The organism is Sphingobacterium puteale (genome assembly GCF_050986225.1).
Classification (GTDB): Bacteria; Bacteroidota; Bacteroidia; order Sphingobacteriales; family Sphingobacteriaceae; genus Sphingobacterium; species Sphingobacterium puteale.
In genome coordinates, this window is sequence record NZ_CP158959.1 from 115,343 (window position 1) to 173,013 (window position 57,671).

The 57,671-nt window shown below is 41.9% G+C and carries 41 protein-coding genes (2 of these 41 running past the window's edge); 24 read left to right on the forward strand and 17 right to left on the reverse strand.

Annotated elements, in window-relative coordinates; translation table 11 throughout:
• Positions 1–1,192, forward strand: the 3' portion of a protein-coding gene (gene pgi / locus ABTV71_RS00520; protein WP_433901889.1) for a glucose-6-phosphate isomerase. It extends 458 nt beyond the left edge of the window; 1,192 of the gene's 1,650 nt are visible here — the last part of the coding sequence; its start codon lies off the left edge, out of view; the stop codon is at positions 1,190–1,192.
• A gap of 97 nt (positions 1,193–1,289) precedes the next feature.
• On the opposite strand, the gene ABTV71_RS00525 is transcribed toward pgi, so the two are convergent.
• Positions 1,290–3,185, reverse strand: coding sequence for a heavy metal translocating P-type ATPase (locus tag ABTV71_RS00525; RefSeq protein ID WP_433901890.1), 1,896 nt, complete (start codon positions 3,183–3,185; stop codon positions 1,290–1,292).
• A 193-nt stretch (positions 3,186–3,378) separates the two neighbouring features.
• Entirely contained in the window at positions 3,379–3,720 is a 342-nt protein-coding gene (locus ABTV71_RS00530) for a phage holin family protein (protein ID WP_104384643.1), read from the reverse strand.
• Between the two features lie 516 nt (positions 3,721–4,236).
• On the opposite strand from ABTV71_RS00530, the gene ABTV71_RS00535 reads away from it, so the two are divergent.
• The 4 genes from ABTV71_RS00535 (at position 4,237) to typA (ending at position 9,493) form a co-directional block, all read left to right on the forward strand.
• Entirely contained in the window at positions 4,237–4,662 is a 426-nt protein-coding gene (locus tag ABTV71_RS00535; RefSeq protein WP_104384641.1) for a DUF2147 domain-containing protein, read from the forward strand.
• Positions 4,663–4,837: 175 nt separating this feature from the next.
• A complete protein-coding gene (locus ABTV71_RS00540; RefSeq protein ID WP_104384640.1) occupies positions 4,838–6,085 on the forward strand; it encodes an ABC transporter permease in 1,248 nt (415 codons plus the stop codon).
• 333 nt (positions 6,086–6,418) lie between these two features.
• On the forward strand, positions 6,419–7,609 hold the full coding sequence (gene kbl / locus ABTV71_RS00545; RefSeq protein WP_121125323.1) for a glycine C-acetyltransferase: 1,191 nt from the start codon (positions 6,419–6,421) through the stop codon (positions 7,607–7,609).
• 78 nt (positions 7,610–7,687) lie between these two features.
• Positions 7,688–9,493, forward strand: coding sequence for a translational GTPase TypA (gene typA, locus ABTV71_RS00550; RefSeq protein WP_104384638.1), 1,806 nt, complete (start codon positions 7,688–7,690; stop codon positions 9,491–9,493).
• Positions 9,494–9,611: 118 nt separating this feature from the next.
• Here typA and ABTV71_RS00555 read toward each other — a convergent pair whose 3' ends face one another.
• A complete protein-coding gene (locus ABTV71_RS00555) occupies positions 9,612–10,121 on the reverse strand; it encodes an ecotin (RefSeq protein ID WP_433901891.1) in 510 nt (169 codons plus the stop codon).
• 303 nt (positions 10,122–10,424) lie between these two features.
• On the opposite strand from ABTV71_RS00555, the gene ABTV71_RS00560 reads away from it, so the two are divergent.
• The 13 genes from ABTV71_RS00560 (at position 10,425) to ABTV71_RS00620 (ending at position 32,016) form a co-directional block, all read left to right on the forward strand.
• Positions 10,425–12,116, forward strand: coding sequence for a GMC oxidoreductase (locus ABTV71_RS00560; protein WP_433901892.1), 1,692 nt, complete (start codon positions 10,425–10,427; stop codon positions 12,114–12,116).
• Between the two features lie 110 nt (positions 12,117–12,226).
• On the forward strand, positions 12,227–15,028 hold the full coding sequence (uvrA, locus tag ABTV71_RS00565; RefSeq protein ID WP_433901893.1) for an excinuclease ABC subunit UvrA: 2,802 nt from the start codon (positions 12,227–12,229) through the stop codon (positions 15,026–15,028).
• A gap of 166 nt (positions 15,029–15,194) precedes the next feature.
• Complete coding sequence (pafA, locus tag ABTV71_RS00570) at positions 15,195–16,838, forward strand: alkaline phosphatase PafA (RefSeq protein ID WP_433901894.1); 1,644 nt, start codon at positions 15,195–15,197, stop codon at positions 16,836–16,838.
• 152 nt (positions 16,839–16,990) lie between these two features.
• A complete protein-coding gene (locus ABTV71_RS00575) occupies positions 16,991–17,431 on the forward strand; it encodes an RrF2 family transcriptional regulator (RefSeq protein WP_121125320.1) in 441 nt (146 codons plus the stop codon).
• Positions 17,432–17,670: 239 nt separating this feature from the next.
• Positions 17,671–18,258: an RNA polymerase sigma factor gene (locus tag ABTV71_RS00580; RefSeq protein WP_433901895.1), complete on the forward strand. Its 588-nt coding sequence runs from the start codon at positions 17,671–17,673 to the stop codon at positions 18,256–18,258.
• Positions 18,259–18,409: 151 nt separating this feature from the next.
• Positions 18,410–19,594, forward strand: a complete 1,185-nt coding sequence (locus ABTV71_RS00585) for a FecR family protein (protein WP_433901896.1) — start codon at positions 18,410–18,412, stop codon at positions 19,592–19,594.
• Positions 19,595–19,677: 83 nt separating this feature from the next.
• Positions 19,678–23,238, forward strand: a complete 3,561-nt coding sequence (locus tag ABTV71_RS00590) for a SusC/RagA family TonB-linked outer membrane protein (protein WP_433901897.1) — start codon at positions 19,678–19,680, stop codon at positions 23,236–23,238.
• Between the two features lie 11 nt (positions 23,239–23,249).
• Entirely contained in the window at positions 23,250–24,716 is a 1,467-nt protein-coding gene (locus tag ABTV71_RS00595; RefSeq protein WP_433901898.1) for a RagB/SusD family nutrient uptake outer membrane protein, read from the forward strand.
• Positions 24,717–24,727: 11 nt separating this feature from the next.
• The gene (locus tag ABTV71_RS00600; protein ID WP_147430448.1) at positions 24,728–25,654 is read left to right on the forward strand and encodes a hypothetical protein; all 927 of its coding nucleotides are present in this window, start codon (positions 24,728–24,730) and stop codon (positions 25,652–25,654) included.
• Between the two features lie 133 nt (positions 25,655–25,787).
• Positions 25,788–26,921, forward strand: coding sequence for a redoxin domain-containing protein (locus ABTV71_RS00605; protein WP_433901899.1), 1,134 nt, complete (start codon positions 25,788–25,790; stop codon positions 26,919–26,921).
• Between the two features lie 2 nt (positions 26,922–26,923).
• A complete protein-coding gene (locus tag ABTV71_RS00610; protein ID WP_433901900.1) occupies positions 26,924–27,961 on the forward strand; it encodes a redoxin domain-containing protein in 1,038 nt (345 codons plus the stop codon).
• Between the two features lie 394 nt (positions 27,962–28,355).
• Positions 28,356–31,142, forward strand: coding sequence for an outer membrane beta-barrel protein (locus ABTV71_RS00615; protein WP_433901901.1), 2,787 nt, complete (start codon positions 28,356–28,358; stop codon positions 31,140–31,142).
• A 79-nt stretch (positions 31,143–31,221) separates the two neighbouring features.
• A complete protein-coding gene (locus ABTV71_RS00620; RefSeq protein ID WP_433901902.1) occupies positions 31,222–32,016 on the forward strand; it encodes a GLPGLI family protein in 795 nt (264 codons plus the stop codon).
• 117 nt (positions 32,017–32,133) lie between these two features.
• Here the strand turns inward: ABTV71_RS00620 and metG are convergent, their stop codons facing one another.
• Positions 32,134–34,203, reverse strand: a complete 2,070-nt coding sequence (gene metG, locus ABTV71_RS00625; RefSeq protein ID WP_433901903.1) for a methionine--tRNA ligase — start codon at positions 34,201–34,203, stop codon at positions 32,134–32,136.
• 269 nt (positions 34,204–34,472) lie between these two features.
• Here metG and ABTV71_RS00630 point away from each other — a divergent pair, with 269 nt between their 5' ends.
• Positions 34,473–35,375 (forward strand): S66 peptidase family protein, encoded by a 903-nt coding sequence (locus ABTV71_RS00630; RefSeq protein ID WP_121127074.1) that lies wholly within the window; start codon positions 34,473–34,475, stop codon positions 35,373–35,375.
• Positions 35,376–35,383: 8 nt separating this feature from the next.
• Here ABTV71_RS00630 and ABTV71_RS00635 read toward each other — a convergent pair whose 3' ends face one another.
• Positions 35,384–36,214 (reverse strand): universal stress protein, encoded by an 831-nt coding sequence (locus ABTV71_RS00635; RefSeq protein ID WP_121127075.1) that lies wholly within the window; start codon positions 36,212–36,214, stop codon positions 35,384–35,386.
• A 238-nt stretch (positions 36,215–36,452) separates the two neighbouring features.
• Here ABTV71_RS00635 and ABTV71_RS00640 point away from each other — a divergent pair, with 238 nt between their 5' ends.
• Complete coding sequence (locus ABTV71_RS00640; RefSeq protein WP_433901904.1) at positions 36,453–36,860, forward strand: DoxX family protein; 408 nt, start codon at positions 36,453–36,455, stop codon at positions 36,858–36,860.
• Between the two features lie 116 nt (positions 36,861–36,976).
• Here the strand turns inward: ABTV71_RS00640 and ABTV71_RS00645 are convergent, their stop codons facing one another.
• The 4 genes from ABTV71_RS00645 to ABTV71_RS00660 form a co-directional block, all read right to left on the reverse strand.
• Positions 36,977–37,807, reverse strand: a complete 831-nt coding sequence (locus tag ABTV71_RS00645; protein ID WP_433901905.1) for a universal stress protein — start codon at positions 37,805–37,807, stop codon at positions 36,977–36,979.
• Positions 37,808–38,063: 256 nt separating this feature from the next.
• Complete coding sequence (locus tag ABTV71_RS00650; protein WP_433901906.1) at positions 38,064–39,449, reverse strand: nucleotide sugar dehydrogenase; 1,386 nt, start codon at positions 39,447–39,449, stop codon at positions 38,064–38,066.
• A gap of 270 nt (positions 39,450–39,719) precedes the next feature.
• Complete coding sequence (locus tag ABTV71_RS00655) at positions 39,720–41,840, reverse strand: carboxy terminal-processing peptidase (RefSeq protein ID WP_121127150.1); 2,121 nt, start codon at positions 41,838–41,840, stop codon at positions 39,720–39,722.
• Between the two features lie 202 nt (positions 41,841–42,042).
• Positions 42,043–43,140, reverse strand: a complete 1,098-nt coding sequence (locus tag ABTV71_RS00660) for a tetratricopeptide repeat protein (RefSeq protein ID WP_433901907.1) — start codon at positions 43,138–43,140, stop codon at positions 42,043–42,045.
• A 390-nt stretch (positions 43,141–43,530) separates the two neighbouring features.
• Between ABTV71_RS00660 and ABTV71_RS00665 the strand changes: the two genes are divergently transcribed.
• Positions 43,531–44,811 carry a replication-associated recombination protein A gene (locus ABTV71_RS00665; protein ID WP_433901908.1) on the forward strand — a complete coding sequence of 427 codons (1,281 nt, stop codon included), beginning with the start codon at positions 43,531–43,533 and terminating at the stop codon, positions 44,809–44,811.
• A gap of 238 nt (positions 44,812–45,049) precedes the next feature.
• On the opposite strand, the gene ABTV71_RS00670 is transcribed toward ABTV71_RS00665, so the two are convergent.
• Genes ABTV71_RS00670 through ABTV71_RS00680 form a run of 3 tightly spaced genes read right to left on the reverse strand, consistent with a single transcriptional unit; the run spans position 45,050 to position 47,487 of the window.
• On the reverse strand, positions 45,050–46,864 hold the full coding sequence (locus ABTV71_RS00670; protein WP_433901909.1) for a PepSY-associated TM helix domain-containing protein: 1,815 nt from the start codon (positions 46,862–46,864) through the stop codon (positions 45,050–45,052).
• Between the two features lie 11 nt (positions 46,865–46,875).
• Complete coding sequence (locus tag ABTV71_RS00675; RefSeq protein ID WP_121127082.1) at positions 46,876–47,151, reverse strand: hypothetical protein; 276 nt, start codon at positions 47,149–47,151, stop codon at positions 46,876–46,878.
• Between the two features lie 3 nt (positions 47,152–47,154).
• Complete coding sequence (locus ABTV71_RS00680) at positions 47,155–47,487, reverse strand: hypothetical protein (protein WP_433901910.1); 333 nt, start codon at positions 47,485–47,487, stop codon at positions 47,155–47,157.
• Between the two features lie 457 nt (positions 47,488–47,944).
• Between ABTV71_RS00680 and ABTV71_RS00685 the strand changes: the two genes are divergently transcribed.
• The 3 genes from ABTV71_RS00685 to ABTV71_RS00695 all read left to right on the forward strand — a co-directional run bounded on the left by ABTV71_RS00685 (position 47,945) and on the right by ABTV71_RS00695 (position 53,310).
• Complete coding sequence (locus ABTV71_RS00685) at positions 47,945–50,353, forward strand: TonB-dependent receptor (RefSeq protein WP_433901911.1); 2,409 nt, start codon at positions 47,945–47,947, stop codon at positions 50,351–50,353.
• A 23-nt stretch (positions 50,354–50,376) separates the two neighbouring features.
• On the forward strand, positions 50,377–51,588 hold the full coding sequence (locus ABTV71_RS00690) for a hypothetical protein (RefSeq protein WP_121127085.1): 1,212 nt from the start codon (positions 50,377–50,379) through the stop codon (positions 51,586–51,588).
• A 165-nt stretch (positions 51,589–51,753) separates the two neighbouring features.
• Positions 51,754–53,310, forward strand: a complete 1,557-nt coding sequence (locus ABTV71_RS00695) for a S41 family peptidase (RefSeq protein WP_433901912.1) — start codon at positions 51,754–51,756, stop codon at positions 53,308–53,310.
• A gap of 124 nt (positions 53,311–53,434) precedes the next feature.
• On the opposite strand, the gene ABTV71_RS00700 is transcribed toward ABTV71_RS00695, so the two are convergent.
• From ABTV71_RS00700 to ABTV71_RS00720, 5 genes are all read right to left on the reverse strand, one after another.
• Entirely contained in the window at positions 53,435–54,346 is a 912-nt protein-coding gene (locus ABTV71_RS00700; protein ID WP_433901913.1) for a hypothetical protein, read from the reverse strand.
• A 127-nt stretch (positions 54,347–54,473) separates the two neighbouring features.
• Positions 54,474–56,102, reverse strand: a complete 1,629-nt coding sequence (locus ABTV71_RS00705) for an ABC transporter ATP-binding protein (protein ID WP_433901914.1) — start codon at positions 56,100–56,102, stop codon at positions 54,474–54,476.
• A 21-nt stretch (positions 56,103–56,123) separates the two neighbouring features.
• The gene (locus ABTV71_RS00710) at positions 56,124–56,393 is read right to left on the reverse strand and encodes a PqqD family protein (RefSeq protein ID WP_433901915.1); all 270 of its coding nucleotides are present in this window, start codon (positions 56,391–56,393) and stop codon (positions 56,124–56,126) included.
• A 136-nt stretch (positions 56,394–56,529) separates the two neighbouring features.
• Positions 56,530–56,994 carry a S24 family peptidase gene (locus ABTV71_RS00715; RefSeq protein ID WP_433901916.1) on the reverse strand — a complete coding sequence of 155 codons (465 nt, stop codon included), beginning with the start codon at positions 56,992–56,994 and terminating at the stop codon, positions 56,530–56,532.
• 3 nt (positions 56,995–56,997) lie between these two features.
• On the reverse strand, positions 56,998–57,671 hold the 3' portion of the coding sequence (locus ABTV71_RS00720) for a DUF5106 domain-containing protein (protein ID WP_433901917.1). 241 nt of this gene lie beyond the right edge of the window; the window shows 674 of its 915 coding nt (coding positions 242–915); the start codon falls outside the window, past its right edge; its stop codon occupies positions 56,998–57,000.

The following is a 57,671-nucleotide window of genomic DNA, read 5'->3' on the forward strand; positions in this document are numbered from 1 at the left end:
CGGTATCGGAGGTTCTGACTTGGGGCCGGTGATGGTAACCGAGGCTTTAAAGGCATATAAAACCAGGCTGAACGTGCATTTTGTGTCTAATGTAGACGGAACACATATTGCCGAAACCCTAAAAGAAGTTGACCCGGAGACTACCTTGTTTCTGATTGCATCCAAAACATTCACTACCCAGGAGACAATGGCCAATGCACATACGGCAAAAGATTGGTTTCTGAGTAAGGGAGCCGGGCAGGAAGATGTCGCCAAACATTTTGCGGCATTGAGTACCAATACAGAGGCTGTAACGGCTTTTGGTATAGATCCGCAAAATATGTTTGTATTTTGGGATTGGGTTGGTGGGCGCTATTCACTATGGTCTGCCATTGGGCTTTCCATCAGTCTGGCGATCGGATTTGATAATTTCGAGGAACTCTTAGAAGGTGCCTATGAAGCAGATGAGCATTTCAGAACCAGCGCTTTTGAAGAAAATATTCCGGTAATATTGGCTTTGCTCGGTATATGGTATAATAATTTTTTTGAGGCTGAAAGCCATGCCATCCTTCCTTACGATCAATACCTGCATCGCTTTGCAGCTTATTTTCAACAGGGAGACATGGAGAGCAACGGAAAATACATTGACCGCAATGGCGAACGTGTCGACTACCAGACCGGGCCGATTATTTGGGGCGAACCCGGAACAAACGGTCAGCATGCTTTTTACCAGTTGATCCATCAGGGGACGAAATTGATTCCATGTGATTTTATCGCACCTGCAAATAGCCTTAACCCGATCGGCAATCACCATCAACTTTTATTGTCTAATTTCTTTGCACAGACGGAGGCCTTGATGAATGGTAAAACCGAGGAAGAGGTTGTTGCTGAATTCCAAAAAGCAGGTAAGTCCAATGCCGAGATCGAAGAATTAAAAGCTTATAAAGTGTTTGAGGGCAATCGGCCAACAAACTCCATTTTATTGAAAAAAATGACTCCACGGACATTGGGCAGACTTATCGCGCTCTACGAACACAAGATATTTGTACAGGGGGTGATTTGGAATGTCTATAGTTTTGACCAATGGGGGGTTGAACTTGGTAAACAGCTTGCCAATAAGATTCTACCGGAGCTGAGCGACGATAATCTGATCACCAGCCATGATTCTTCCACCAATGGATTGATCAATGCCTATAAATCCTGGCGCGATTAATTCATCCATATAGTACATCCGGCTGATCTTCAAACAAGGTTGGCCGAATGTATTTTTACAGTTTTTCTTGCTTTTAAACAGTCCTTTCTGGACTGTATTATATCGTTTTATTCTGAATTCGGATGGCATTTAAAATCGCCAATAGCGCCACACCAACATCAGCGATCACAGCTTCCCATAGTGTGGCAACCCCTCCGGCCCCGAGGATCAGCACAATAATTTTGATACCCATTGCCAGGACGACATTCTGCCAGACAATATTACGGGTGATCTTACCGATTTTGATGGCAGACAAAATTTTATGCGGTTCATCATTTTGGATTACAACGTCTGCCGTTTCGATAGTCGCGTCTGCACCTAATCCGCCCATTGCGATGCCTACTTGAGCCAAAGCAACCACAGGAGCATCGTTGACGCCATCGCCCGCGAAAGCTACATTTCGCCCTTCGTCGATTAATCTTTGGACATGGCTTACTTTATCTTCTGGCAGAAGGTCGCCGTAGGCTTTATCTATCCCCAGTTCCCTCGCCACATCACCCACTACCGCTTTTTTGTCACCGGACAGCATGACCGTGTACAAGCCTTGTGCCCGCATGGCTGAAATTACCGATTTAGCGTCTGGTTTATTTCGGTCTGCAACCGTAATGTAACCTGCATATTGGCTGTCTATTGCAATCAGTACGATGGAATGGACAATTTGCTTTATTTCTTCCGGATAGGAGACGTCAAACTTGTCCAGCAGTTTGCTGTTGCCGGCAAGGACAAGCTTATCGTTGATCGTCGCTTTGAGCCCATGACCAGGTACTTCCACGATTCCTTTGGTAATAAAAGTGGGATCTCCCGGATGGTAGCGCGCTATCGCTTTTGCAATGGGATGGGTCGAATTGGATTCAATGGCTTTGGCATAATCCAATAGTTCCGCCAACTGTCCATTGACAGCAACGACCTCTTTGACTTCAAAAACACCTTCGGTAAGGGTACCCGTTTTATCCATGACAATGGTATCGACAGCAGTGATGGCATCCAGGAAATTACCGCCTTTGAACAAAATCCCGTTTCTGGAAGCTAGTCCTATTCCGCCGAAGTAACCTAAGGGGATCGAGACGACCAGGGCACAAGGGCAGCTGATCACAAGAAATACCAGACTACGATAAAACCAGTCTCTAAAGCTGTAGTCACTGACAATAAATATCGGGACGATAAGGACAAGAACAGCAAGTGCGAAGATAATAGGGACATAGATTTTTGCAAACTTGGAGATAAATAGCTGTGTTTTGGATTTGCGCGCCGTCGCATCCTGCACCATCGCTAATATCTTACTCAGCTTGCTGTCCTTGAACAGGCTGTTTACGCTGATTTCACAAACTGATTCTAAATTGATCAGACCCGCAAAGACGGCGTCCCCCTTATATTTCGTGTCGGGCTTGCTTTCTCCGGTGAGCGCTGCGGTATTGAATGCAGCCCGTTCATTCAGCAGTTTCCCGTCCAGTGCAACTTTTTCGCCTGCTTTAACAACAATCACTTCACCGATGTTGACGGTTTTGGGATCTACATCCAGTTGTTTTCCATCCCGCAAGACCGTGACTTTATCCGGACGGATGTCCAACAGCGATTTTATGGATTTTTTGGCGTTATCTACAGCTGTATCCTGAAACCATTCGCCGATCTGGTAAAAGACCATTACGGCAACCCCTTCTTCAAATTCCCGGATAGCAAAAGCCCCTAAGGTTGCAACACTCATCAAAAAGAATTCATTGAAGAAATCGCCGCGTTTGGCCTTCCGTAAAGCCATCTGCAGAACGGGTATACCTGCTAGTAGGTACGCTACACCATTTAAAAATAAAGAAGCATAAAAAGGAGGCGTGATCTTAAAGGCGTATTTGAGGATCAACAGTGTGATCAATAGGATAAGTGCAATAAGAAGTTTGCGTTGTGATATCCACCAGGGAGTCTCTTTTTCTGTATGGCTATGCTCGTGGTTGTGTTCGCACATATATCGGAGGATCTGTTAAATAATTTAAATTTAGCTATTTTAAGCTTAAAAAGCGAGGGGAGGGGAATTAAAATAGCGCATAAACAGCTTTAGAAATAGTCTTTCCGTCGAAAGATCATCATTCCTGCTGATATCGAAAAAGGCTGTTTTCCGATTGGGGAAAACAGCCTTTTTTATATATAATTATATAATTTTAGTCTTTTGAAGTGCTTCCGATGATCATTTCCAATACGGCAACGACTATGGCGAACAACGCTGCTGTCCAAAATCCATCCACATCAAATTTGGATCCAAGGAGCGAGTCTGAAAGTAATACCATCAAAACGGTGATAATAAAGGAAACCAGCCCAAGCGTCAGCCAGTTTAATGGAAAAGTGAACAATCTCAAAATTGAACCTACGGTTGCATTGACAAATCCGATTACCAAACCCGCGACAATAGCCCAGCCGAATCCCGCTACATGTGCACCTGGAACAATCCAACAGGCAACTGCGACGACTACGCCAGTAAGTAGAAGACTAATAATAAATTTCATAATATGTGCTAATTTATAAACAGTGAATAAAGTAATAATATAATAACTATCGTGCAAACGCAATGCCAAAGTTTCGGCCCGTTCCTTCGCCTTTTTACCATGCCAGGTCGGGGACTGCTTCGGATCTTGTACGGTACTTCTCCACAGAAAAAGGGTATAACATTTTCGAATCAGGGGCGAACAAAGGGCGAAGCAGTTCCAAAAAATCTCCGAAGCCTACGTCAGCTGGCTTTATATATGAAAAATCGAGTCTCTCTTTTATCAGCCGATATGAGAGCAGACAGGAAACAGCTCTTTTATCTATTTAAATCAGTAGGGGATATGGGAAATAAATATATGCAAGCATAGTAAATATTTTGTATATTTAACTTATAAGTCCACAAGCTTTAATTCGCTGGACTCCATTGGAATTGGTTAGACGGTTTTATTTTTCTTTTCTAGAATCTTTTGGAGATAGGCGATTAGAGAGATAGGCAAAAAAATGTTAAAATAAATTCATAAAAATAATATAGACCAATGAAGAAAATTATGATGTCATTCATTATGTTGCTTGTTACAGTAACATTGTTTGCGCAAACAGATCCGATTATCGGAAAGTGGGAAAACCCGAGCGGCGAGGGCCGTGTGGAGATTTATAAAAAAGGGGACAAATTTTTTGGTAAGCTTTATTGGCTTAAATTTCCAAATAATGAAGCTGGACAGCCCAAGAAAGATATTAAAAACCCAGACAAGGCGCTTCAGAGCCGGGCAATTCAGGGATTGGAGATCTTGACCAATTTTGAAAAAGATGGAAATACCTATGAAGATGGGAAGATCTATGATCCAAAAACAGGGAAAACCTATAGTTGTAAAATGACTTTAAAGGGGGACAAACTCGACATACGTGGCTATGTGGGGGTTAGTTTGCTCGGACGGACAGAGACCTGGAAAAGGATCAATTAATCGTCTAATTAGGGCTGAAAGTAATAGGATGTAAGCTATTTAGAAAGCTAATGACGACCTTTCTGTGGGCATTGACCTGTTATAAAAAAGGCAATTTATTCCATTAGAATAAATTGCCTTTTGGTTTTGTGGAGGAATAACAGTATTTTCATCTGCAAATTATAAAAGTCGCCGCATGTCCGTAAAAATGTCTTATGTTGAAAATGTAAAACTTGCACTGCAATCTATTGTAGGTAACAAGTTGCGGACATTTTTAACGGCATTGATCATTGCGATAGGGATGATGGCCCTGATCGGTGTATTGACATCTATTGACGCCATGAAAAACTCCTTAACGGATTCCTTTTCTTCCATGGGGTCCAATTCATTCAATATACGGAATAGGGGATTGAATGTGCAGATCGGTACAGGAGGTACACGGTCTAAGGTATTTGCCAATATTACCTATGCCCAGGCCGCAAGGTTCAAACAGAATTTTCATTTTAATGCGACGACATCCATCAGTGCCAACGTAACATGGAATTCAACCGCAAAATTTCAGTCAAAAAAGACAAACCCAAATATCGGCCTAATTGGTACCGATGAAAATTATCTTCAGACCTCGGGCTATATCGTCAGTGAAGGACGTAATTTCTCTGTCCGTGATGTAGAAACCGGGGGAGCGGTGATTATCATCGGCAGTGAAGTCAGTAAAATGCTTTTTGGGGAGATCATTGACCCCATCGGGCAGTTTATTACGGTCAATAATATCCGATACCAGGTCATCGGAGTGCTAAAAAGCAAAGGCTCTTCCGCGGGTATGGGTGGCGATAGGGCCTGCTTTATTCCCCTGGTGAAAGCAAGATCGGTCATGCAGGTCGTAGAGCCATCCTATGTGATCACCGTATCGTCCAATGATCCCATGCGTTTGGAAGCAGCTATTGGCGAAGCTTCCATTGTATTTCGGAATATCCGCGGCCTATCGGCAAGGCAAACCAATGATTTTGAGATTACCAAGTCCGATGCGGTGGCACAAATGCTGATGCAGAATATGGCGATGGTGACCTTAGGAGCAGTAGTGATCGCCTTTATCACCCTTGTTGGTGCATCCATCGGACTGATGAATATCATGCTGGTGTCGGTTACTGAACGGACAAGAGAGATCGGTATCCGGAAGGCAATAGGTGCTACGCCCAGTGTGATACGCAAGCAGTTTTTGATGGAAGCCATTGTCATCTGTATGATGGGCGGTGTCGCGGGTATATTTATCGGTATCCTGATCGGTAATTTGTTGGCCCTTCAGCTGGGAACATCCTTTATTATCCCTTGGGCAGCTATTATTCTCGGATTTGCAGTATGTGGCCTTGTGGGAATGCTATCCGGTTATTATCCGGCATCAAAAGCTTCAAAATTAGATCCGGTGGATGCCCTGCGTTACGAATAAGCCAATCCGTATTAAATCATATGTTGTTGACCTAAAACAAAGGAATACAAAGCGCCAGATCTAAACTGGCTAAGGACTGCGTCCATCTTAAGTCCGTATAGCGTCCACGTTAAGTCCACCTTGCCATGCTCCCGACGATCCAATGTAGTTTGCCTATTATCTCCTCTTGATGGAGCCATTATTCGTTGCGAAAAGAAAGAAGCCAAAGTGCTACGTAAATTTGTGCAAACGGTTTAATGTTATCAAAACATTGATTTGCGGTGAATTCTCAATAAACAGGCTGTTTCCACCAAAGAAAAACTGTAATATTGTATAAAAAAATAAAATCAAATTATGTACAATACATTACAACCAGTTTTACAAAAGGAATTGGAAGCAATCAAAGAAGCGGGATTGTATAAACAAGAGCGGGTGATCGTTACTCCACAAGGAGCAGACATCAAAGTAAGCACAGGACAGGAAGTTGTCAATTTTTGTGCTAACAATTATTTGGGCCTGTCTTCTCACCCAAAAGTAATCGAAGCGGCCAAGAAAGCGATTGATACACACGGATATGGCATGTCATCTGTACGTTTTATCTGTGGTACCCAAGATGTGCATAAAGAATTAGAAGCAAAGATTTCCCAGTTCTTAGGAACAGAAGATACGATTTTATATGCGGCGGCATTCGATGCGAACGGTGGTGTTTTCGAACCTTTGTTTGGTGCTGAGGACGCAATTATTTCGGATGAATTGAACCACGCTTCGATCATTGATGGGGTACGTTTGTGTAAAGCACAACGTTTCCGTTATAAAAATGCGGATATGGCAGACTTGGAAGCACAGCTACAGGCAGCATCCGGCGCAAGACACAAAATCATCGTGACCGATGGGGCTTTCTCCATGGACGGATCAGTGGCGCCATTGGACAAGATCTGTGACCTGGCCGACAAATACCAAGCGTTGGTAATGATCGATGAATCACATTGTACGGGCTTCATTGGTGCTACCGGTCGCGGGACACATGAACTTTTCAATGTGATCGATCGTGTAGATATTATTACTGGAACTTTAGGTAAAGCCCTCGGCGGAGCCTCTGGCGGTTTCACATCCGGTAAAAAAGAGATCATTGATTTGTTACGTCAGCGTTCTCGTCCGTATTTATTTTCAAATACATTAGCGCCGGCGATTGCAGGCGCTTCTGTTGCCGTATTGGATATGTTGAGCGAGACAACAGCGTTGCGTGATAAACTGGAATCCAATACAAAATATTTCCGTGAAAAAATGACGGAAGCCGGATTTGATATCAAGCCGGGTTTCCACCCGATCGTCCCTGTGATGCTTTACGACGCGAAACTTGCACAAGAATTCGCGGCTAAAATGTTGGACGAAGGCATTTATGTAATCGGTTTCTACTATCCTGTTGTGCCTCAGGGAAAAGCCCGTATCCGTGTTCAGATTTCGGCAGGACATGAGCTCGCACACCTGGATAAAGCGATCGCCGCCTTTACCAAAGTAGGTAAAGAATTGGGTGTAATTAAATAAAATACACATAGTTATAAATTTTATGGTGCAAAATGTTTATCTTTGCACCCTAAAATTTTATAAAATTATTCTTGCTCAATGCAAAACATTAGAAACATTGCGATCATCGCTCACGTCGACCACGGTAAAACTACGCTTGTAGACAAAATTTTATATTTTACCAATCAATTCAGAGAAAATGAAAATGCTGGTGAATTAATCCTAGACAATAATGATTTAGAGCGTGAGCGCGGGATCACTATTGTATCTAAGAACGTATCAGTAACATATAAAGGTGTTAAAATCAATATCATTGATACTCCTGGTCACGCCGACTTTGGTGGTGAAGTGGAGCGTGTATTGAAGATGGCCGATGGTGTAGTATTACTTGTAGATGCTTTTGAAGGTCCAATGCCTCAAACACGTTTCGTTACAGGTAAAGCACTTGGATTAGGTATCAAACCTATCGTTGTTGTCAATAAAGTGGATAAAGAAAACTGCCGTCCTGATGAAGTGTACGAAAATGTTTTCGATTTATTCTTCAACTTGGGGGCTACCGAAGAACAATTGGATTTCCCAGTATTATACGGTTCTTCAAAACAAGGATGGATGTCTACAGATTGGAAAAATCGTACCGAAGACTTCACGGATTTGTTAGAAGCAATCATTAAATATATTCCTGCTCCGGTGGTTACTGAAGGTAATTTGCAGATGCAGGTAACATCATTAGATTACTCAACTTTCGTAGGACGTATCGCTATCGGTCGTGTTGCCCGTGGTACTATCAAGGAAAACCAACCAGTATCATTGGTAAAACGTGATGGAAAAGTGGTTAAGTCACGTGTTAAAGAACTTCAGGTTTTTGAAGGCTTAGGTCGTATCAAAGTGCCAGAAGTACATGCAGGTGATATTTGTGCTGTCGTTGGTATCGAAGGTTTCGATATCGGTGATACCATCGCGGATTTTGAAAATCCCGAGCAATTGGAAGTTATCAGCATTGATGAGCCAACAATGAACATGTTGTTTACAATCAACAACTCCCCATTCTTTGGTAAAGAAGGTAAATTGGTAACATCTCGTAATATCTACGATCGTTTACAAAAAGAATTAGAAAAGAACTTGGCGTTGCGCGTAGTTCCTACCGAATCTCCTGATGCGTGGTTGGTATACGGACGTGGTATCCTTCACTTATCTGTATTGATCGAAACAATGCGTCGCGAAGGCTATGAATTACAAGTAGGACAACCTCAAGTTATCGTGAAAGAAATCGACGGTCAAAAATGTGAGCCGATTGAAGAGCTTGTTGTTGATGTTCCTTCTGATGTTTCTGGAAAGGTAATTGAGTTGGTCACACAACGTAAAGGTGAATTGTTGATCATGGAAGCTAGAGGTGATATGCAACATCTTGAATTCTCTATTCCTTCTCGTGGTATCATTGGTCTACGTAACAACGTATTGACTGCAACAGCAGGTGAAGCTGTTATGGCACACCGTTTGAAAGGTTACGAGCCTTGGAAAGGTACAATCCCTGGTCGTTTGGCAGGTGTATTAATCTCTTTGGATACAGGTTCAACTACAGCATATTCTATTGATAAATTGCAAGATCGTGGCCGTTTCTTCGTGGATCCAGGTGTAGATGTATACGAAGGACAAATCTTGGGTGAGCACATCCGTGATAACGATTTAACAATCAATGTTACCAAAGGAAAGCAATTGACAAATATGCGTGCTTCTGGTTCAGATGACAATACACGTATTGCTCCAGCAATCAAATTCTCATTAGAAGAATGTATGGAGTATATTCAGGCAGATGAATATATTGAGGTAACACCACAATCTATGCGTCTACGTAAAATCTATTTGACAGAAAATGAGCGTAAACAAAACGCGAAAAAATTTCAATAATCAATAGATAAGGATAATAAAGATAAAAGAGGCCGTCTCGTAAGAAATTATGAGACGGCCTATTCTTTATAAGCTTTGTTTGTTGTTTTTGGGCCAACTAAACAGAATTTAGTGGCTATTATTTTTTCTTTTCTCTGACTTCAGCAGCCCGATAGGTATCTCCATCTGTTGAATAGATTTTGAATTGTGCCTCATATCCTTCAGGGACATAAATAACAATAGGCATCCGACCGTTGTAACGTACTGTTTCGGGGTGGGCGCTTACAAAAAGATTTCTCTTGGCTTTATCCGGGCAGGCCATCATGGTACTTGCTACATTTCCGTTGGTTTTGAATACATAGTAATCATACCCCCAGCCCTGAAGATCTTTTTTCTCAAAAGAACCAGCTAGATTAAAATTGTTACAACCATCTACCTCCATCCATTTACCTACAGAGAATTCGATCTTCTTGTTCTTGTCATTCTCCGAATATGGAACTTCGATAACCATTTTTTTGTATCCTTTTTCCGCTGCAGGAAAAATATTTAGGTCTATTTTATCAATCACCATTTGTGCTTTACTTACTGTTGTAGATGCGACGAAAACGAATAGCATCATGACCATAACTTTAAATACATTTTTTCTCATAACCTTTTTTTATTTTATTCTTTAAACGCAATCTCTATCACTATTGCTACTTTGCTTTTTCAAAACTATATTTTTAAGACATGTAAAAAATTAGAAGGATTAATTGAAAATGGGTAAATATTTAAAATAATTATTCGAAAGTGTTCGATAGCACCTATTAAAAAACATCGTTAGATAAGGCCCCGTCGATGTAGGATATCCAGCAGTTATTTTGTAACAAAATCATGTAAGTTGCTTAGAATATTTGTTGCAATACCATTATTTACAGTATATTAACTTTTCAAATGCGACCTAAATATAAAGATGAATAAGGAAAATCATTTTGACGCTATTGTGATCGGTTCGGGCATATCTGGCGGATGGGCCGCTAAGGAATTTTGCGAGAAAGGATTGAAAACACTTGTTTTGGATCGAGGTAAAGATGCCAAACATATTCAGGATTATCCCACAGCGTATATGGATCCTTGGCAGTTCAAGCATGGGGGACAGGTGGAACAGCAGACCAAGGATGAAAATCCGATTGCTTCAAAATGCTATGTCTATCGGGAAGACGCCAAACACTTTTTTCTGCCGGATGCTGCCCAGCCTTATATCCAGGAAAAACCATTTGACTGGATTCGGGCTGATCAGGTTGGCGGTAAATCTCTCCTTTGGGCCCGTCAGACCCAGCGATGGTCTAAGTACGATTTTGAAGGGCCTGCAAGGGATGGCTTTGCAGTGGATTGGCCTATTCGTTACGATGATATTGCACCTTGGTATTCGTATGTCGAACATTTCGTCGGAATATCGGGTAACAGGGACGGAATTGATGCGATGCCAGATGGTGATTTTCTTCCCGCTTGGGAGATGAACGTGGTGGAGAAAGCAATACAACAACGTATAGAGCAGCAGTATAAAGATCGTCCGGTGATTCAGGGGCGCTGTGCTCATTTGACCCAACCTCGGCAGATCCATATCGATCAAGGGCGGAGTCAATGTCAGGCACGTAGCCTATGTCATCGTGGATGTCCTTTTGGTGGATATTTTAGCTCCAATGCATCTACTTTACCTTGGGCGGCGAAAACAGGAAAGTTGACCATACGCCCCCAGGCGATTGTCGAATCCATACTTTATGATGATAGTTTACAGAAAGCGATCGGTGTCCGTATCATCGACACAGTCACAAAGGCGAGTCAAGAGTTTTTTGCGAAAATCATTTTTGTCAATGCCTCTGCATTAGCGACAAACCAGATTTTATTGAATTCCACTTCCGATCGTTTTCCGAATGGCCTTGGAAATGATAGTGGCCTGTTGGGTAAATATGTCGCTTTTCATAATTATTTGGGCTCAATATCGGGTACAATGGAAGGCTATGAAGATAAATATTATTATGGGCGTCGGCCAACCCAACCTATTATTCCCAATTTTAGAAATGTACATCGGCAGGAAACTGATTTTTTGAGAGGTTATGCTTCGTTTTTTGGCGCTTACCGTTCGCGGGGAGGGGCTTTTGAGGGAGTGTCAGTTGGTGGGGCTTACAAAGACAGTTTAGCTGAACTGGGAGGCTGGGGTGTTTCCATGATGATGCAAGGGGAGACGATTCCCAAGGAAAGCAATCATGTGCGATTGAGCAAAGACAAGAAAGATCCTTATGGTATTCCACAATTGATTACCGCTGTCGGTTACGAGGAAAATGACTACAAATTGAGAGATGACTTCTTTCAACAAGGACAGGAGATGCTGGATATTGCAGGAGTCAAGAATCTCAAAGTCAGTGACAGCAACCAAAATCCGGGTTTGGATATCCACGAAATGGGAGGAGTACGTATGGGATTGGATCCCAAGACCTCTTTGTTGAACAAATGGAACCAGTTACATTTGGTGAAAAATGTATTTGTCACCGACGGTGCCTGTATGACCTCAACAGGAACGCAGAATCCGTCGCTGACCTATATGGCATTAACAGCTAGAGCCGTAGATTATGCTGTCTCTGAAATGAAAAAAGGCAACCTCTAAATCCATAGAACTGCACTGGGATAGGGACTATATTTTTTCGCAAGAGCTTTTAATTCGTAGGGACTATAATCAGCCAAGATTGCGTAACTTTGTGTGAGATAAGGATTATTATGAGTAAAAAAGTGGAGCGTACTCCAAAAGAATATATTCAAATAAAAGGGGCTAGAGTCAATAATCTGAAAAATATTGATGTTGATATTCCCAAAAATAAATTGGTTGTCATTACAGGAATGTCAGGTTCAGGAAAATCTTCCCTCGCTTTTGACACCCTATACGCTGAAGGACAACGACGGTATGTTGAAAGTCTTTCTTCCTATGCACGACAGTTTATGGGACGGATGAATAAACCCGAAGTCGATTACATCAAAGGGATCGCCCCAGCGATTGCAATTGAACAACGTGTTATTACCAGCAATCCGCGTTCCACTGTCGGAACTTCTACCGAAATATATGACTATCTAAAATTACTATATGCAAGGATCGGGAAGACGATTTCTCCTGTTTCAGGTAGGGAGGTGACCAAAGATAGCGTGAGCTCGGTGGTAGATTTTGCCTTGAAATTTGACGAGGGAGAATCTGTTACGCTATTGGCTCCGCTGGTGCCTTCCCATGGGCGAAAACTCAAAGAAGAGTTATCTCTCTTACTGCAGAAAGGGTTTGTCCGTGTCGTCTATCAGGATAAAATGCAAAAAATCGAAAGTATTATTGACGATAAGAGCATGGCCAATGAAACGATTCAGGACGGCGAGGTATTGATCGTCGTGGATCGGGTACGTATCGAGCAGGATGATGATACCATGAATCGATTATCCGATTCCATTCAAACGGGATTTTTTGAGGGTAAAGGTGAATTGTATATCGAAGAAAAGGATAAAAGACATCATTTCTCACACAAGTTTGAACTCGATGGAATTACCTTTGAGGAGCCTAGTCCTAACTTCTTTAGTTTCAATAATCCCTATGGTGCCTGCCGTCGGTGTGAAGGCTATGGGAAGATCATTGGTATAGACCCAGACCTTGTTATACCAGATAAGAGCCGCTCTGTTTATGATGGCGCTATTGCTCCTTGGCGAGGAGAGAAAATGAATGAATGGTTACAGGTGCTGGTAAAGAATTCTCTAAAGTTTGATTTTCCGATACACCGCGCCTATTCCGATCTGACAACAGCCCAAAAAGAACTACTTTGGACGGGAAATAGTTATTTTACAGGGCTTAACAAGTTCTTTGAAGAGCTCGAAGAACAGACCTATAAAATTCAATACCGCGTGATGTTGTCACGTTACCGAGGTAAGACCGACTGTCCCGATTGTAGGGGAACAAGGTTGCGTAAAGATGCGACCTATGTCAAAGTCGGTGGTAGGTCAATTACCGATATCGTATTGATGCCTCTTGAAGAAGCTTTGGCATTTTTTACGGATTTGTCACTGGAGGGAAATGAAAAGGTGATTGCCAAACGCCTGCTGGCCGAAATTAATAACCGGCTACAATTTCTATGCGATGTAGGGTTAAGCTACCTTACCTTAAACCGTCTGTCCAATACGCTATCCGGAGGGGAATCCCAACGGATCAATTTGGCAACTTCGCTCGGAAGTTCGCTCGTGGGCTCAATCTATGTGCTGGATGAGCCAAGTATTGGGTTGCACCCGCGCGATACTCAGCGTCTGATTTCGGTACTGAAATCCTTGCGTGATGTAGGTAATACAGTTGTTGTGGTTGAGCATGAACAGGAAATGATGGAGGCTGCAGATTATCTGATCGATATTGGCCCCGAAGCAGGGATCAATGGCGGTGAGATGGTATTTGCAGGAACATATAATGAGATCCTAAAAGATGATAGGAGCTTAACAGGACAATATCTGAGTGGTAAGAGCCAGATCGAAGTTCCAAAAAAACGACGAAAATGGTCCAATAGCATTACTGTAAAGGGAGCGCATGAAAATAATCTTCAGGGGATCGATGTGCAGTTTCCATTAAATACATTTACCGTTGTATCTGGGGTGTCGGGATCCGGAAAGACCTCCTTGGTGAAACGTATTCTTTATCCGGCTTTGCAGAAATCAATCGGTAATTATTCAGGTGAACAAACAGGTGTATATGATTCCATAGAAGGCGATATTGCACAAGTGGAACAGATCGAAATGGTTGACCAGAATCCAATCGGTCGTTCTTCACGGTCCAATCCAGTAACTTATGTTAAAGCCTGGGATGAGATCAGAGCTTTGTATGCTAATCAGGCTGCATCCAAAGCTGCGGGATTGAAACCTGCTGCGTTTTCTTTTAATGTCGAGGGCGGCCGCTGTGATGTCTGTCAAGGTGAAGGGGAAGTGAAGATCGAGATGCAATTTATGGCGGATATCGTACTTCCATGTGAGGCCTGTGGTGGAAAACGTTTCAAGCAGTTTGTGCTAGATGTGCAGTATAAAGGTAAATCCGTAGCGGATATACTTGAACTGAGCGTGGATGAAGCCATTGTCTTCTTTGGCGATCAGCCTAAGATATTGGCCAAGTTACAGCCACTACAGGATGTAGGTCTGGGCTATGTGAAGCTCGGGCAGTCTTCCAGTACACTTTCTGGCGGTGAGGCACAACGGATTAAACTTGCTTCTTTCCTGATCAAAGGCAATAACAGCAAGAAGACCTTATTTATTTTTGACGAACCGACTACTGGTTTGCATTTTCAGGATATTAAAAAACTGCTAAAATCGTTTGATGCGTTGATTGCTCTCGGCAATAGTATTTTGGTCATTGAGCATAATATGGATATGATCAAATCAGCGGATTGGGTGATTGATATTGGACCTGAAGGGGGCAATAAAGGTGGAAAGTTGGTATTTACAGGACTTCCAGAAGATCTTGCGCATTGTAAAGATTCTTATACAGGGCAATTTTTAAAAACACATTTAAAAGATTAAACCCTACATTAGCATTCGTTATTAAACGATGGCGCCTGCGCAGTGGCTGCTGAATTTAGGGAAAAAGATTAAAGAGCAAGGAATGAAAGATCATTTTAGTAGGCCAAAGGCTTGTACAACTAAGATCTAAATACTAATTACTCAATACTCAATACTCAATACTATTATGATTAAAAGATTTTTTTTAAGTGTCGTATTTGGAATAGCTGCACTCTCCGCCATGGCACAACAACCGGAACGACCCAAATTGGTCGTCGGTCTGATGGTGGATCAGATGCGTTGGGATTATCTATATCGCTTTGCGGATCGATATGGAAATGATGGTTTCAAGCGACTTTTGAAAGAAGGCTTCTCCTGTGAGAATACCCTGATCAATTATATTCCGACCTATACAGCTATAGGACACAGTTCGGTATACACTGGTTCTGTTCCTTCAATCCACGGTATTGCGGGTAATGATTGGATCGAAGAGCTTACAGGTAAGAATATGTATTGTACCCAAGATGACAATGTCGTTGGTGTAGGTACTACGGAGAAAGAAGGAAAACAGTCCCCACGTAATTTACTGGCGTCTACAGTAACGGATCAGTTGAAACTGGCTTCAAATTTTAAATCTAAAGTCATTGGTATCGCAATTAAAGACAGAGGCGGTATATTACCTGCCGGTCACTTTGCGGATGCTGCCTATTGGTTTGAGGCAAAATCTGGCAATTGGATTACCTCCAATTTCTATATGGATAAATTACCAAAGTGGGTCGTTGACTTCAATAAGAAAAAGTTAGCGGAAAAATACCTTAAGGCAGACTGGAAGCCGATGTATAATGTGAGTACTTATGCAGCGAACAGTATTGCTGATGATAATATCTATGAGGGGAAATACCCTGGTGAAGAGAAGCCAACCTTGCCGCGTGCGACATCTAAGTTGATGAAAGATGAAGGTCTTGAGTTGATAAAAACAACACCAATGGGTAATCAGTTTACTTTAGATCTGGCAATGGAAGCCATCAAGAATGAGCAGATGGGAAATAACCCAACTAAAAATACCGATTTCCTTTGTGTCAGTCTTTCGGCGACAGATTATGTCGGACACCGTTACTCATTGACAGCTGTAGAAATTGAAGATATTTATCTGCAATTGGACAAACAACTGGCCGATTTCTTTGCTTATCTGGATAACACTGTTGGTAAAGGCAATTATACCTTTTTCCTGACTGCTGACCATGGCGCTTCTTACAACTCTAGATTCTATATGGATATGAAAGGAAATGGCGGTTATTTCTATTCCCGTCAGATTATCTCGGATCTAAACAAAAAGTTGAAAGAGAAATTTGGACAGGAAAAAATCGTCAAGAGTATGATGAATTATCAGGTGCATCTGAATAATCAAATCATTGATTCGCTTCAATTGGATCGGGATAAAATAAAAGAGACCATTATTCGCGAGTTGCGCAAGACTGAAGGTGTTGCTTATGTTGCGGATATGGAGAAAGGTGAAAGCCTAATGATCCCGGAGCCTGTCCGTGAAAAAATGATCAATGGCTATAACTACAAACGGAGCGGTGTTATCCAGATCGTTTGTGAACCACAATGGTATGATGGTACGCCACGTTCTACGGGTACGACACATGGTACTTGGTCGGGATACGATTCTCATATTCCACTGGTATTTATGGGCTGGGGTATTAAACCCGGTGTGTCCAATACCGAGGTCCATATTGTCGATATTGCGCCTACGATTTCATCACTATTGCATATTACCGAACCCAATGGAAGTATCGGTAAACCCATTACAGCAGTACTGGGGCAATAGCAATTAGATTATCAGATAATATTCGCCCTTAGCATAAGGATATCCAATAGGTAAATTGTGCTAAGGGCTTTTCTTTTACAGGCTAGTTTTATAGGTTTTATTCTATTGAATAAAAAACGTAAATTTGCAATTCAACAGGGGGTTAACAAATTATGCTTTCCAAAAAGACAAAATATGCAATTAAAGCACTTATGGTGCTCGGTCGTAACTACGGAAATGAACCTATGCAGATCGTTAAAATTGCACAGGAAGAAAATATTCCAAAAAAATTCTTGGAACAGATTCTCCTTGAAATGCGCAACGCAGGTATTCTCTATAGTAAAAAAGGAGCGGGGGGAGGCTATAGTCTGAATAAAGCTCCGGAAGATGTATTTTTATCTCAGGTAATGCGTCTGATCGATGGACCGATTGCTTTGCTCCCTTGTGTCAGTCTAAATTTCTATCGTTCCTGTGAAGAGTGCACCGAAGAGCATGCCTGTGGCATCCGTGATACATTTGTGGAAGTCAGGAATGCGATGTTGCAAATTTTGAATGATACGAGCATCGCCCATTTAATCAATAAAGAAAAAGAATTGAATCTAAGCGTCGAATAATTGACGTGTTCGACGCCGTCTGCAGACTAGACAAAAAAGCTTGTTTGCAATGAATAATATAGACAGCAGTGGCGCAAGCTTACTGCTGTTTTTTTATACTGAGGGTATTTCTAAAAACATATCTTGGCAGAATAAGCCCCCTTAGCATGATTTATTGGTATAGACAATAATTGGAGTTTTGCTTTAGAATAAGATAAATTTTATAATTTTGGAGCATTCATAATATACGGACAGATCACTTGAAAAACGATGAAAATGATGAGTTTAAGCTGGTTTCTCTTTTAATTAAGGGAGATAAAACGGCTTTCTCTAAGCTTTATGAACACTATTCTCCCACCTTGTTGCACAAGCTGAACAGATTGCTACCAGACGAGGAGCATGTGCTGGAAATACATCAAATTGCCTTCGTACGCTTATGGGATATGCGCGCCAAAATTATTCCCGAGAAAGGCGTTTGGTCATTGCTAAATACAATAGCCCGTAACCTGACCATTGATTATTTTCGCCAATCAGCTACAGATGAGGCTGTGCGTAAAGCGCTTCTGACACAGGCAACCTTATATTATGAATTGGACGAAGCTAATGATACGTTGGAACAGCTATCTGATGAACTATCAAAAGCGATAGAAAAATTGCCCCCCAAGCGCAGAGAAATCTTCCTGTTGTGCAAATTCCAGGGAAAGAGTTATGAAGAAGCCGCAAAGATCCATGAAGTTTCAGTTGGTACTGTAAAAGATCACATGGCCAAAGCGATGCGCTTTTTAAAACAGGAGCTCGGAACCAAACTTTTTATGCTGTTGATAACACTTTTGGGGCTTCTTAACTAGGGATTTGCTTCACATAAGACTAGTCCCAATAGTCTTTTTTATCCTCCTTAAACCTAATTTTAGATTTTTTAAAAAAAAAGATTTTCTAAGCATAGACTTTCTATGTCTTCTCCGTATTAAGGTTATTAAGGCTGTGATTTGAGCGATTATTATGTACGATAAAAAGGAGATTTTCGAGAAATACTTGGCCGGCACCTGCACACCGGAGCAGGCCGCTTGGTTGGTAGCATTATTCGCTGACGAATCTTTTCGTGAGGAACTGGAAATGTATATGGATGCAGCAATGGATGATCAGCTGGAGGAAGGGGACATTATTGAGGAATTATATACCCAATCGAAAAACCAATACCCAATCTTAGAATCGTTGCTCACTGGAGGAGAGATTAAAACGAAACCATCCATTTTGATCCGCTTATGGCCATGGGCGGCCGCTGCGGCAGCAATACTGATTCTTTATGTAGGAGGGTATCAATATAAAGCATCTGAGGAGGCTTTAAGCACTACCGGTGTTACTGTCACGAATAAATATATGGAAAGCTCCAAAGTGGAATCACTGATGACATTGACGCTGCCGAATGGAGAGAAAATTGAGTTGACGGATAGTAGCAAAACGCAATATGCTGCTGCTAAAACAACAAATAAAGATTCTTTTTTTGAGATCAAAAAAATTGAGAATGCCTCCGAACCTATGGTACAGGAAATTAACGTTCCAACGGGTAAAACTGGAGCAATCGTGTTGACAGATGGGACCAAAGTTTGGCTGAATACGGGTACTAAATTACGTTATGATGCTAATTTTGTTGGATCCGAACGTATCGTTTATCTGGAGGGAGAAGCTTATTTTGAAGTTTCGCACAATAAGCAGAAACCTTTTGTGGTGGTTTCAAATGATCAAAAAATCAAGGTGCTGGGGACGCATTTTAATGCTAAGGCCTATGCGCATAATCGGACCACAACAACATTGATGGAAGGTAGTGTTGCCGTTTCTACAGCATCGAAGCTTCGTATTTTGACCCCCGGAGAAAGCAGTGTTGTCAACCCTGGGAATACTAATATCGATGTTTCTCCGGCCTTATTAGCCAATGTGAATGCTTGGCGAAATAATGAATTTTCATTTTTTAATGCAGGTTTGGAAGAGATCGGAGTGGAGTTGTCGCACTGGTATGGCATAGATGTTAGGGTACTCGGCCAAGCCGACGAATTGGGCTTTACTGGAGTCATTTCCAAAGAAAAGACATTAGAAGAAGTGTTGTCCATCTTGCGGAGAACAGGACAGATAAAATATCAAATCACTCCTTGGGGAGCAAAAGAAAGGAGGGTGATTCTGATGATGTAGTTTTACCTATGAAATCTAACTAACCACTGCTGAGCGGGGGACAGCAGTATACCTTAATTATTTGACCAATAAATTACGACCAAATGAATTTATTCAATTCCAGAGACCTATTGAAAAGGAGGGCTTTGGGCAAACGCACTGCAATTTTATTTGTTGCACTGACCTGTGCGCAGTTTAGCCTGACGGCTTTTGCACAACGGGTCTCTATAAAGAGAAAGGGAGTTCCACTTTCTCAAGTATTTAGTGAAATCAAGAGACAATGCAATTGTGATTTCTTCTACAATGAGTCTCTTGTCAAATCCAATACAGCGGTGGATATCGACATGCAGAATGCTACTGTGCAAGAAGTATTGGATCACTGTTTTAAAGATCAGTCGCTGCAATATAGCATCGATAATAAAACAATTGTAATTACCCCTAAGCCTCGTTCAGCCAAACAGCAGAAAGTACAGCTACGTGGCCGTGTAATGGATTATAAGGGAAAACCACTGGTCGGTATTACAGTGACCGAAAAAGACAATCCAAAGAATGCTGTTGGAACGGATACCGATGGGACATTCATCCTATCGGTAACAAATGCAAATACAACATTGATTTTCAAAAGCATGGGTTTCCAGACTTTGCAGATATCCATGCAGGGTAAGACCTGGACAGAGGTGCGCTTGACCCCCATAGAAAATCAGCTGGACGATGTGGTCGTCACAGGGTACCAAAACCTACAGCGCAAATCATTGACCGGTTCGGTCGCTACGGTTAATATGGAGCAGTTAGAAACGATATTTCAGCCGAATATTGATAAACTCCTACAAGGACAGGTACCTGGGCTTATGGTCATGAGTACTTCGGGGGCTCCGGGCGCTATGCCGCAAATTCGCATTCGTGGTACTGCTGCGTTAAGCGGGAATGTACAGCCTTTATGGGTTGTCGATGGTATTATTCTGGATGATGCAGTGAATGTTTCCGTAGATGATATTATGACTAATCGAAACCTGATCGCTTCTGGTATTGGTGGTGTCAATGTAGAAGATATCGAAAGTATCAATGTCTTAAAAGATGCAGCGGCAACAGCTATCTATGGAACTAAAGCCGCTAATGGTGTCATTGTAATTACTTCCAAGAAGGGACGGGCAGGTAAAACCCGGGTGAATTTTTCAAGTACTTTAACTATGGGGGAGCGACCACGGATAGAGGACGCCTATATGATGAATTCCAAGGAACGGGTGGACGTCAATTTAGAAATGTTGCAGCGGAATTTGTTTAATGCAAACAGCCCTAAACCTGGCGAATATGGCACTGTTACTGATTTTGAACGTTATTTTATTGATGCAAATGATAAGCGGATTAGCTGGGGTCAATTTGAAGACAAAATAAAGTACCTGGAAACGGTCAATACCGATTGGTTTAAACATCTATTTAGGAATTCGCTGTCTCAACGGTATAATGTAAGTTTTTCTGGAGGAAATGAAAAGACGACTTTTTATGCCTCAGGAAGCTACAATAATGATCAGGCGACCGCGAAAGGTGTGGGACAGAAAACCTATACGGGATCATTGAAAGCCTATACTTTCTTAACACCCAAGATGCGATTGGGAGTCATGATGGATATCAATGCACGCGACAATAAGAGTTTTTTTGCTGTCGATTCGCGCGAAAACCCCTATGAATGGGCGATCTATACCACACGTGCGCAACCCGCTTTTGACAACAATGGAAACTATAGTTATTTCTACCATAATACCTTGAAATATAACTTTATGGAAAACAGGGAACAGGGCTGGAGAAATGCGAATAACTTCGGACTACGGTCTTCAGTGGATTTTGAATGGAAATTCATGAAAGATCTGACATTCACCTCCTTGTTTAGTTATACAAAACAAAATACACGTGATGTAGATATAGCTTTGGAGGATAGTTATTTTGTGCGGAGCCGGAAAAAAGATTATTATGATATCGTCGACTATACAGCAGTGCAGATCTGGAAAGATGGGGGGTATAGAAGAGGAAAGGCATCAATTAACGGTTCGATTACCTTTCGGAATCAAATAATCTATAATCCCCTTTTTAAAGACAAGCATTATTTGAATGTGATGCTAGGGCAAGAGATCCGCAAATCTAAAACTGAGGAGGAAGTAACGCAGGTCTATGGATATGCACATGATCGGGGCCATCAACAAGTGCCACAGTTTGAACTGATGAAAAAGATGGGTGTTCCCTATTGGACAGAACGTCTGGATGAAGCTGCTGCGGTATCTTATTTCGGTGCATTCAATTATACCTTTGACAATAGATATACTGTAAGCTTTAACGCCCGTACAGATGGTTCCAATAGATTTGGGCTGAAAACTAATCAGTTATTTCAGCCACTTTGGGCATTGGGAGCGAACTATCAGATGAAGCAGGAGCGCTTCCTAAATCAGATTGATTGGTTATCCTATTTGACACTAAGAGGATCCTATGGCAGCCAGGGTAATGTTGCTTCTCAGGCCTACTCCGACTTGGTTGCGACGATCGGTGCCGTGAATGTAGATAATCCGGTCAATTATTTAATTATCAACGCACCGAAAAATCCTTATCTCAAATGGGAAAAGACCTATACAACCAATTTGGGACTTGAATTTGGTTTATGGAAACGGCGTTTAATGGGCTCGATCGAATTTTATAATAAAAAAGGCACAGACCTGTTGGGATCAAAACAAGTGTCGCAAGTGACCGGATTCGAATCGCTTCAGGTGAACTGGGCGACAATGCGCAATAGGGGTTGGGAGTTTTCTGTCAGCTCAATCAATATGGATTCTAAGAATTTTAGATGGTCATCAAATATCAATTTTGGCTTGAACAGAAACGAGGTGCTCGAAGTCAATTCCAAACCAACAGTAACCACACTGACTGATGCAAATCGGACGAATTATGCTGCATCAGCCGTTGTAGGAAAACCTTTGGATGGCATGTGGTCCTACCGCTATGCCGGACTCAATACAGACGGCAGAGCGACATTTTATACCAATAAAGAGGGCGAGAAGGTGCTCTATGGGATGACGAATTTGGACGGACTGAAATATGAAGGGCCTAATCTGCCAACGACGCAGTTGGGTTTTACAAATACATTCTCCTATAAGCGTTTTTCGTTGTCAACCTTATTTATCGGCAGCTTTGGCAATATGATGAGACTGCGTAACCTTTCTCAAGGTTATGCCCTGACTTTTCCAGAGCCTACACAGAACTTATCCAAAGAATGGGTAAACAGATGGCGCAAACCTGGAGATGAACTCGACACGAATATCCCCAAACTAGAGGATTCAGCATTTGAGGCTGCTGTAACAGGTGTCGCACCATATAATGGGCGAATGTACGATAATTCCGATCTGAGAACGGTGAAAGGCGATTTTATCCGAATGCAGAATCTCTCCATATCGTACGATTATTTTACGCCTAGATTGCGGGCATTAGGAATACAGAATATTCGTCTTATGTTACAGGGAAATAATCTCTATGTATGGAAAGATGCTAAACTGAAAGGTCAGGATCCAGAAGCGCAAGGAAGCAAAATGTCTTACACAGACTCGAGATCCGTTCAGGTATCGTTTGGAAATACATTCCTCCCTGTGCCAAGATCATACACTGCATCCCTACAAGTTCAATTTTAAACCTAAAAACTATGATGAAGACTACATCTAAATATTTGTTGTTGGGCCTGCTTTGTTCAGCAATAGGCCTGACATCTTGTACGGGCTTATTGGACATCACACCTGTCAATAGCATGACACCCGAAACAATCAATGACTATGAATCAATTTTATTAGGCGGATATCCGCGCAGCGATTATTTCTATAAAACAGAGTTGATGACTGATAATGCCATGGTAAATCTCAACACGACCTATAAGCCAGGAGCCGTAGATGAACCTTGGTTTTTATTCGCTTCATCCCATCAATTGGACAATACACCGAATGATCCCTATTGGGGACAGCTTTACAAGACTATTTTTTACGCCAACATAGTATTGGACAAGTTCAAAGAAGTCATACCTACCAGTGAAGAACAATCAAACTATGATAAAATAAAAGGTGAAGCCCTAGCACTACGAGCTTATGCTTATTTTTATCTTGTCAATATGTATGCCGATGTCTATTCGGCAAATAATCTCGAGCTCCCCGGGGTGCCCATGCCGCTGAATGCAGTTGATGTCAACGAATTTAGTAAGAACAATGTACGTGAGCCCTTGGGCAAAGTATGGAGTCAGATCAACTCAGATCTAGAGTTAGCAGCAGGTCTGTTACGTGGAAAACCTACAGATGATCGTTTTCGACTCAATATTACGACTGTGCAATTATTACGTGCCCGTATTGCATTATTTATGGGGCAATATGATCAGGCGATAGCCTTTGCCGGAGAAGTGATGTCAAGCGCAAAACTTGCTGATCTGAACAGTATGCAATCCTATATTGATAGTAAATCCAATAAGTATGCTTTTTCGGGCAATACAGGCTTTATTGATACGGATTATAATAGGGAAATTTTGTTCTTTACAGCCGGGAGAGCCAATAATAATCTCTTTTACTATTCACAGTCAGCATTTAAGCCTACCGAAGAGATCTTGGACCTAACGAAAAGAAATGGTAATCTGGTAGATTACAGGCAGTACTTGTTTGATTCATTTGAAGACTTTTCGCAACCTGATGGTATTATGGTTGGAAAGACGGTATACCATATGTTTGCCACACAGGAGAAATATTGGTTTTATATTGGCTTTAAAGCCAGTGAGGCCTATGTGATCCGCGCTGAGGCCTACGCTAGAAAACAGCAATATAGCAATGCTTTGAAAGACCTCAACGATCTGCTGGTGACGCGTTACAAAAAAGGAACGTTTATCGGGTTAAAGGAAAGTGACTATAGTGATAAAGCAGGTATTTTGAAAAGAGTACTCGAAGAGCGCCGTCTGGAAACCGCATTCGACGGTGGATTGCGATTTTTCGATCTGCGTAGACTTGGAAAGCCTGAAATCAAGCATACTTATAAAAATGGACAGGAGTTTGTCATGCGTAAAGATGATCCAAAATATGTCTTGCAGATTCCTCAATCAGAACAGAATAATTCACCCAATATGCCTATTAATCCACGATAATCAATTCATCAATGAAGAAGATATTTTCAATCGGCCTAGTCAGCATGTTGTTACTGGCCAGTTCATGTACAAAAAATGAATCAATCAATTCCTCAGAATCTTTCGGATTTCAAGAGCGTTTTGGCCCAAAAGAAGAGGAGTTACCCGCTGTTAAGGAGATGTTCAAGACCTATGATTTATGGCTGCGTCTTAATTTTAAGGATCCGAAGGAGGTGACAAATAGTATTTTGGTGCAAGATGTCAATAATCGCTATGGGGCAACACCAATGGATGACAAAGCCAAGCCAAGTGCCATTATGTTTGTAGATACCTTGCTACATAATGTTTCTACGGATTTTGTGCGAAGGGTATTTCCCCGGGAGTTCTTTTTCGTAAAGACCTATAATGGCTCTTGGTGGAAACAGGATATTTATGTGCTGGGACGTTCACGCCTGATTGTGTGCTGGCCCAATGAACGATTAAATACCCAACCTATTACCGTGCCTGAAACACATTATTACCAGGATTCTGTACTTACCCGTATGGTCTGGGGCAATTTGTCTGGGATGCTCGCGCAGCGAATGGAAGGAAAGGTTCCTGGATTTGAGGCTGCAGGAATGCCTTATGACAATGGAAAGGCACTCGATGAAATTGACAAAAATTTTCCGGGCAATAGTGATGAAGATATTGAAGCTCGTAATCGTGAGGTTTCCAAATTAGCCGCCGAACGTGGTTATATCTCTGGCTCTGGCTCGAGGGGTTACGAAGTTGATTTGGGGCAGTGGTTTAGTCTGTTGACAACGGAATCCTATCCAAACATTAAAAAAGTATACTTAGATTCCAGTGAAAAAAGAGCCGCTAAATACAAGATTTTGACAGATTTTCTAAAAAAGGAATACAATTGGGACATTCAGGCTGCAGGTAATAAGTATCGCAAAAAATTAGATAGCTTCCATTAATGAGACTGGGATAGACGCAGAAAATACCGCAAAAATAGCCGTTCATCATAGGTGGAATTAAGACATTCACCTATGATTCATAAAGTAAGAGTAAAATAGCAAGTACAACCATTAAAAAATCAAATTTATACACATGAAAATTTTAAAAATGATCGCCTTGTTGGCCCTTCCTGGAGCAGTAATGGCGCAAAAGTCGGATTTCAGCATTGAAGGAAAAATACAACAGCCCAAAAAAGAAGGGCAGGTATTTATGTCTATTCGCACACCCAATAGCCAAGTGTTGGACTCTGTGAAGGTTACCAAAGGGACTTTCTCTTTTAAAGGGCAGGCTAATGGACCTACTATGGTTTATATTGTATACGATCAGGAGAATAAAGGTTGGGATAAGATCGGATATAAAGGGGACATGGTCGGTATTTATGTCGATAAAGGGAAAACGACAATCACGGCAATAGACTCTGTTAAAACGGCCGTTATTAAAGGTTCGCCGTTACAGGATGCTCACGCAGCGTATAAGAATCTTATCAAGGAAGCCGAGGAAGGAATTAATGCAATCAATCTGAAATACAGCAGTGCGACTGCAGAGCAACGCAAAGACGATGCTTTTGCGGGACCACTTCGGGAGCAGTATATGAAATTTGCTGAGCAGAAGAAACAGTTGCAACAAAACTATATCGCAAAGAATCCAAACTCTTATTTCAGTTTATTGGCGATCCAGGATCAACTCTATGCTGGGACCGAAATTTTAGCTTTGGAGCCTGAATTTAATAAACTTTCGGCTTCGGTACGGGCTTCTGAAACCGGAGAAGCTTTCGCGAAACAGATCACGGCGGCTAAATCAACTGCAGTTGGTGTGCTTGCACCCGACTTTACTCAACATGATGTCAATGACAAACCGGTTAAGTTATCTGATTTTAGGGGTAAATATGTGTTGTTGGATTTCTGGGCGTCTTGGTGTGGACCTTGTCGGGCGGAGAATCCAAATGTTGTAGCAGCTTATGATAAATTTAAGAATAAAAATTTTACAGTACTGGGTGTTTCGTTGGATCAACCGGGCAAGAAAGACAACTGGTTGAAGGCTATTGAAGCGGACAAATTGAGCTGGACAAATGTAAGTGATCTGAAGTTCTGGAATAACGAGGCAGCTAAGCTCTACGGTGTACGCGGTATCCCACAGAATTTTCTAATCGGTCCTGATGGGAAGATTGTTGCCAAAGACCTACGTGGTGAACAGCTGCATGAAAAATTAGCAGAACTATTGAAATAAGGATGATGAGATTAAAGTCTATTATACGAACGATAGGGACGGTTTTATCCTTGTTCTGCATTGCTGCTGTTCATGCGCAGACAACTTCTAAGGTTGTTTTTGTAGGAAAAGCTGATCCGAAATTTGATGGTACCAAGATCTATCTTTATAATAATATTACGGGCGATAATGATACAGCTACGGTTACAAAAGGGACCTGGCAAATAGAACGTCCATTTACCGTAGCCACCAGGCACATGTTGGCCTCGGAGGCAGAATCTAAAAAACATGGCGGTTACGCACCATTTGGTATTCTTGTTGATGCTCCAACAACAATCCATATTGCGGGTGACCTGGAGTCTTTCTATACCGCCAAGGTTTCGGGATCCAAAGCTCATGATGTGCTGAATCAATATTTCACACGCATGCAGACGACAGGGGCGGATGAGGCTGCAGTGATTGCGCAGGTCGTTGCTCAAAATAAGAGTTCTTTTGGAGCCGCTTTTTTATTGGATCGTTATGGACGGGCCATGAAGCCTGAAGTGGCATTAGAAGCCTATGAAAGTTTGAGCCCTGATGTCAAACAGTCCTATTATGGTAAGTCTGCCGGTAATCAGATTCATGGGGCTTTGTTATCAAAAGAAGGAGCTCTGGTGGCAAATTTTTCGTTGCCAAATGAAAACGGTCAAAAAATTGATTTTGCTTCCATGAAAGGCTCCTATGTGTTATTGGACTTTTGGGCCTCTTGGTGCGGTCCCTGTATCGAAGAATTTAAAACACTCAAGGAGATTTACGGAAAATATAAGGGTAAATCGGCGTTCGAGATTTTAAGTATTTCTACCGATAAGAGTGAAAGTGCATGGAAGAACATGCTTAAAACCCAACAATTGCCTTGGATTCAGCTGCACGATAGCCCGGTGGAAAACAATATTGCAGTTAGTCGATTTGCTGTGACAGCACTGCCTACAACTTTCCTGATAGATCCGGATGGAAAGATTCTTGCTAAAAACCTAAGGGGAGAGGAGTTAAAGGCTTATTTGGTTAAGCTATTCGGTTACTAGCAGCTCCCTTAGCCACTTTTAAATGTAAGCGCCAGCATCGAAAAATGCTGGCGCTTTCTTATGCCTATTTAATCAATAAAGAAAAAGAGTTGAACTTGAATGCGGTCGAGACGAAATAAAAAGCGGATTTAAAAACTCTAAGGGGGTATAATGAATAATTATGTCGTTTTCTTATAACAAATAAGCAAAAACATAAAGATTGTATTTCTTCTCATGTTAACCGGTATGTCATGTATTCCTCCTTTCTATTGTTTAATTTCTGTATCTTTCTTGTTTTCAGTGTTATGTGCTTGTTTTGTTTGTTTTTTTAATTTCTTAATTATTTAACATTATTTTACGAATTTTCCGTAGCAACATTGATATCTTTATTGCGACAATATATAAACGGAAATTTATGAGACTAACCTATACCTTAGTTTTGCTTCTTGTACTTTCGGCCATAAGCGCTATTTCCCATGCCCAACAGAGGCTTACAGGTCTAGTTGTTGATGCTAAAGACAAAGCCAAACTCCATCAAGCGTCTGTTGCTTTACTTAACCCAAAAGATTCTATTTTAATTAAGTTCGATCGAACAAAAGAAAATGGGATTTTCCAAATTGCCAATCTAGATACAGGTATTTATAAAATGGTCGTGTCCTATCCGCAATATGCTGACCTTGTGAAGGACGTCCATATGACAGCTCAAGGTCTTGATCTTGGCATGATATCGCTGTCAAAGGCAGCATTACTTTTGGAGGAGGTACAGGTCAATGGACGAATTCCAGTCGTTATTAAGGGAGATACGATAGAGTACGATGCCGGTAGTTTTAAGGTGGAGAAAGATGCCAAAGTAGATGATCTGCTCAGGGTGTTGCCCGGCATTACGATCGACGGGACAGGTAAGATTACGGCGCAGGGAAAAGAGGTCAAGAAGGTACTGCTTGATGGGGAGGAATTTTTTGGAGATGACCCCACCCTGATTACGAAAAACATCAGGTCGGATATGGTGAGCAAGGTACAGGTTTACGAAAAGAAATCAGATCTGGCCGTACGTACCGGTGTGGATGATGGGGAGCGTACACAGACCATAGATATCAAGCTGAAAGAGGATAAGAAGAAAGGGATGTTCGGTCAGGCAATTGCTGGGGCCGGAACGGATAAATACTATGGCGGCAAAGTCATGCTCAATAAATTTAAAGGAGCGCAGAAAATTGCGGCTTACGGTATCCTGGCCAACGATGGTATGGTGGGACTGGGGTTTGAAGATAGTCAAAAATATGGTGTCGGGGGGAGCGGCAATGTTCAGATGATGGATGGAGGGGGCATTATGATCTCTTCGGGCGGAGACGAAACGGAAGGTGGATGGGATGGGCGATACCGGGGCGGCGGCGTACCTAAGGCACTAAATATGGGGGTAAGTTATTCCGATAAAACCAAAGATGACAAACATAAAATCAATGTCAACTACAAGCGCAGCCAGATCAATGTAAATAATACAAGTACTTATAATGCGCAGAATAACTTGCCGGAGCGCGCGCAGATAGACAGTAATATCACCAGATCAGAAAATGAGAACAGAGCCAATGTTGCCAATCTTAGATACGATTATAAGTTGGATTCGTTAGCTGATCTGACGGTGAATATGGGCTTTAATAAATCCAATAGGGATAATATTTCCGAAGCGGAAGCTTACCAGAGTACCTTAGGTGGACAGCCGATTACAAAGACCACGTCGAGCACGGATCTGAATAGTGATCAGGATAAAATCAACGTGAATGCACTATTGACACGACGCTTTAAAAAAGAACGTCGCTCCATTACATTCAATGTGAATGTAAATACGGATCAGAGCCGGTCAGATACAAAGTATTTTTCCGAAAACAGATTTTACAACGATTCCCGTACCGACACAATTGATCAGTTCAAAGAAGATAAGCTCAGCAATAACACCTACGGAGCCTCAGTCACCTATACCGAGCCGCTCTCAAAAAGGGTCACTGGATCAATAGGATATTCCTTTTCCAGCAATAAATCAGAGACACTTAATCAATCCTTCAATAAGGATCCTAAGACACAAAAATATACCGTGCTGGATGAAAGTGTATTGAATGATTTTAATTTTTCCAGTTTAAAAAATAGTGTCAATACGGCATTGAATTATAAAACAAACACATGGACGGTCAATCTGAGCAACCGTACTGATTTTGAGGCTGTAAAACGGACTTATAACAATTTGAATACCGTATTGCAACGTGATCAGATATCCATTAGACCCTCACTTAATGTGAACTATAAGATTTCAAAAACCAAGAATATATGGCTCAATTATTACGGGCAGACTGTTCAGCCTTCGCTCACACAGATTGAACCGCTCAAACAAAATAGTCAGCCGCTTGTCGAATATTTGGACAATCCGGACCTGAAAGCCGGTTTTAATAATTCCTATTCCATCAATTATAATTCCTACAAACAGATCAAAGACCAGAGCTTCTACTTTTATGTCAGCGCCAATCAGGGGAAACGAAACATTAACAGCAGTGTTCGTTATAATCTGGAAGACGGTACCCGACAGATTTCTTTTGTAAATATTGATAAGGACAACTGGCGTTTTTACGGAAGCGGATCATATAATTTCATGTTAAAGAAGAAATGGGGTTTGAAAATGAATATGGGCATGAATGCAGAATATAATACTCAATATAGCTATCTGTCGCTGCTTAATGAAGAACCAAGGCTCAACCGTAATAAGACCTGGAGTATCGGGCCCGAAATTGGCTTTAATCGGTATAAGGCCAATAAAATGGATTTTAATATTAATTTAAGTCCCGGGGTCGAACAGATGGACTCCTATCTGCAGCCCGAATTGAACCAGACCACATTTAAATTTAATTCCTATGCACAAGTCACCTATTACCTACCCCAAGACTTTAAAATTTCGCTATCCATGCAACAGAATTATCAGGCTGCAACAAAGACTTTGCAATCCATTAACATGATGAACATGAATGGCTATATCTCTAAAAAGTTTTTAAAGGACAAATCTTTAGAAGCGCAATTATTTGTCAACGATATATTAAATAAAAATATTGGGGTGAATCGCTATCAGGATGGTACGGCATTTATCCAGACAAGCAATGATGTATTGCGTCGTTATGGGATGTTAAAAGTGATCTACAATTTTACAACAATGAACCGTCCATGATTAAATTATCAATTTTATTGTCCAAACTCCATCTTGCCGATGGAAGAAAAAATTATTTACAGATGAAAGGAGATGCTAAATGAGGAAGCAAATAATATTAGTAATGTGGTTTGTATACTTGTCCGTTACTGCTATACAGGCACAGCATGCATTCTTTCCGAGCAGTGGTACTGTGACTTTCGAACGGAAATTTCATGTGCAGAACTATCTGAAACGGACGTATCTCAGTAAGCCAGATCTGGATACCTGGGATAAGCTGGGGGTAGACAATGCGGTCAAAAATGGGCCCGTTGAAGTGATCACACATCATACATTAAAATTTTACGATCAGGAAACGTTGTTTGAAACAGTAGAGGAAGATTATCCCGCGAATTATCGAAATGTTTCTTGGTACAACCCCGCACTGACGGATTCAAAGACTTATATGAATTTTAAGAAAGGGGAGTTTACCAAGTTACTGCCCTTTGGTGATGAGCAGTTATTAATGAAAGATTCTTTGCCGGCGGTGAAATGGAAGTATACTGACGAATATCGCAACATAGCCGGATATGATTGTCGACGCGCAAATGGGATCATACAAGATTCTATTTATGTTGTCGCATTTTTTGCGGGACAGATTCCGATAGCAGGCGGTCCCGAATTAATCCATGGCTTACCCGGATTGATTCTAGGGATATCCGTCCCTAGCATGAATATCAATATGTTTGCAACCAAAATTGAACTTACCAATGCCCCGGTCTCCAATGTACTTACCAAAAAGAAAAAGGTTGTTGCAGAATCTAAGGCAGAGATCATAAAAAAATTGAAAGATACGGTCTACGATTGGATGGATGACAAGGATTTTAAAAAACGTTTACAGAACGTATTATTCTAAGATTTTTACATGATTTTGCATCATTAGTGAGCACGAAGAGGCTTGAAATATATTGATACCTTTAATAAAGAAGCCTGTCCAAAAGACAGGCTTCTTTATGGTATCGTTTATAGCTAACTAGCGTACTGTGCTACCTACTTTGATTGCAGTATCCGGTTTGACAAAATCCAGCCGGCCATCAGCATCTTCAGCCATCAGGATCATTCCTTGAGAGGTAATTCCTTTGATTTCACGAGGCTCCAGATTCACCAAAATAGAAACTTGGCGTCCGACGATTTCTTCTGGGCTGAAGAATTCCGCAATACCAGATACGACAGTGCGTTTGTCAATACCCGTATCTATCGTTAGTTTTAGTAATTTCTTTGTTTTCGCAACTTTCTCAGCCGCTAAAATTGTTCCCACACGGATATCCATTTTCACAAAATCGTCAAAACTGATATTTTCTTTTGCAGGGGCGACTTTTGCATTGTCCGCGAGATTTTTCAGTCTCGCTTCCGCAAGTTTGTTTAATTGGAACTCAACTTGTTCGTCAGTAATTTTGTCAAACAATAACTGTACTTCACCCAGTTGATGGCCGTTCTCAATTAGTCCTTCGTTGCCCGCATCACTCCAGTTCCCTTGTGGGAAATTGAGCATTTCAAATAATTTGATTGCTGTTTTTGGTAAAAATGGTTGTGCCAACACGGCAAGGTTAGCTACAATCTGAGATGCTACATTTAGGATCGTTTTTACGCGTTCCTCGTCCGTTTTGATTACTTTCCAAGGCTCTTCATCAGCTAAATACTTGTTTCCAAGGCGTGCAACATTCATAAATTCCGCAAGAGCTTCACGGAAACGGAATTGCTCCAGTGATGATTTGATAGACGCTGGATAGGATTTTAACTCATCCAATACCGCTTGATCCACTGCTGTCAATGGAGAGCCATTTAATACTTTGCCATCGAAATATTTATGGGAAAGTACCATCACACGATTGACAAAGTTCCCGAAGATTGCTACTAGCTCGTTGTTGATCCGTGCCTGAAAGTCCTTCCAGGTAAATTCAGCATCCGAGGTCTCCGGTAATATAGAGGTCAATACATAACGTAATTCATCCTGTTTGTTTGGGAATTCCTCTAGATACTCATGTAACCAAACAGCATGGTTTCTGGATGTCGATAACTTATCGCCTTCCAAATTAAGGAATTCATTTGCAGGTATATTTTCTGGCAGGATATAGTCTCCATGAGCGTGAAGAATCGCCGGGAATATGATACAATGGAATACAATATTATCTTTTCCGATAAAATGGATCAATGTGGCATCATCCGCTGGATTTTCATGGGTTTTCCAATAGTCTTCCCAATTTTTTCCGTGGTCAATTGCCCATTGTTTCGTCGCAGAAATATAACCTATTGGCGCATCCAGCCATACGTATAGTTTTTTCCCTTGTGCTTCTTCCAGGGGTACATCCACTCCCCAGTCCAGATCTCTGGTCATGGAGCGAGGCTGCAGACCGGATTTTAGCCAAGATTGGCATTGGCCAAAAACATTGGATTTAAGAATATTTTTCTTGCCTTCGATTAACCATTTTTCAAGCCAGGGCTGATATTTATCCAATGGCAGATACCAATGTTTCGTCTCTTTCAATACCGGTGTTTTCCCGCTCAGTGTAGAAATGGGGTTAATCAGGTCTGTCGGACTAAGTGAGGTGCCGCATTTTTCACATTGGTCGCCATAAGCACCTTCGGATTTACAGTTTGGACAGGTTCCTGTGATATAACGGTCTGCCAAAAACTGATGGTATTCCTCATCATAGTATTGCTCCGAAAATTTCTCGACAAATTCACCTTTGTTGTATAAATTCAGGAAAAAATCCTGTGACAATTGATGGTGGATCGGCTCGGAAGTACGGTGGTAGATATCGAAAGAAATGCCAAACTCTTCAAAGCTCTCTTTGATCTGTTTGTTGTATTTGTCTATGATCTGCTGTGGCGTAATGCCCTCTTTTTTTGCGCGGATGGTAATGGCTGCGCCATGCTCGTCCGATCCACATACATAGACTACATCCTTTTGATTTAAACGCAGATAGCGAACAAATATATCACCGGGAATATAAGCACCGGCAAGGTGTCCGATATGTAAAGGACCATTGGCATAGGGTAATGCCGAAGTAATTGTATAACGTTTTTTATCTAGAATACTCAATGCTTGAAAGTATATTAAAGTTTTTACTTATTTTCTTCACAAAGATAATTCAATTTACGGTATAAAACTAAGATAAATTTGTGTTAATTTGGCGCTCAGAGAGCTTTATGGACGACCAAAATTATCGTTTTCTCCTCATCCATTGAAAATTTTTAATAGGGGAAACCATCATGGGCAAGAGCAAAATAATTTGAGTTAAAATGAAGTACCTTGGCTTATGATAACCTCATAGCCATAAAGAATCAAATCATTCATGAAACATAATAAATATGTCTAAAATACCTGATTTTCTTAAAGAAGGCGACAAAGTTGCGATCGTTTGTCCGGCCAGTTTCATTCGCGGCACGATTGATATTGGTATTGAAACATTGAAGAGCTGGGGACTGGAGGTTCTGGTGGGGGAGACGGTAGGGACATCCTACCACCAATTTGCCGGCAATGATCAGCTGCGCGCCGCAGATCTGCAATGGGCCTTGGATGATCCATCCATTAAAGCTGTGTTTGCGGCCCGGGGAGGCTACGGTTGTGTCCGTATTGTGGATGAGATTGATTTTTCGGGGTTTGAGCAGCATCCCAAGTGGTTGGTCGGCTTTAGCGATATCACTGTGCTGCACAGTCATATTCAGCGTAACCATAAAATTGCAACCATCCATGGGCAGATGCCCAAGTCTTTTGAATCGGGAACAAAAGCTTCACTTGAGACGCTGAAAAATGCGCTTTTTGGGGAATCCATGGACTTTGCCTACGAACAGTTTGTATTTCCCAATCGTCCAGGAGAGGCCGAAGGGAAGCTGATTGGTGGAAATCTGGCTATTCTATTATCTGTCTTAGCTTCGGATTCCGATGTTAAGTATGCCAATAAAATTCTCTTTATTGAAGATGTGGGCGAGGCCTACTATTCCGTGGACCGGATGCTCTGGGCGTTGAAGCGCGCGGGTAAATTTAAAAAACTGAAAGGCCTTATCGTCGGTGGTTTTTCGTCGATGAAAGACAATGACCCCGCATTTGGACAGACTGTAGAGGAAATTATCTGGGACAAAGTTAAAGAATACGACTTTCCGGTTGCCTTTGGTTATCCCGCGGGGCATATTGATGATAACCGTGCGCTGGTATTGGGCCGAAAAGTAAGATTAATAACGAGTGCCAATAAAACGGAACTTATATACATATAGTCTTTCCCCTATCCTGAATGGACAGGAATAACCATCATTGCGGCCTGGCTTTTCCAGGCCATTTTTTGTGCAATACTGGTGTTGAAAATCCGGCTGAGTAATCCTTTGTCGCGATGGAAAGTGACCATCATATCGATATGATTCTCATTGATGTATTGATTAATGCCAACGGCAATATCCGATTGCAGGATATAGCTGTAGATCGGATGGTAGGAAGCCAGCAGATCGGTCATAATATTAATCTCTGTGCTTAGCGCTTTACTCGCAGGATCTTCTTTGGTCACATGGACCACATACACTTCGCTTTTGCGGAGTACTTCCGCCGCATTGACCAGCAAGCGGTCCAGCTTGATTTTCACCTCTTTGAGATTCGTTGCGATCAGCATTTTCTTGGGAATCCTAAATTCCGCTTTGGCCGGTACAACTAATAGCGGGGTATGACAGTTTTCGATCAATTTTAAGGTATTGCTTCCCAGAAGCAGTTTTTTGAAACCACTTTTACCAGCCGTTCCCACCACCACAAGATCAATATCTTCTTCGGCGCAGGTGCGGTTGACACCATAGCTTAACTCATACTCTTCAAGGACCACTTTCCATGCGATCCCCTGTGGAAATAGTTGCATCAGATCCTCCTGCCACACGTTGAGATCCTTTTGTTTTTCTTCCAGAATATCCGAATTACTGATAACGACAGGCTCTGTTCCGACTGTAGGGACAACCTCATAGGTATGGTAAAGCACAACCTTTTCTATTCCCCAAAGCGGAGCCAACTTTGCTGCATATTGGGCGGCAGCATAAGCATTATCAGAGAAATCCGTTAACAAGAGAAGATTCTTCATTTTATTTTATAATCGGGTCTATGTCCATTAAATTACATATTTAGTAGCATAAATGCAATATTTTTCTGTTCAGATCAGTTTATTTTGTGAAATTTCTTAATCTATATCAAGGGAAGATATACCATACTGGTTTAATTTTGTGGTATCAAAAGGAGAATTTGAACACCGATCAATGAAAAATTTTGGTTATTTTAGGAAAGTCTATCAGTCATTAACATTTTAATTATAATTTTTATTTATGGCAATTTGGAATTCACTGGGTAAATATAGAGATACAGGCTTATTGGTTCTTCGTATCGGATTAGGCGTCATGATGTTTATGCATGGTTTGCCTAAGCTGCAGGGAGGACCTGAACTTTGGGCAGGTGTCGGTAAAGCAATGGGCAATATGGGTATTAATTTTATGCCGGCATTTTGGGGTTTTATGGCTGCAGCAGCAGAAACCGTTGGTGGTCTTTTTCTACTTTTAGGGTTATTCTTTAGGCCCTCAGCGCTGTTGCTTGCCTTTACGATGGTGGTTGCCGGATTGATGCACCTGTCCAAAGGTGACGGTATCTCTGGTGCATCCCATGCTATCGAACTGTTTTTCGTGTTTCTCGGACTTGTATTTATCGGACCCGGAAAACATTCCGTGGACAAGAAATAGCAGGATTAGGCGGAAAACTACCGTCCTTCCAGTCGTTCGTGATATTGATATGCACACAAAAGGGGTGGGGAGCATCTAATTTGATGCTCCCCACCCCTTTTGTGGTAGTGCTTAATTTAGGACTTGTCCATTGGGATAACCAATAAGTTAGCCGCGCCGTTCCAGGCCATCTTTTTGGATATACTCGTTTTAAATAAACTTGCCAATAAACCTTGTTTCTTATGAAAGGACAGGATGAGGTCAATATGCTTCTCTTTCGCATATTCCGCTATTCCCATCGTAATATCGTCGTGACTGATGTAGTCATAGATGGGTTTATACTTGTCCAGCCGTTCATGTAAATGTTTTAATTCCTGTGCCAGATCTGCGGCCGAACTCTCCCGCTTCGCAACATTCAGTACGTATAACTGTGCGGAAAAAGCATCAAGGACCTGATCCAGATTAAACAGACTTAATTTCCGGTCCACTTCTTTCAGGTCGGTGGTTGCCAGTACATGTTTTGGAACTGCCGGATCGACCTTGTGGGAGACAATCAGCATTGGCTTATTGCAGATATCCATTAAGGTAATGGCGTTGCTGCCCACCAATATTTTTGCAAATCCAGTCTGTCCGGTGATTCCGAGTGCCACCAGATCGATGAACTCGGATTTACAGACCTCATTCACTCCTATCGGCAGGTCGACGTCTTCCATCCTATGAGATAAGGCCACTTGTGGTGGAAAGAGTGGTTTGATTAGTTCCAGCCAGGCATTTAATTCGTTCTCTTTGGCCTCTTTTACTTCGTCATTGACCACAACAATAGGTTCGTTGTTTACAATTGTTACGCTGTTGTACGTATGGTAAACAATCACTTGTTCAGTTTTCCAAGCCGTTGTACAAAGGGCTACCTGTTTTGCAGCTAGAAGTGCATTTTCTGAGAAGTCGGTTAAAAGCAGGATACGTTTCATGCTCATGTCTTTTTAATTGTTAAATTTGGTTTCTTCCGAATCGCTGGTACAGTACATGTTGTTGCAGGGTCATTACCCTTAGCGTCTATTTGTACTTCCGTTTTTGATATAACAACTAATCTTACGATAAGTTACAAACAAAAGGCAAAATTGCGATTTAAGGTTATACTATATAGAATAAAAAGGGACATAGCCTATCGCTCAAAACAAAGAGTATCTGGCTTAAAGTCCCTTTTCCAATCACTAGGACGAATAATTATTCACCTATTGCGTAATATTTAAATCCGATATCTTCTAATTCTTTACGATTCAAGAGTTTGCGCCCATCGAATACGAAAGCAGGTTTTTTCATTTTTTCCTTTATCTTTTGCCAATCATAGGTCTTGAATACATCCCATTCTGTGAGTATTGCAATGGCGTGGGCGTCATCGCAGGCATCATACGGCGTATTAACGATTTTGACTAATCGTCTATTTTCATCTGATGAACGTGAGTTTAAATCGTCAAGGTCTGCATAAATTCGCTCGGCACTGACCTTTGGGTCGTATACGGTAATTTCGGCCTGCTCGTTGAGTAGGTAGTCTGCAACATAAATAGCGGCAGATTCACGTGTGTCGTTGGTATCTTTTTTAAAGGCCCATCCTAAAAAAGCAATTTTTTTACCAGAAACCGTATTATACAATGTTTGAATAATATGGTCTGCGAAGCGATGCTTTTGATAGTCGTTCATGAGGATTACCTGGTCCCAATAATCGGCTACTTCAGTTAGGCCGTAGCTTCTAGCTATATAAACCAGATTGAGAATGTCCTTTTGAAAACAAGATCCACCGAAGCCCACTGATGCTTTAAGAAATTTTGAACCAATACGCGTGTCCATACCAATCGCTTTAGCTACTTCATCCACGTTAGCCCCAGTCTTTTCACATAATGCTGAAATGGCATTTATTGAAGACACTCGTTGCGCTAAAAATGCATTAGCTGTTAATTTAGAAAGTTCAGAAGACCATAGGTTTGTGGTTAATATTTTGCTCCGTTCTACCCAGTTTGCATAAATATCGACAAGTGCGGCAATGGCGTTTTCATTTTCACCTCCAATTAGGACTCGGTCCGGATTGATCAGATCTGTAATAGCAGTACCTTCTGCCAGAAATTCTGGATTTGATAAAATATGAAAATCGACTCCATTTCCAGTGTTATCAAGAATACTTTTTAGAGCTGCTGCTGTACGGACGGGAAGAGTGGATTTCTCAACAACTATTTTGTTGTTTTTGGCCACTGCAGCGATTTGGCGGGCGCACAATTCGATGTACTTTAGATCTGCAGCAAGGCCCTTTCCTTTTCCGTAGTTCTTTGTTGGCGTATTAACCGAAATAAAAATCATATCTGCTTCGTCAATAGCTCTGTCGATATCTGTTGAGAAAAACAAATTTCGGTTACGTGCCTCTTCGACAATTTCACTTAGTCCAGGTTCATACACAGGAAGGTTTTCTAAGTTTTTATCATTCCAGGCATTAATGCGGGCGGCATTTACGTCCACAATTGTCACGTCGATATGGGGACATTGTTTGGCAATTACAGACATGGTCGGGCCTCCCACATAGCCAGCTCCAATGCAGCAGATTTTCTTGATCGTTTTGCTCATTTTGCTTATCTAAATTATAATATAACAATAAATGTAAAGTGTTCACAACAGTTTTAGTGTTTAAATGTTGAGTAATTTGATCTAAAAAAATTAAATCTTGCAAGCAAGTGTGGTCTTGTGGTTGTAGGTCCGGCGATTTTTATGTAAAACAGCGCTTTTCAAAAGACGACCTTAAGATATAAAAAAAAAGTTAAAAGCTGCAGCTTTTAACTTTTTTTTTAACTTGAAGAAAGGTTTTTCTTTTTTTGGATACTTCTCCTTGATCACTTCTTATTTTTTGCCAGCAAAATTGATGATGTAATCCGTCATTACTTTTGCACTTTCATCTTTTACAAAGTCAAGATCCATTTTCGGTTGAGGTTTGCCCTCTTCCCATGCTGGTTTGCCCTGTAATTTCAATAAAGCATTGATGCGGTCTCTATTTTTCTTGAGGTTGTCATCTTTTTCTTTTTTGAATTTATTCAGTTCCAGCGAAATTTTCACGTCCTCATCTTTTTGAGCCTCTTCAATATCCTCTTTCAGGTACTTGTATTCAAGTGAATTTTTGATACGTGCCTCATGCAGGGTTTCGAGCTGTTTGTCCACACCGGTCATATCAGCGACTTTTTTGAAGTTGCTGGACTGGATCTGATCCCACGGAAGCGCAGATTTTTCTGAACTTTCACCAAATTTCTCTGCGGAGAATTGGGATGGAAATGTAATGTCGGGTGTTACCCCTTTATGTTGCGTGCTGCTGCCATTGACGCGGTAGAATTTACCCAGTGTAATGTTGATCTGTCCATATTGTGGCGCACCTTCGGGGGTATCAGGATCTTTCTCACCAGAAGCTTTCAGCAATAGGCGGCTTGTCGGACTAATGACACGAGACATGTCTATAGCCGATTGAACGGTTCCCTTACCATAACTTTGTGAACCAAGGATGACCCCTCTGCCATAATCCTGAATCGCACCGGCGAAGATTTCAGAAGCTGAGGCTGAGAAGCGGTTGATCATCACACCTAGTGGACCGTCCCAGGTCACACCGGCATTTTTGTCTTCTTCGACGTCAATATTATTTTTGGTATCTCGTACCTGTACCACAGGTCCTTTGTCGATAAACAATCCTGTCAGATCAATGGCTTCCGGAAGTGACCCTCCGCCATTGAAACGTAAATCAATAAGTACAGCATCAACTTTTGCCTGTTTCAGGCTGTCTAAGATCAATCTTACATCCCGTGTTGTACTTTTATAGTTTGGATCACGTCTTCTGTAAGCCTCAAAATCCATGTAGAATTTAGGGATATTGATCACCCCGACTTTATACATTTTTCCATCAGCACCTTTGATGTTCATAATCTCTTTCTTCGCAGATTCTTCCTCGACAACGATTTTCTCGCGGACCAAGGAAACTATGCGTGGATGTGAGTTCATCGGTTGCCCTGCTGGAATGATCTTCAAGCGTACGATCGTTCCCTTAGGTCCTTTTATTTTGGCGACCGCTGCATCCAACCTCCAGCCGATGATATCTTCAAATTCGCCATCTTTACCTTGCGCGACAGCGATGATCTTGTCATTCACCTGAATGGTTTTATCCTTAAAGATCGGGCCGCCGGGAATGATTTCGTTGATGCTCACCGCCTCGTTGTCAATCATCAGTCTTGCACCAATGCCTTCAAAAGTATTTGCCATGCCTTCATTGAAAGCCTGTGCATAGGATGGGTTGAAATACGATGTATGCGGATCCACGGCATCCGTAAGCGCCTGCATAATAATCTGGAAGGCATCATTGGAATTGTATTTTTTTGTCTGCGAAATTAAATTCACATAACGTTTCTTCAATGTTTCTACCTGTTTGGTTTTGGCACTGTCCGTAGATTTTCCACTCGCTGTTTCCAGGTTCAATAAGTCATACTTTACCCGTTTACGCCATTGGTCGTTCGCCTCGGCATCCGTTTTGAACCAGCCTAATTTTTCCCGGTTGGGTTGATAGAATTCATCTTTGGTGAAGTCATGTGTTTTGTCTATTTCAGAAAGTGCATATTGCATTCTTTCCAAATATCTTTTTTTGTAGACATTGAAGATATGGAAAGCAGCAGAAAGATCGCCATCTTTCATATCCTGAGCCAGATTACTCTTGTAAGCTTGAAATTCATCGATATCCGACTGGAGCAAATAATTTTTGCTTTGGTCCAAACCTTTGATCAGATTATCGTAGATAATTCCAGATATCGAATCATTCATTTTGACCTTCTTGTAGCTCGCATTTTCCAATAATCCAATCACTTCTTTCGCGATGATCTGATGCTGGGTACTCGGCTTGAGGCCGCCATCATCTGGAAGTGCCACCCGTGGTTTAGAACCACAAGAAACAATAGATACCACAAAAAGTGCAAATATGAGTTTCCTAAACATATTTTCGACAGTTTTAATAATCATTTTATAAAAAAATTTCAGCTCCTATTGATGAGTGTGCTAAATTTAGTGAAATTCATAGCACATTATCATAGATTCTAAAAATTTATTTGATTTATCCTTTAATATTTACAAAAAGCTTAAAATACAATTTATTTCTTACTTTTTATTCCTACGGTTGCTATGATCTGATCATAGCCGACTAATTGTACAATTCATTTTTCAGCTGGGTATAGGCTTTGTAAGTCTGGTCTGCTGATGGATAATCCTCCAGAGCCAGGTATACTTCGCCCAATTTGTCCAATATTGCCAATGACAGCTGTTTGTTATTCTCATTGGAGGCCAGTTCAGCGGCCTGAATAAATTCTTTGATGGCGACCTTGTAATTACCGTCCTTTTGCTTGGAGGCCGCAAGTAAATATTCGATCTCAGCAAGTTCGCCGCTCAGTTTTTTTGCATTGGCCAGATCGCGGGCCTGCAGCAAAAACCACTGTGCCTGTGTGTATTTATTTTGTTTAAAGTAAATCTCCGCAAGCATTTCCCAAGCGAATATTTTGCCTTCATAGGCTTTTGATTTATTGAATAGGGGGATGGCACTTCGGATAATGTTGTTTTCAGCGGCTTTAAAGTTTCCTTGCCCTGCACGTGCCATGGCAATTAATAACCATGCATTGGCCTGTTCGAGATAGCTTTTGCTGACCGTTGCATGGCTATGGTATTTTTGGGCACTTTCTTCCGCTTTGGCAAAGTCCCCATGGTACAATTGAAAATTACTCAGATTCAGATTGATTGTAGCAATGTCATCTTTATTGTCGGTACGGTTGGCCAATAACAGAGCATCATAAAGGAATTTTGAGGCATTGCTGCTGTCGTTATTTTTAATGGCAAATAGCGCGGCCTCATTTGCCAGGGCGTAACCCGCAATCCAGTTTTCGGATTTCTTTTGGTTCTCGATGATATTATTCCATGCTGTGGCATCGACAGGAACGGGGTTTATCAGGTATTGAAAATGCCCCATGTTATTGGTGCTTTTCAATTGCAGTAACAGGCGCTGGAAGAGCAGCTGTCTGGCAATTTCCTTGCTAAAGCCCTTTTTATCACTATAATTATCTTTAATAATTTCGTTTTCAGTCTTTGGAGGAGGTAGGAAATATACCTCTGGGCCTACACCCCTAAATGAAGTGTCATATTTTTTTATCGCCCCTGTATAATCCTTTGGAGCTTGCTGTGCCGCCACCTTACCGCTCATTCCAAGGGTCAGGATCAGGGCAGTAAGCAGTCGGGTCCAGTATTTTGTCATCCTTATAAATGATTACGTCGTCATAAACGTGTATTACAAACTTAGATAAATTGCATACTAAAAGCAATTTGTCGTTTTATCTTCAATAAGCTCGCAAGCTCAGTTCTGCTTCCACTAGCATTCTAAATACAATAGAGCAAACTTTATCGCTCTCTGCTTAGCCGCAAAGAACTTATATTAGAGCAAATATGAAGAAAAATTGTGTGAAAAAATGTTAAAGTGTCTTTTGCGCATGGAGTAGTTCGTGCCGAGTATTGCCATTTTGGTGGTACAAGCTTGCGACGTACCGGCTATTTTCTTTTTTAGTTACAAGTCCGCTGCCCGGGTATACATCATTAGTCTAGGCTAAAATATTTAGTTATTTTAAGGTTTAATTTTTAAATTTGCGTTATGGCAACACGTATCCCGCTTGCAGAAAGACTGCGTCCACATCAATTGAATGATTATGTGGGACAGCAGCACATTGTCGGCCCTGATGCAGTCCTGTATCATGCGATTCAACAAAAAAATATTCCTTCGATGATCCTATGGGGTCCACCGGGGGTTGGAAAAACAAGTCTGGCGCTGTTGATTGCGAAAGAGCTGGACCGCCCCTTCTTTTCGTTGAGTGCCATACAGGCAGGTGTAAAAGATATCCGTGAGGTCATTGACAAAGCCGAGCGGCTGATGAATTTCAATCAGGATCAGCCCATTCTGTTTATTGATGAGATTCACCGTTTTTCCAAATCCCAGCAGGATTCCTTACTGGGCGCTGTCGAAAGGGGCTTGGTTACACTGATCGGCGCCACCACCGAAAACCCCTCATTTGAGGTGATATCAGCATTGCTTTCCCGTTGTCAGGTTTATGTGCTCGAGCATTTGTCGGAAGAGGATCTTATTGGTCTTGTGCAGAAGGCATTGCATGAGGACGAATATCTCCAAAAGCATGAAATTATTGTCGAGGAATATGAGGCGCTATTGCGCTTGTCCGGCGGTGACGCCCGTAAACTATTGAATGTGCTCGAGCTTGTGGTCAATGCCGCGGTTCTCCATAAGGAACCGATTACGAATGCTTTTGTCCTGCGGCAAGTGCAGCAGAACATGGCGATATACGATAAGGCGGGCGAACAACATTACGATATTATTTCGGCTTTTATTAAGTCTATTCGTGGATCCGACCCAAACGCTGCCGTGTACTGGCTGGCGCGCATGATCGAGGGGGGAGAAGACCCTTCATTTATCGCCCGTAGATTACTGATTTTAGCATCCGAGGATATTGGCAACTCCAATCCCAATGCGCTCTTGTTGGCCAATAATTGTTTTCAGGCAGTGAATGTAATCGGCTGGCCTGAATCGCGTATTATTCTGTCGCAAACCGTTATTTACCTGGCCACTTCAGTTAAGAGCAATGCCTCCTATGAAGCGATCAATAAGGCCCAGGCCCTAGTGAAGCAAACCGGCGATTTGTCTGTGCCCCTGCACATTCGGAATGCACCCACCAAGCTGATGAAAGACCTTAATTATGGTGCTGAATATAAATATGCGCATGCCTATCCCGGAAATTTTGTGGTACAGGAATTTCTGCCCAAGGAAGTCAGTGGCGTAAAATTATATGAACCCGGACAAAATCCACAGGAAGAGAAGATCCGCCAGAGTCTACGCGACAAGTGGAAAGAGAAATATAAGTATTAGTATTAAGATTTTAGTGGTTAGTATTGAGTATTTAGATTATGGGTTGTAAGCCTATTGGCCAATGGTCTTTTTTTATGAACAACGGTAAATTATGGCGCGCTATATTTATTTTTAATACTAAAACCTAGCGAAAAGCTACTCGTTTATTATCGGATATTCTGCTATCTGAGATGGCATGGCTAATAAAAGCAAGAGCGGACTTTTCAGGCCGCCCATTGCAAATATGAACAACGAAAATTTATACTTCTGTCGATGGATTGCTTTTTAAGGCAAAAGCTCTTTTGGGTGGCAAATTTTTTTTTATGTCATTATTCGGTCCATTGGAAGTCGCTTGTTTTACGTTGCCACCTTCTTTTTTTGCCGCTTGAAGCATTTTTTTGAAGATCAACAATCCGATGATTCCCAGTGAGAGCCAGAGTAAGTCCACTAATAAAATGTCGTTTGCTCCCGAACGATAAGTTACCCAGATCCAACTTCCGGTTTTTATGCCATTGACAATCGGTACCGCTAATGACAACACTGAGCCTAGTAGTAGAGTCTCTTGATTGGTTTTTCCGATATTTCGACGGATAATGTAAAAAACACCCAAGGCCAGCCAGCTGTAAAAATAAACATGGAATATAAAGGACTGATCCACTTTTGACGCCAGTTTAACCGCGATAAAGGATGCTGCCGTGACCGGAAACATGGTTAGGCAAGCAGCCATAAATACATTGGCAGCCCAAAAGTTGAAGATACGCTTGTGTTTCGGGATATTATTTTTATCACGTGCGACCAACCAGATCAAAATACCTGAAATAATCACAAAACAGCCCATAATACCCAGGACAAAGTAGATGATTTTGATCGGATACCCACCAAAATCAGCAAGGTGCAGACGATAAATAAATCCTTTGACATAATCCAGGTAGGTACCATTTTCGGCTGCAGATTTTTCGAAAAGTATTTTATTGTCCGCTACCCGATAGACGATCCTGCCCGAACCGGCAAAATTTTTGTCGATATCAGCATCGTACAAAGCGACCACATGCATGCTTTTGTCGCCGTAATTTTTGATAAAGATGCGGTTCATATGGCTATTGGGCCATTTGCTTTCCAGTTTATCCAAAAAATCCCCCATCTTAAAGGTTGTGGAGAGCGGCTCGTAAAGATAGGTGTATTTAGTATTATCGTTATAGCCAAGCGCGGCATATACTTCATCCTCCTTGCCATCGTAGAGATATTTGCTAAAGGGGATAATAAGGACCGAATTCACAATAAGAACAATACCTGTCAGGGCATACATAAATTGGTACGGGAATCCGATCACGCCAAGTGCTGTATGCATATCGGTCCAGACGGTTTTCCACTTGTTTCCCGGTCTGAATACAAAAAAGTTCGATTTGATTTTGTCCCAGTGGAGCATTAGACCAGATATCAGGGCAAATAGAAAGATAAAAGAAACCAGGCCCGCCAGGGTATAGCCAAAAGGTCTTCCGATATTGATCCCGATCTGGTTGAGCGGAGCAAGGAAATGGAGCCGGTACAAAAATTCACCCATGGTGTAACCATCACTATAGTCCGACGGTTTTTTTGTTGCCAGGTCATAGGTAAAATACATGGAATCCTCAGCTCCACGTCGGCCACGGCCCCGTTTTTTCTTTTTTTCATCTTTGGCATTTGCGTCTTTTACCGCTGTGCCTTTATTAGTCGCTGCGAGCCGTTTCTTTTCGGCCAATTCTTTTTGCGCAGCGATCGCTTTTGCTTTATTTGCAACGATTGTATCCTGTGAGGCTCCGATATTTACATAGCTTGCGTGACCATTATGCTGCATATAAAATGCGATATCCCTTCCTTTCAGTTCTTTGATTTGGCCAATAGAATCCAGGAGGTGGTCAAAAACCAGATTTCGGTAGGTTCCCCCTTTGTCCGACTCATTTTTTTGCCAGGCGTTGATCTCATTTTTGAAAAACGAAAAAGATCCCGCAAAAAAGATCACATACAAGATCGCACAGATGATTATCCCGGAGATGGTATGCGTATTGAAATAGATATTATAACGTCTTAGATTCATAGGTCAGGAGATTATAGGTAAAGGAAGATACCATAGAACAGAGCAATCAGAAGCAGATAGATACCCCAGATTAGCCAGCCGTTTTTTGAAAGAAAGGCGACAAGTAATAAGATTGCCCAGACTATAAAACCCGTCACATAAGTCGTGATCAATATATCCGTTTTATCAAACATTTTGGTCAGGCAAAGGTGCAGATAGAGCATCACAAAATAACCACCGAAGAATCCCGCGGTTAATTTGAGGAACCGCTGAAAAGGATGGCTTAAATATTTTTTATTCGCTGGCATGGTTTAGAAGATGATTGTTTCAAAAAAGAGAGCGATTATAAAAACAACAGTAATTTGTTTCCACTGGAAATAGCGGTAAGGCCATAGGAGTACGATCATGCTAAAAAATCCCATCACATAAGCGCCGAAGGCAAGTGTTCCCGAAAGAAGCCCTTGTAAATACATGGTCAGTACCCAGGAAAGGCCGAGCAGAACGATAGCCAGTATCTTCGCGCGGATCTTATCACTCACCAGGGGGAGTATGAGCGCTGGCGCATGCTTGATCTTCACTTTTTCTGATGAACTATACCAGAAAAAACTACCAGCAAAAATGAGCAGGAGTAATATAGTATACATGTGTTAGATAATTGTTAGATCTAAAATAAACCTTTATATTTATTTAGATTGATTTTAAACAATGCAAAGATATTAATAATATCTTTTTTTGCAAGCATGCCTTCCCATTTTGCTTGATTTTATTCCACGATGCCCTTTTTGCCCCGGCATTCAAAACTAATTCCTGCACAAAAGAACCTCGAACGCCGCTTGGAAAACTTTGCTATGCATCGAATAAACTATGAACATCATCATTACCAGGCCTATTACTTGAGTTGTTCAGCAGACTTGGTCCAGCGAGCTGTAGAGGCGAAATGTTATAAAATGTTAAATTATTATTTGTAATTAATCTAAATAAAACTATATTTGTCCCGCTTTGAAAAACGTATTGCCTTGAACAGTGGAAGGCAAGACTATCATGCGGTAAAAATTCGAATGAAAATGTCACTATTAAACACAATTCAATAACGCGACTACCATGCTCAAGTCTACCTACATTTTTTTTATATCCCTATTTTTCGTCACGACCATAGCCCAGGCACAAACATCCCTTTCAGGTTATGTGAAAGACCTCTTCGGAAAAGGAGTCGAAGGCGCTACGGTGACTATTGTCGGTACGAACCAGCGCACTTCCACCGATGTGGACGGTTTTTACAAACTCCAAATTGAAGGTAAACAACTTCCTAAATTGGAAGTGACATCTGTAGGCTATATCACACAAAGCGCTGTATTGAAAAGCAATGAAACGTACAGAGACTTCCAGCTCAAAAAAGATGAACGCGTTCTTGAGACTGCGAACGTAAGGGGGCAAACTGACAACCAGCGCCGAGTGAACGAAATCAAGCGATCAGGCTTTAATGTCAGTGTGATCGATATGAACCGCTATGCCAATCAAACGGCCAATATCAATCAAATTTTACGTACCGCACCGGGAGTGACCATTCGGGAAGATGGCGGCGTGGGCTCCAATTTCGTGTTTCGTATCAACGGTCTCGCAGCAAAAATTTATATAGACGGCGTTCCCATGGATGATTTCGGACCAGCCATGTCCCTGAATAATATCCCTGTCAATCTAGTCGACCGTGTCGAAATCTATAAAGGGGTCGTTCCCGCATTTTTAGGTTCAGACGCCTTGGGTGGTGCTGTTAATATTATTACCAAACAACGCAATAGGCATTTTCTTGATCTGAGCTATAGCTATGGCTCCTTCAATACGCATCAAGCATCCTTGGTCGGGATGTACACCAATCCCAAAAGTAAACTATCGGTTCGTACAAACGCTTTTTACAACTATTCGGACAATGATTACAATATGTATACCGAGGAGAAGTATGGCGTACTTGTTCAAAAAGTTGTTAACAACAAATTTGTCAATATCGACAAGGCTAGACGATTTCATGACCGTTACTATTCGAGCATGGGTCAGATTGAGGTGGGGCTACGCGATAAAAGCTGGGCCGATCAGTTTTTTGTGGGACTGACCTATTCGGGCAACAATAAACAAAATCAACTCGGTGCAACGATCAATAATCCCTATGGTGGCAACTGGACCGAATCGGTCTACATGATGCCGACCCTAAGCTACAAAAAGCAAAACTTTCTCGTGGAGCGTCTATATGCCGATATCTATGCCAATTATGGCTATAATGTTACCCGCAACAGGGATACAGCAAAATATAACTATCAGTGGGATGGTGTTCCAATAATCAATACGACAGGAAATGCCCCCAACCCGGAGAAATATATTAAAGATAATACCAGTAGTGTCCTCGGACGAATAAACTTAAACTACGATTTTGATGCGAGCCGCAACCAGAGCTTAAACCTGAATTATAATATCAGTACCAATGACCGTCAGACCTATGATAAGATCTTAAATCACAATACTTCCGGATTACCGAAGAATCTGGTGAAACATATTGCTGGCTTAGCCTGGCAAAGTCAATGGTTTGACAAACGCTTGGTTGCCAACCTGGCCTTTAAATACTACGGTATCGATACCTACCAAAAGATTGATGAACGGGAATTTGACGCTAACAATCAATACTTGAGTGGTGACATCGTCACACAAACAAGATATTTGGGGTATAAAGGGTATAGTTCAGCTGCTCGCTATCGTATTTTCAAGGATGGTGGTGTCAAGTTCTCTGCCGAACGGGCTTATAACCTGCCTGAAATGACTGCCATATATGGCGATAATTTTAATGTTCTTCCCAATTGGGATTTAAAGCCTGAGAAGAGCGACAATCTCAACGGGGGTTTTTACTACAATACCTTCTTTAACGAAAACCATTTTATTAATGTCGATCTTTCTGGTTTTTATCGCCTGGCAAAAGATTACCAAAATACACGCATTGTATCCGATAATGGTCAGGACAAATTTCAGTATTACAATATTCCGGGCGTCAAAATCTATGGTGGCAGTTTCGAAGCGCGCTACGGCTATAAAGACGTTATTACGGCCGCAATAAATGGAAGTTATGACCGAGCCATCGACAATCAGAAATATACCGATGAGACCAACCAGCAGGTAAGTTTGACTTATGGATACCAGATTCCAAACCGACCATGGGTTTATGGCAATTTGGATCTGGGCTTTGCACAAAACGATTGGTTCAGCAAAGGTAGCCGTACACAGATCAACTGGACCACGCTGTACACCAAATGGTTTTACTTAAGCGATAGCCACCTGGGCTCATTGGCTTCCAAAAATTATATTCCCACACAACTGGTGCACAATTTGTTGGTGAGCTATTCTTGGAATCGCAACCGTTATAATATTTCCGGCGAGGCCCGCAACATCTTTGATGAGCGCTCCTATGACAACTTCCGTCTGCAAAAACCCGGACGCGCATTTTATGTAAAATTTAGAGTTTCCCTACTATAATTAATCAAACATCATTTATAATCATGAAAAAAAATAGATTATTTGGCTTTTGTGCATTAGCAGCACTGTTGGTATCCTCCTGCAAAGATAGCCCGAACATTCCAGAAGTGACAACACCTGAAGCGTCTGAATATTCGGTGTGGGTGGCCACCGCAACTGGATCTTATCTTTTAACGACTGATGAGATCATGAAAGATACTTTATTATCGCCTGCCAACAATAAAGGGGTCGACATCACCGGCAACTTACCTCAAGCGCGTTATGCCGGTTATGCTTATATTTTTAATGGTTTCTATTACTTGTCCAACGATGGTACACGTTTCAGTAAACACCAATTGGTAGAAACACCGCAAGGTCTTGTATTTAAAGAAGTCGATAATTACGCATTTCCAAGTGCGTTCTACCTCGGAAAGATGGCGAGCCAATTCAGTACCACTGACGAAATTGTCTTCACATCCACAGGTGCCAGTGACGCCAACCTGGAGAAAAAAATATTTGAGAAAGACATTTACTTTATGAATACCAAGGATATGACGCTCAATAAAACCTTAAAAGCGCAGATTCCGACCTTGGATTACACCGTTTACAAAGCCGATGGAAAAACAGTTGATCCAACGATATTGAATGTGACCAGTATGCGTATTGCTGGCGGTAAAGCTTATTTTGGCTTATTTTATTATGACTCTGATTACAATGTAGTCAGCAAGAAAGCTTATGCTTACATCTGTGATTACCCAAGCATGGCCAATGGACATATCATGAGCGATGACCGGACAAGCTATGTCGCAGGTCACTGGCAAAGAGAAAACTATTCGTTCCTGGATGACAACAATAATCTTTATTTGTTGACCCGTGGTAAAACAGATGGTACCTATGCGATCTTGCGTGTCAACAATGGACAGTATGAATTTGACAAAAACTATCTATACGATCTAAAAGATTACGCTGTAAAAGGTGGTGACCTCGCTTGGTTAGGTGATGGTAAGGCTTATATCAGACCTTATGTGATCGATGTAGCCAACAAGAAAATAGTGGCCAACTTGGCGGAAATGACGGGCGGCGATCCAACGACGACCATCAACCTGATTCAAGATGGCAATCTTTATACAGCCGTAAAAACACCAGCATCGAAATGGTTTATTTACGAATATAATATTAAAAATAATACGGTTAAAAAAGGTGCAGAGATTGATCCTGGAGTAACACAGGTTTATCACATCAATAAACTGAAATAAATAATTTTTTATTTTTCAAAACTTTTCCTTTGAGAGATTGTTCTGATAACGTTTTTCAATAGGTAGTAAACGCGCTGACACTCCCAAAGTCAGTGCGTTTTTTTTCATTGCGAATCAGCTTAAAATATTTATGTTTGTCTTACAAATGTTTCAACAATGAACTTAATGCCCATAAAACAAGCCGGACGTTTGGCTGCACTGGCACTGACAGGACTTTTTGTCCTCTCCTGCAAGAAGGATAATCCTAAACCCGAACCAGAGCCGGAACCAACTGACCGCACCGAAGGTCAGCTTATTAAAGACGATATTTATAAATATTATAAACTGTATTCCGTTTGGGCGGACGGATCTATTCCGGATTATTTAAAAGATCCGGCTCAATATACTGATCAATATAGTTCGGCGAGCAATGTGCTTGATGCACTTAAAAGGCTGACACCTGTCCATGTAGCGGCTGGTTACTCGGGGGTTTTTGACCGTTTTTCCTTTATGGAAGGTATCAACGGTTACAATATCACTGGGCAGGCCAGTACGAAGATGGACAACAACGAAGGTTATGGCATCTCAGTACAATGGTTTTCTTTGGATGCAGCTACCGCACAGCCTTATATTTCCTTTGTGGAAGGAGGATCTCCGGCACAGGTGGCCGGGTTTAAACGCGCAGATATTATTACATCGGTCAATAATGACAAGGAAAATTATTCGGTCGAAGTTACCTGTCCGGATCCCGGCGGAAGCTGCGAAGTCAAGGACCCAGCGGCCTACAGCCGACTGCGCAACAATATCAATACAGCTTTGGATGCCGCCAGTCTTACCCTGCAGGTGAAACGTGCGGATAACAAGCTGTTCGAAAAACCGATGAGCTATAACAATTCCTATGTGATCAATCCAATCTATAAGGATACGATCTACCTGAATAGTAATAATAATATCGGTTATCTGGCCTTGTCGTCTTTTGAGGAAATTGAAAATAACAATCAAAACCAGAGAAATATCGATGCGGCCTTTACGCAATATGAGGCCAAACAAATCAAAAGCCTGATTGTTGATCTGCGTTACAATGGCGGGGGCTATGTAGACGCGGCTATTTATATTGCAGATAAGATCGGTGGCGCCAAGACCAAGGGTAAATTGATGCTGACCTATGAAATGAATAAGTACATGCAGTCGGATGCAGCAAAGAGCTTAAGAGATCAACTGAATATGTATGATACCTACTTCGAAGGATTAAGTGCCTTAAATCTCAATAAAGTTTATTTCTTGGTGAGTGAAGAAACCGCTTCAGCAGCTGAGATGCTAATCAACGTGCTTACTCCGCACCTTCCGGTAGAGATCATTGCCACGGAATCAAGGACATATGGTAAACCCGTTGGATTTTTCGAGCAGAAAGTCCGCGATAAAGTATCTTATTGGCCGGCGTCATTTATTCTGAAGAATTCACGTGGAAATCTTGGCGAAAAATATAACAAGGGTACTGAATCCGGTCTGCGTGATTATTGGGATGGTCTTGTTCCCGATAAGAGCGAAGTTGGTGACGATGTGTCAGCCGAAGTCGGAGATCCTAAGGAGAGAATGCTGGCAACAGCTTTAGCGGATGCGGCTCCCTCGACCAGAGCTCGGGCAGCATTGCGAAGTATTTCTTCCCGAACGATCCAACCGGTGGATCAGGGCAAAATGCATACAAGGCCTGAGCGGGGTATGATCAAGACCCGTGGCAGATAAGTTAATGCTGCTACAGTGTGCTAAGAGCACTAGACGGTATGATAATAGATCAAAGAGATAGGAAGGTCACTGGATAATTATGTTATCCGGTGACCTTTTAATTTAACAGAAGGCTCAATACTAATTACTGACTACTAAATATTGATGAATGACACAGCTGGGCAGCAGCAGCGTCGGGTAGGCACTGTAAATAACCTACCGGTATTTCGCCTACAATTTTTTCCAGAATTGTATTCATCCCAGAAAAAAGATCTTTGTTCCATCGGATTGCTGTACAGCTCGGGAGCACCGCAATAAAGCCCTTGATTCCGGGCTGCCATGTAAATGTATTGGCCGGAGCCTGTTCCAGCCGTACAAATGCTTTGAGTGGTAGCAGCTGATTTCTATAACAGGGCGTCTTGCCGCTCCAGGGCGTCCCATAGATAAAAATACCCTCTTCCCTGATGCGGACAGCAGGGTTGTCGTCATTCAGCAGTGATGTATTGGGGATATGTGTCAGCCAAAGCCGGCTGTGCGTGCTTTTTCCGGTTCCACTTTTACCTAAAAAAGCAACTCCTTCGCCTTTGTGGTTGACCACGGAGGCATGGAGCATTATGGTATCATGCAGGAGGCTGGCCTGGCCAAATATCATCATGGACATCCAGGTGATCACGGCACTCTGTTCATCCGCCGAGCTCTCAGGGACATAAATCGTCGATTCTTCAAAGTTACGGCTACTGTATTGGTACCATGTCCCATTGCCCTTCTCATTTACAATGGCCGTTATAAATGTATCACCCTTTTCATAAAAACGGAATCGGTCGCCCCAGGCGATAGAGTCATCTGTACGTAATATACCCATATCGGCTGTTTCTGGAGCCTTGTCCAAACTGATATTGATGACAATTTCAGCATTATAGGTACCTACCCAGCGAAAATCCTGGAATGAGCGAAGGAGTTGATATAAGGGAAATTCCTTAGGATGGTTAAATTCCAGCAATAATTCCGCAATATGGTAGCGGGTTTGAGCGAGCTCAGGTGATTTGGTGATATCCATGATTCAGTTCATCTTTTGATTAATTACTTCATGAGCTTGCAAGCTCGGTTTGTTTTAATCTATTGATATTCGTTGAAATATCCAGATTCTTTCTATTGATGTTTATATGTTGCCATCTTGATCTTCCTCAATCGAGATAGATGCGATGCGGACATTTATCCGCCAGATTCAGGTCGTGCGTTACAAATAGACATATTTTATGTTTTCCATATTCCAGCAGACGATGCGTTAGCGTATCCGAAGTAGTACGGTCCAGAGCTGAGGTAACTTCATCAAAGAGCCAGATATCACCGTCATGCATCAAGGCACGCGCAATGGCGATACGTTGGGCCTGTCCTTCAGATAGGCCCATTCCTGATTCGCCCACTAACGTGTCCACACCATCCGGAAAATCATATACAAATTCTGCACAGGCCAGCCAAAGCGCTTTATCAATGTCCAGTGGGCTATCTTCTTTCACATGGAGCATGAGGTTTTCCCGTATCGTTCCGCTGAAAAGCGAATTACCCTGCGGAATATAGGCAAAGTTGACACGGTGTTTTGCTTCCAGCGATCTTTCGCCGTCGCTGTCCACCAGTGTAATGTCACCTGTTTCAGCTTTTAGCAATGCCAGCAACAGACGGATCAGGGTTGTTTTTCCTTTTCCGCTCGGGCCGATAATTGCTGTTGGCTCGCCTACTTTTAACGAGAGGTTTAGCTGCTGCAATACCCACTTATCCTCATAGCGAAAGGACAGGTCCCTGATACGCAGCTCTTCTGTCCCATTTAATCGCTGCTGCTCTACCTGACGTTCAATCTCGCCCTCCTGCAATTCCAGGAGCCGGTCTGCAGATACCCGAAAGCGTACGAAGCCGGGGATATAGCCGATCAAGGCAAGAATTGGGCTCTGAATGCGCGCCACCAGTTGCAAAAAAGCCGTCATTGTTCCGAAAGTGATCTGCCCGGATTGTAGCCGATAGACCCCCCAGGTAAATGCGACCAAATAACCCGCGTTCATAGCCACCTTCATCGCTCCTTGCGTATACGTTGAAAAATTGATCTGACGCATTTTCAGCATAAAAAGCTGCTGTTGGCTTGCGGTCAGCTTCGCACGCCTTTTGGGGAAAATACCCATGGCACGGATCAGCAGGCGGAAGCGCAGATTTTCCTGGAGGACCTTTGAAAAATTACTTTCTTCTTCTTTGACCTCCTTGCTGAGTTTGCGCATTTTACGGAAGTAAATCTTTGAAAAGACAAAAAGAGGTGAGATGGCCAGAATCATCAGGGCCAGCATGGGGTCCATATACCACAAGAAACCCACAGAAGCCAATAGTTGGATAATCGTCAATACAAAAGAAAGTACAGTACTGGCGATGGTGTTGGCCACTTCTTCACAGTCTGTCTGAATCCGGATCTGGATATCACCTGTATGCCAGTTTTTGATCAACCGCCATACCGATAACATCTGTGCATCGAGCATATGACGCTGCAACTGGAGTGTCAGCATCAATTTGATCCGTTCCAGCAAACGGCCCGAAAAGCCTTTGATAGCCACATTGAGCGTAATACTACTTATAATGCCGATCAACAGCCATTTGAGCGGCAATTCTCCCGGGGAGGTTGCGACATCAACCGCTTTTTTGGACAAGTATACAAAGAGAAGGGACAGACCGATGCATATCAGCTCCAATACAAAATAAAGAAGCAATCTGCCGCGATAGCCCTCGCTGACGGACCATGCCCAGCGTGCATGTTGTTTCAGGCTGTTATTGTTCATTTGGCTAGATCAATGGAAAGGTTATTTTTCCAATAGTCCTTGTTTTTCAAAATCTCCAAGTAACACTTTGGCATCGGATTGCGCTTGCTCCACCTCTACTTCATAGTTATCACAGAGCAGTTCAACGATTGTTGTCTGATCAAACTCTTTTCCTTTGAGTTGTTCCCAAAGCCATGCCGCAGAACTGTTCAGCGTGTACACGGTTGATAGGTCAATGCTATCCTGACTGGGGTCAACAATTAAATGATCTGAACCAATTGTTCTCAATACTAAATCCGATCTTAATTTCATATGTAAATTATCTGTTTTTAATGGTCATATCCTGTTTTCGGATGTTGTCTTCTTGGAAAAAGGATATGTTGGGGCAAAATATAATAAATAAAACCAAAGTTAATAATTATTTTCCATCAGCATAATCTGTATATGGTCATACCATACGTTTCAATTTGGCAACAATCCGCCGGAGCAGGCGGATACGGTACCAGGCCAGGCCACGCAATCTTGCCCAGCGGTAATTTAAATTAATTTCCTCGGCTGATTGCTGTGGATAATGGACCGAAGCGACAGCAATAATATCTGTCGGGTCTATATACTCTTTTAATACGAGATTACCGTCCCCGGCCAGGATGATCTGCCCATTTTTTTTTCCGACATATCGGTGAAAAACATACTTCCCTTGATGTTTGGCCAATAGATTACTTCCTGACAGCAATGCCCCGCCGCTGTAAGCCAGCAACAAAACGCTGTCTCCGTCCTGAATAAAAGGGCGCATGCTGCCGCCTTTGATCCGGATCCGGACCTCCTTACCTTCATCCAGCATACGTTGTACTTCAGCAAAATAGAGGTCATTGGAAATAATACGTGTCTTCTTGTCTTCCGAATGTCCGGTCATATCCTATGGCTTGGGTTGAACGAAATATTCAATGACGGGTTGCAGGTAAGTGTCTTTCAAAAGGACTCTCTTGTTTTCATCCAGAAGATAAATGGTTGGCGATGCTTTGAGGTCATATAGATTGAACGATAAGATCTTGCTCTCGCTGTCAAAACCGTTGATCCATTTTTCGGAAATTTCGGGCATATAATTCTTCCATTTGTTGCGGTCGCCCCAAGGGTCAATGGCCAGCACCTGCACCTGTTGCTGTTCAAACAGCTGGACCAGTTGTGGCGTATCGCGGAGTTGATGGATCGTTTCTTTGCAATGCGAGCATTCTGGATCATAAAAGAGCAAGAAGGTATATTTTGCTTTTGTCTGCGATAGTTTTTGTTTTTTTCCATTCGCTAGCTCATAACTGAAGTCTTCCGCTAGCTGCCCCACTTTATTACGTCGTACCAATTTGTATATTGGTCTATAGGCCTCTTTCTCTAGATCTGATAGGAGGTCGGTCTTGATCAGATAACGCAATACCGACTCATAGACAATATCATTTCGCATCGGCGAATTGCCATCGTATAAGTAACGTTCATAGAGTTTAATAAAATGGTCAAAACTTGGTCGATTGGATTTTGCTTTGTCCAACATCAGATCTACCGCCTTGTCACGCATGGCCGAATCTGGAGTTGTAGATAACA

What these genes read in the sequence shown, in the direction of transcription:
- ABTV71_RS00525 (WP_433901890.1), bottom strand. Translation starts at nt 3,185, where the DNA reads ATGTGCGAACACAACCACGAGCATAGCCATACAGAAAAAGAGACTCCC.
- ABTV71_RS00530 (WP_104384643.1), bottom strand. Translation starts at nt 3,720, where the DNA reads ATGAAATTTATTATTAGTCTTCTACTTACTGGCGTAGTCGTCGCAGTT.
- ABTV71_RS00535 (WP_104384641.1), top strand. Translation starts at nt 4,237, where the DNA reads ATGAAGAAAATTATGATGTCATTCATTATGTTGCTTGTTACAGTAACA.
- ABTV71_RS00540 (WP_104384640.1), top strand. Translation starts at nt 4,838, where the DNA reads ATGTCCGTAAAAATGTCTTATGTTGAAAATGTAAAACTTGCACTGCAA.
- kbl (WP_121125323.1), top strand. Translation starts at nt 6,419, where the DNA reads ATGTACAATACATTACAACCAGTTTTACAAAAGGAATTGGAAGCAATC.
- typA (WP_104384638.1), top strand. Translation starts at nt 7,688, where the DNA reads ATGCAAAACATTAGAAACATTGCGATCATCGCTCACGTCGACCACGGT.
- ABTV71_RS00555 (WP_433901891.1), bottom strand. Translation starts at nt 10,121, where the DNA reads ATGAGAAAAAATGTATTTAAAGTTATGGTCATGATGCTATTCGTTTTC.
- ABTV71_RS00560 (WP_433901892.1), top strand. Translation starts at nt 10,425, where the DNA reads ATGAATAAGGAAAATCATTTTGACGCTATTGTGATCGGTTCGGGCATA.
- uvrA (WP_433901893.1), top strand. Translation starts at nt 12,227, where the DNA reads ATGAGTAAAAAAGTGGAGCGTACTCCAAAAGAATATATTCAAATAAAA.
- pafA (WP_433901894.1), top strand. Translation starts at nt 15,195, where the DNA reads ATGATTAAAAGATTTTTTTTAAGTGTCGTATTTGGAATAGCTGCACTC.
- ABTV71_RS00575 (WP_121125320.1), top strand. Translation starts at nt 16,991, where the DNA reads ATGCTTTCCAAAAAGACAAAATATGCAATTAAAGCACTTATGGTGCTC.
- ABTV71_RS00585 (WP_433901896.1), top strand. Translation starts at nt 18,410, where the DNA reads ATGTACGATAAAAAGGAGATTTTCGAGAAATACTTGGCCGGCACCTGC.
- ABTV71_RS00590 (WP_433901897.1), top strand. Translation starts at nt 19,678, where the DNA reads ATGAATTTATTCAATTCCAGAGACCTATTGAAAAGGAGGGCTTTGGGC.
- ABTV71_RS00595 (WP_433901898.1), top strand. Translation starts at nt 23,250, where the DNA reads ATGATGAAGACTACATCTAAATATTTGTTGTTGGGCCTGCTTTGTTCA.
- ABTV71_RS00600 (WP_147430448.1), top strand. Translation starts at nt 24,728, where the DNA reads ATGAAGAAGATATTTTCAATCGGCCTAGTCAGCATGTTGTTACTGGCC.
- ABTV71_RS00605 (WP_433901899.1), top strand. Translation starts at nt 25,788, where the DNA reads ATGAAAATTTTAAAAATGATCGCCTTGTTGGCCCTTCCTGGAGCAGTA.
- ABTV71_RS00610 (WP_433901900.1), top strand. Translation starts at nt 26,924, where the DNA reads ATGATGAGATTAAAGTCTATTATACGAACGATAGGGACGGTTTTATCC.
- ABTV71_RS00615 (WP_433901901.1), top strand. Translation starts at nt 28,356, where the DNA reads ATGAGACTAACCTATACCTTAGTTTTGCTTCTTGTACTTTCGGCCATA.
- ABTV71_RS00620 (WP_433901902.1), top strand. Translation starts at nt 31,222, where the DNA reads ATGAGGAAGCAAATAATATTAGTAATGTGGTTTGTATACTTGTCCGTT.
- ABTV71_RS00630 (WP_121127074.1), top strand. Translation starts at nt 34,473, where the DNA reads ATGTCTAAAATACCTGATTTTCTTAAAGAAGGCGACAAAGTTGCGATC.
- ABTV71_RS00635 (WP_121127075.1), bottom strand. Translation starts at nt 36,214, where the DNA reads ATGAAGAATCTTCTCTTGTTAACGGATTTCTCTGATAATGCTTATGCT.
- ABTV71_RS00640 (WP_433901904.1), top strand. Translation starts at nt 36,453, where the DNA reads ATGGCAATTTGGAATTCACTGGGTAAATATAGAGATACAGGCTTATTG.
- ABTV71_RS00645 (WP_433901905.1), bottom strand. Translation starts at nt 37,807, where the DNA reads ATGAAACGTATCCTGCTTTTAACCGACTTCTCAGAAAATGCACTTCTA.
- ABTV71_RS00650 (WP_433901906.1), bottom strand. Translation starts at nt 39,449, where the DNA reads ATGAGCAAAACGATCAAGAAAATCTGCTGCATTGGAGCTGGCTATGTG.
- ABTV71_RS00655 (WP_121127150.1), bottom strand. Translation starts at nt 41,840, where the DNA reads ATGTTTAGGAAACTCATATTTGCACTTTTTGTGGTATCTATTGTTTCT.
- ABTV71_RS00660 (WP_433901907.1), bottom strand. Translation starts at nt 43,140, where the DNA reads ATGACAAAATACTGGACCCGACTGCTTACTGCCCTGATCCTGACCCTT.
- ABTV71_RS00665 (WP_433901908.1), top strand. Translation starts at nt 43,531, where the DNA reads ATGGCAACACGTATCCCGCTTGCAGAAAGACTGCGTCCACATCAATTG.
- ABTV71_RS00670 (WP_433901909.1), bottom strand. Translation starts at nt 46,864, where the DNA reads ATGAATCTAAGACGTTATAATATCTATTTCAATACGCATACCATCTCC.
- ABTV71_RS00675 (WP_121127082.1), bottom strand. Translation starts at nt 47,151, where the DNA reads ATGCCAGCGAATAAAAAATATTTAAGCCATCCTTTTCAGCGGTTCCTC.
- ABTV71_RS00680 (WP_433901910.1), bottom strand. Translation starts at nt 47,487, where the DNA reads ATGTATACTATATTACTCCTGCTCATTTTTGCTGGTAGTTTTTTCTGG.
- ABTV71_RS00685 (WP_433901911.1), top strand. Translation starts at nt 47,945, where the DNA reads ATGCTCAAGTCTACCTACATTTTTTTTATATCCCTATTTTTCGTCACG.
- ABTV71_RS00690 (WP_121127085.1), top strand. Translation starts at nt 50,377, where the DNA reads ATGAAAAAAAATAGATTATTTGGCTTTTGTGCATTAGCAGCACTGTTG.
- ABTV71_RS00695 (WP_433901912.1), top strand. Translation starts at nt 51,754, where the DNA reads ATGCCCATAAAACAAGCCGGACGTTTGGCTGCACTGGCACTGACAGGA.
- ABTV71_RS00700 (WP_433901913.1), bottom strand. Translation starts at nt 54,346, where the DNA reads ATGGATATCACCAAATCACCTGAGCTCGCTCAAACCCGCTACCATATT.
- ABTV71_RS00705 (WP_433901914.1), bottom strand. Translation starts at nt 56,102, where the DNA reads ATGAACAATAACAGCCTGAAACAACATGCACGCTGGGCATGGTCCGTC.
- ABTV71_RS00710 (WP_433901915.1), bottom strand. Translation starts at nt 56,393, where the DNA reads ATGAAATTAAGATCGGATTTAGTATTGAGAACAATTGGTTCAGATCAT.
- ABTV71_RS00715 (WP_433901916.1), bottom strand. Translation starts at nt 56,994, where the DNA reads ATGACCGGACATTCGGAAGACAAGAAGACACGTATTATTTCCAATGAC.